Source organism: Cupriavidus sp. 96C5-1, assembly GCF_057798855.1.
Genome location: NZ_JBYOJU010000057.1, coordinates 1 through 55627, shown reverse-complemented (window position 1 = coordinate 55627; position 55627 = coordinate 1). Strand labels below are relative to the sequence as shown.

The following is a 55627-nucleotide window of genomic DNA, read 5'->3' as shown; positions in this document are numbered from 1 at the left end:
AGGCATCCGCCAGCTTCGGCGACGACCGCGTGCTGGTGGAAAAATACCTGACCCGCCCACGCCACATTGAAATCCAGGTGTTCGCCGACACCCACGGCAACTGCGTCTACCTGTTCGAGCGCGACTGCTCGGTGCAGCGCCGCCACCAGAAGGTGCTGGAAGAAGCGCCGGCGCCGGGCATGAGCGAGGCGCGCCGGAAAGCCATGGGCGAAGCCGCCGTGGCTGCCGCGCAGGCGGTGGGCTACGTCGGCGCGGGCACGGTCGAGTTCATCGCCAACCAGGACGGCTCCTTCTACTTCATGGAGATGAACACCCGCCTGCAGGTGGAGCATCCGGTCACCGAGATGATCACCGGGCAGGACCTGGTGGAGTGGCAACTGCGGGTGGCGTCGGGCGAGCCGCTGCCCCTGACGCAGGATCGGTTGCGCATCCACGGCCACGCGCTGGAAGCCCGCGTCTATGCCGAGAACCCCGACAAGCAGTTCCTGCCCTCCACCGGCACGCTGCGCTACCTGCGCACCCCGGCGGCGGTGACGTTCGAGCGCGGCCACGACGACCACGGCCCGGCCGGCGTGCGCATCGACTCCGGCGTGCGCGAGGGCGATACCATCAGCCCGTACTATGACCCCATGATCGCCAAGCTGATCGTGTGGGGCCGCGACCGCGAGGAAGCGCTGGCACGCATGGCGCAGGCGCTGGCCGAATATCACGTGGTGGGCCTGTCGACCAATATCGCCTTCCTGCAGCGGCTGGTCACGTCGCAGGCCTTTGCCACGGCCGATCTCGACACCGGCCTGATCGAGCGCAACCAGGCGGTGTTGTTCCCGCCGCCGCCGCCGCTCGGCACGGAAGTGATCGCGCTGGCGGTAGCGGCCGTGCTGGATGCCGAGACCGCCGCACGGCGCGTGGACCCGGCCGATGCGCACTCGCCCTGGAGCCAGGCGGGCGCATGGCGGCTGAACGGCGCGGCAACGCGGCAGTACCGTTTCCGTGGCGCCGAGGGCGAGATCGTTGCCAGCCTGCATAGCGACGGCGCCAGGCAAGCGCTCACCGTGGGCGGGCAAACCGTGCCGTTCCATGCCTTGTCGCAACATGGCAGCCATGCACTCGACCTGGGCCTGCGCACCGTCAAGGGCAGCACGCATATCGATGGCGAAACCATCCACGTGTTCAGCGGCAACCGGCAAACCCGGCTGGAGCTGATCGATCCGCTCGCCCACGCGGGCGCCGCCGATGCCGAAGGCGGCAAGCTGGTGGCGCCGATGCCGGGCCGCATCATCGCCGTGATGGTCGCGGCCGGCGCGGTCATCGGCAAGGGCGATCCGCTGATCGTGATGGAAGCCATGAAGATGGAACACACCCTCACCGCGCCCACCGACGGCGTGGTGCAGGAAGTGCTGTACGCGATCGGCGACCAGGTACAGGACGGCGCGCAACTGGTCACGCTGGAAGAGGCGGCCGCCTGACGCACCGCCCGCGCCTGCCGCTCCTGCCTATGGCGACGGCCTGGCCGCCGCCGCGCCCTGCTCCCCTGCCCGCAGCATGTCGATGACAAGCTGCATGGCGGGCGTGGGCGGGCGGCTCTTGCGCAGCACCAGGCCATAGGGCGCCAGCCGGCCGTGCAGGGCCACCGGCAGCGTGGCGATCATGTTCAGGTCTTCGTAGTAGCGGGCCACCGAAGTGGGCAGCACGGCGAGCATGTCGGACTCGCGCAGCACGGACAGCGTGGTGAGGATGGATGAAGTCTCCACCGTGCTAACCGGCGGCGGCACGCGGCTCTCGCGGAAGGTCTGGTCGATGATCTGGCGCATCGGGCTGGGGTGCGGCTGGATGATCCACGCATACTCGGTCAGCGCGGCCAGCTTCAGCTTGCCGCGCTCCGTGGCCGAATGCCCCACGCGGGTGACGATGGACAGCGCCTCCTCCCCCAGCGTTTCGAACGACAACTCCTCCGACGGCCAGCCATCCGGGATGCGGCCCAGCACGATATCGATCTGGTTCTGCTGCAGCGCGTGGACCAGCACGTCGCTGGTATCGATCTGCACGATGATGTGCAGGCGCGGATGCGCCTTCTTGAGCGTGACGATCACGTTGGTGAGCAGGTCAGGGGCCGGCGCCATCACGGCGCCCACGCGCACCTTGCCCACGTCGCCGGCCTGGATGGCGACCAGTTCCTCGCGCAGTTCATCGAGATCGGCAGAGACCACGCGCGCGTAGCGCATCACGGCCTCGCCGGACACGGTCGGATCCAGCCCGCGTGCATGGCGGGTGAACAGCGATACGCCGAGCACCTCCTCCAGCTCCTGCAAGGACTTGGTGGCCGCCGGCTGGGTCAGCGCCAGCCCCTGCGCCGCCTGGCGCAGCGAAGGCGACTCCGACAGCGCCAGCATCAGTTGCAGATGCCGCATGCGCAGCCGCTTGCGGATCGAGGCGCTGGAGGGAATGGTCACTGCGATAAGCTCCGGGAATCGGCGGACGGGGCGTCCGCTATTTTGTTTATCGCGGGATTCTCGCATGCGGGACAGCGGGAAGGAACGGCCTGCGGCAATGCGCGGGGAAGGCACTTTCGGGAGTTTCCTGGTCTTTTCTGGCCGTTTCACCGCTTTTCGGCACTATTTTCCGGCATTTCCCGTCCGGGACGGGACATTTCGGGCATACTGGTCCGTTCCCTCCCTATTGTGAAGCCGGTGCACTGGCTTCTCCCCGATGCCCGGCTACCAAACCAAGCAAGAGTGCATCGCCATCGTGGGCGCCGCCGACCTGGTCATCCGCTCCTTGCTGGATAAGCAGCAGTACTACGACCCGCTCGGCGAAGCCGAACGCATGGGCATCTCTTCGGCCATGTGGCCGCTGTTCGGCATGCTGTGGCCATCCGGCGCGCATCTGGCGGCGCGCATGGCGGCAAGGCCCGTGGACGCGAACGAACGCGTGCTGGAAATCGGCTGCGGACTGGCCCTGGCCAGCCTGGTGGGCCACCGGCGGGGCGCCGACATGACCGCCAGTGACTGCCATCCGATGGCAGCCAGCTTCCTCGCGGAGAACCTCCGCCTCAACGGCATGGCGCCGATGAAATACCGGCACGGGCACTGGAGCGCGGCGGAGCACGGGCAGGACGACGCCGGCGCGGCGCAGCACGCAAGCCTCGACGTCCACGGCCAATTCGACCTGATCATCGGCAGCGACCTGCTCTACGAGCGCGATGCCAACGCCAACCTCGCCCACTTTATCGGGCGGCACGCCAGCCCCACCGCCGAGATCTGGATCATCGACCCCGACCGCGGCAACCGGCCGGCCTTCAACCGGCAGATGGCCGAGCAAGGCTTTGCCATGCGCGAAGAGAAGCTGGATCGCGTGGCATCGCCGGGCGTCGACGCTTACAAGGGGCGCCTGCTGGTCTATCGCTGGGCGCTGGCGCTGCCGCCAACCCCCTTGCCCCTGCAATAACGTAACCGCCTCCTCCTGCGGCTATGCCGTGCGCAGCGAGATTGCGCAGCGGCTGCCAGACATGACCGCCGTGCCAGCCCCCACCTTGCACGCCATGTGCAGGCGCGCATACAATGCGAATAGTAATGATTCTCGTCCGCATCAGATTGCGCCCCTCTTGCCCGTAGCCAACCCCCGTCCACACCCCGCTTCCGCACCCTGCGCCCCGCACGACATCGGTACGCTCTACAGCCATCATCACGGCTGGCTGTACGGATGGCTGCGCGGCCGCCTCGGCAATGCGGCCGACGCCGCCGACCTGGCGCAGGACACCTTCGCCCGCCTGCTAGGCACCCGGGATCTCGCCGGCGTGCGCGAGCCGCGTGCCTACCTGACCACGGTGGCCAAGGGGCTGATGATCAACTGGTACCGGCGCCGCGCGCTGGAGCTCGCCTACCTGGAGGCGCTGGCCGCGCTGCCGGAACCCCAGGCGCCCTCGCCCGAACAGCGCGCCATCGTCCTGGAAACCCTGTACGAGATCGACGCCATGCTTGACGCGCTGCCCGGGCGCGCCAGGCGGGCCTTCCTGTTGTCCCAGTTCGATGGCATGAAGTACGAGGACATCGCCGCGCATCTCCAGGTCTCGCTGGCCACGGTCAAGCGCTATATGCAGCAGGCCTTCCGGCAGTGCCTGGAGGCCATGGGGTGAGGCGCGGCGCCAGCCCGGAGCCGGACAGCGCCCTTATCGACCCGCAGATTTTGCTCGCCGTGTCGAGGCACTTGATCTCGGTGAATCCTCAGGCAGGGCCACAGCGCATACTTCACTGGTGACCCTGAGCTGGATGGCTTCCCTCGTTGCGACGGTTGACCCTTCGCAATCTTCGAAAAATCAAAGCCTCGGCAAGGATGATTGATTAACCTAATAGAGCCCTATCCTTTTGGGATAGAGGTGTCCTGCCCAGGAAACATCACTGATGAATATTAAAAATAAAGTACTGGTTTATCTCACGTGGCGGGACAGCTTGCTCACCTTTACACAACCTGAATTTCCCGATGCGGGCCGGCAGGTGATTGCCGGCACAATAGAATCCAACGAGGAAGCTGCTGCTGCGGCTCTTCGGGAATTGTCCGAAGAAAGCGGCATAGGAAATGCTGAGATCGAGCGTATTCTTGGTAATTATTATTACTCGATGTCCAAGTTCGGGCGAAACGAAATTCAGCATAGGCATGTCGTGCATGCCAGGTTGAGCGACGCTATCCCGATAGCAGAAACCTGGACTCACTTTGAGCGGCATCCCAGTACCGGCGGAGAACCCATCGAATTTAGGCTCCAATGGCTCCCTTTATTCAAAAAGGAGCCGGAGTTGATCGCCGGCCATGGATTTTTTATTCCCATGCTGGAACATTTCCTGCGTGAAAACATGGCGGCTTAGATGCAGAAGTCCATCGACCCGCGCATCCTGGACGAAGCCGCCGGCTGGCTGATGCGCCTGCATGCCGGCGCCGTCAGCGATGCCGAGCGCGCCGCCTGCGAGCGCTGGCGCCGGCGCAGCCCGGCCCACGCCAGCGCATGGGCGCGGGCCGAGCAGTTGATGGACAAGCTTGGCGGCCTGCCGCCCGCGCTCGCCATGCCGGCGCTGGACCGCCCCGGCCGCCCGGCGAGACGCGCCGCCACCGCCAGGCTGGCCCTGCTGCTGGCCGGCGTGCCGGCCGGCTGGGCGGCCTGGCGGCTCGCGCCATGGCCGGAATGGACGGCCGCACACCATACCGCCGCCGGCGAGCGCCGCGAACTGCGGCTGGCCGACGGCAGCCGCGTCACCCTGAACACCGCCAGCGCCATCGACGTACGTTTCGACGCGGCGCAGCGCGTAGTGCTGCTGCGCGCCGGCGAAATCCTGGTCCGGACCGCGCCGGACACGGCGGCGGCACATCGGCCTTTCCTGGTGGTATCGGCACAAGGCCGACTGGAGGCGCTGGGCACGCGCTTCAACGTGCGCCAGGAAGCGGGTCTCACCCGCGTAGCCGTACTGGAAGGAGCGGTACGCATCAGCCCGGGCCAGGCCGGCGCCGCCGAGCGCATCCTGCCGGCCGGGGAGCAGGCCAGCTTTACGGCCGCCAGCATGTCCGGCGCTACGCCGGCCGACTACACCATTGCCGCCTGGACGCAGGGCATGCTGGTAGCCGACAAGATGCCGCTGGCCGGCTTCGCGGCCGAACTCGCGCGCTACCGCACCGGCGTGCTGCGCTGCGACCCGGCCGTGGCCGGCCTGCCGGTCTCCGGCGCCTTCCCGGTTGCCGATGTGGGGCGCGCGCTGGCCATGCTGGTAGCCACGTATCCGGTGGACGCCATCGAGAGAACCCGTTACTGGATCACGCTGGTGCCGCGACGCTCCGCGCGGTGACCGGTCAAGGCTGGCGCGCGCCAGCTTCGCCAGCCGTCGCACCGCGCGGTCATCCCTCCATGCACCCCCCACGTCGGGGGGGTATGGAATGCCAGCGGAACCCGGCTGTAATCCTGACAGGCGGCTCCCATCCGGGATCTCGTATGCCGCCCGATAAAAAAAGACAGAGAGATACCAGGGAATGATCGACGATTGCGATGCAATGCCGGCCAAGACGGCGGCGATCCACCATCCGGCCTGGCCCATGCGCCCGCAACTGCGCGAGATGGTCGTCGAAATCTCCGCCCGCCTCGTCGTCGGCCTGCTGTTGAGCGTGTTCGCCTATAGCGCCTTCGTGCAGTGGCGGCTGGCGCCGGAGCGCACCACCTTGCTGCTGATGATGACCGCCACGCTGGTCACCGTGGGACTATCGCTGTTCGCGCGCATCCCCGCCAGGCGGGATTTCCGGCCCATGAGCGTCGTGATGTCGGTCGGGGGGAGCTTTTACTTCCTCGGCATCGAACTTGAGCCCGGTGCTCGCGTGATCCCGGAAGCGGCCGGCGCCACCCTGGGCGTCGGCGGCATCCTGTGGCAGTTGTTCGCCAAGTTTTCCCTGCGCGATGCCTTCGGCATCCTGCCTGCCAATCGCGGGGTGGTATCGCGCGGCGCCTACCGCTTCGTCCGGCATCCTATCTACCTGGGCTACCTGGTGACAGACCTTGGCTTCCTGCTGACCAATCTCGGATGGCGCAATGCGCTGGTCTATGGCGGCCTGTACGCGCTGCAGACAGGGCGCATTTTCAGGGAAGAGCAATTCCTGGGCGAGGACCCGGCGTATCGAGCCTATCGGGCCAGAGTCCGCTACCGGGTGATTCCCGGGGTGTTCTGAACCGCCGGTCACGGCGGGGGGCCGCCATCCGCCAGCGCCGATGCCTCGACCTCGACCCGATCGCGCCCGGCCAGCTTGGCCCGGTATAGCAAGCGGTCCGCCCGCTTCAGCAGCGACTTGACGCTGGGTGCGTCCGCGCGCGCGGCGTATGCAACGCCGAAGCTCGCGGTCATGGTGAAGCCGGCGCCTTGCTCGACCGGCACCACGGCACGCGATAGCCTGAGACGCAGCCTTTCCACCATCTCAAGCACCTGCGCACGGTCCTGCACGCCGACCAGCACGGCGAACTCCTCGCCGCCGATGCGCGCAACCACATCGCCCTTGCGCCATGTTTCACGGCACAGATCGGCCATGCATTCGAGGGCGCGATCGCCCACGGCATGGCCATAGGTGTCGTTGATGCGCTTGAAATGGTCGATATCGATCATCACCAGTGCAAGATAGGGGGCCAGCACGTCCCGATCCAGAAAGGCCACCTGCGCACGGCTCTCGAAGGCGCGGCGATTGAGGAGCCGGGTCAGGGAATCGGTCTCCGCCATCGTCCTCAGTTCCGCGATCAGGCGCTGGCGCTCCTGCTCGAGCCGCGTCCTTTCGAGATCCTTGGCCTTCAATACCTGGACCGCATCGAAGAGTTCCTGTATCTCGCCGCGATACGCGTTCGGCGGCAGGTCGGCCGAGGGACCGCCCGCTGCGATGGCCCGGATGACGCGCGCAGCCTCGGCGAAAGGACGGATGACCTGTCGCCGGAACAGCCATACGCCCAGCGCCAGCGCGCACATCAAACTCGACAGGATGCCCGCGGCCCCGACCAGCCTGACCAGCATCGCGTGCCGGTGCAAGCGCACCTCCTCCTCGGCCAGCGCCAGCGCCTCATCCCGGAATTCGACGATCGGGCGCATCAGGGGCACATACCGTGCGGCAAACTCGCCGGTCGAGGCGGCCGCGCCGCCTGGAAGGCTGGCCAGCGCGCGAATCCGGGCCACATAGGCCAGACCCTCGCCAAAATACTTCCCGTTCACCCGGGCGAAGGCCCCGTGCGCCAGCGCCGCATCCTCCTGCACGCGGGTTCTCATGTATGCACCCAGCTGGTCAATGCCGCCGCGCGTGCGTTCGATGGCAAATTGCTCATCCTCCGTCAGCTGCCGCTGCGACACCAACGCCGCGGTGAAGCGCGAGCCTAATAGCCCGGCCTGTTCCCGGAGCGTCGCTGCCAGGCGCGCCGCCGTCATGCAATTCAGCGCGCTGGCGTCTCCGTTGAGCACGCCGGCGGTACTGGCGTTCGTGATCGGAGAGAAGTGCGGGATGACCTCCACCATGCGCATCACGGCCTGCTCCAGCGCCGGATCGGTGCGCTGCGCGCGTGGCACCCGGAGTACCCGGTCAATGTTCGCGCGCGCATCGGCCAGCGTGGCTTGCACGCGCTGCGCCGCTGCCCGTTCGTTCTCGCACCGGTCGCAGCCGGGCAGGCCGAGGAGCCCGACCAGTTGCGCGATGCGCGCATCGCTCTCGGCACGCGCCACCCGCAGCGCGGCCGCCCGCGCCTCCGGAAGCGGCACGTCTTCGCCCAGCACGCTGTTGGTTGGCCCCCGCTCCGCGGACACCTTCTCCATCGCAAGCAATGTGGCCCGGAAGACCTGGAAATGAGTCAGAGCGTACTCTGCCCTTGTATATGCGCTCCACTGGTGAATCAGGAGCCCGCTCGCCAGTACCAGAAACAGGAGGCCCAGCGCGCTGGCAATGATCCCAAACCGCCGGTCGACCGACATGGTTGGCAAGACAAATCTAAGCATCTTGGACAGACTCGGCTTCAGCAATTCAAACGTAAGCGTGGGCCCGGTACCGGATCGACATTGGCTGGAATCTGCGCAACGCCCAAACAGCCGGACTCTGGCCGGAAGTCCTGGCCAGCGCTCCGCGCGGGGTATTACCCGCACATGCCGGGCTTGCGTGCGGTTGTTGCAGCATACCGACGCGTCTCCCTGTGTGCCTCGGTGCGGTCTGCGAGGCGTTATCCATGCTGGATTTCCTTTGCCGGGAAACCAGCGTCGGCGGCGCATCCGTGCGGCGCTGACGGATTCTAGCGCAGGGACCCGGCCTGGAACGGAATCGGGAAGGCGCTTGCCCTGCCGGCCCGGCTGACAGCCGGGCGCGACGGCGATCCTGGCCGCTCCATTGCCCACGCCAGAAAAAATCCCGCCACCCATGACACTTTTTCCGGCCTCGGCTGGCAAGGAGCATGAATCCCAGACTCCGAACCACCGAAAGGACTTTATCCGCATGGCCGTCGCCCGTCCGCGCTGCTCCGAGCGCCCTCTCCCCCAAGCCATCCGCCTGGCGCTGCTGGCCATGGCGTTCGCCGGCGCGGCGACGCCCCCGGCCGTGCACGCCGCCACGGATGCGGCCAGTCCCACGCAAGCCGATGCCACGGCCGCCCGGGACTACAACATCCCCGCCGGCCCGCTGGGCCGCACGCTGTCCGCCTTTGCCGCCAATGCCGGCATCGCGCTGTCGTTCGATCCGGCGCTGACGGAAGGCCTGGCCAGTCCGGCGCTCTCGGGACGCTATACGGAGCGCGCGGCGCTGGAGCAGTTGCTGGAAGGCAGCAACCTAGCGCTGCGCCCGCGCGCCGACGGCAGCTATACGCTGGCCCGGCGGCCCGTCGCGGCTGCCGCGCCGCATTCCCAGGGCATCGCCCTGCCGACGGTGGTGGTGACCGCGCAGGCCGATACGGAAACCGCCCGCGGTCCGGTCAGCGGCTATGTGGCGAAGCGCTCGTCCAGCGCCAGCAAGACCGATTCCAGCCTGATGGAGACCGCGCAATCGGTCTCGGTCATCACGCGCGACCAGCTCTCCGACCAGGCGGTGCAAACCGTGGGCGACGCGCTCAAGTACACGGCCGGCGTCAATGCGGATCCCTTCGGCGCCGATGTGCGCGCCGACTGGTTCTATATCCGCGGCTTCAATGCCGATGCCTATTGGGACGGCCTGCGTGTACCGCAGATCGCCAATCGCGTGGGCAGCTATGCGGCGTTCCGCGTGGATCCGTCTTCGCTGGAGCGGGTGGAAGTGCTGCGCGGCCCGAGTTCGGTGCTGTACGGCGCCGGCAACCTGGGCGGCTTCGTCAACCTGATCAGCAAGGATCCCAGCGCAGAGCCGTTCCACGAGCTGGCGCTGGACTACGGCTCGCACAACCGCCGCCAGGTGCGGGTGGATACCACCGGCGCACTGAACCAGGACGGCACCCTGCAGTACCGCTTCAACGGCCTGGGCCGCCTGAGCGGCACGCAGGTCAACAACATCACCGACGACCGCCTGAACCTGAACCCAACGCTCACCTGGCGCCCCGACGGACGCACCAGCCTGACCCTGTCCGCCACCTATATGCGCGACAACATGGGCTCAGCCGCCACCTACGGCCCGGCGGCCGGCATGGTCACGCCGACGGTCTACGGCCGCATTCCCACCAGCCTGCTGACGGGGGACCCCGGCTTCGACCGCTATCTCAAGACGCAGGTCGCGGTGGGCTACCGGCTGGAGCATCGCTTTGCCGACAACCTGACCTTCCGGCAGAACGTGCGCTACACGCACCTGGACCTGGACTACCGCTCCCTCTTCGGCAAGGCGCTGCTGGCAGACCAGCGCACGCTGACCCGCACCGCCTACCAGGCCCGCCCCATCCTGAACGGCGTGCAGGTGGACAACCATATGCAAGTCAACACCGCCACCGGGCCGCTGACGCACAAGATCGTGGGGGGCGTGGACTACCAGTGGCAGGGATTCCAGAACCGCGTGTGGAGCGGTAGCGCGCCATCGCTGAATCTCTATGCGCCGGTCTATGGCGTCAACGCCACGCTGCCAGCCAGCCCCACCACCAGCACGGACCAGGCACAGAGCCAGCTTGGCCTCTACCTGCAGGACCAGCTGCGCTGGGAGCGCTGGGTGCTTTCCGTCGGTGGCCGGCAGGACTTTACGCACGCGTCCACCAACAACAACCGCAACGGCACCAAAGTCACGCAAGACCCCGGCAAGTTCACCTACCGCGCCGGGCTGCTCTATGAATCGCCGCTGGGCCTGTCGCCGTACGCCAGCTACTCGACCTCCTTCCTGCCCACGCTTAGCACCAACCTGGCCGGCGATCCGCTGAACCCCACCACCGGGCAGCAGTACGAGGCGGGCATCAAGTACCAGCCACCCGGATCCGGATCGATGTTCACGGCAGCGGTATTCAACCTCACCCAGCAAAACGTGGCGACGGCGGATCCCGCCAATCTGGCCAACACCATCCAGACCGGCGAGATCCGCACGCGCGGCGTGGAGCTGGAGGGCAAGCTGAGCGTGACGCCGCGCCTCAACCTGGTTGCCAGTTATACCTACCAGGAGCCGGTGGTGACCCGCAGCAACGGCACCGATCGCGGCAAGCGGCCCTACGGCGTGCCGCGCCAGATGGCATCGGCCTGGGCCGACTACACCTTGCCGCCGGTGGAAGGCGTGCGCGTGGGCTTTGGCGCCGGTGTGCGCTATCTCGGCGATACCGCCGGCGACACGGCCAATACCTTCAATGCGCCGGCCGCGACACTCTTCGATGCGGCGATCCATGCGGATATCGGCCCGCGCTGGCGGCTGCAGCTCAATGCGTCCAACCTGTTCAACCGCGAATACGTGGCCGGCTGCAACTCCAGCGTGCAGTGCTACTACGGCAACGGCCGCACCATCGTCGGCAGCATCAGCACGCGCTGGTAGGCCGGCAACGCGCCGCGCCTGCTTCCCGCGCCCGCCCCAGCAGGAATTCACGCTCGCGCGCGTTGCGGGTCATGGCGGCGGCGCGCTCGAACTCGGCGCGCGCCTCGTCGAGGCGGCCGAGCCTGAACAACAGGTCGCCACGCACGCTGGGGAGCAAGTGGTACTTCGCCAGCGACGGTTCCGCCGTGAGCGCATCGGCGATGTCCAGGCCGGCTTCGGGACCGAATGCCATCCCCACCGCCACCGCGCGGTTCAGTTCCACCACCGGGGACGGCGCCACCTGGGATAGCGCGTCGTAGAGTGCGGCGATCTGTGCCCAGTCGGTCTGCGCGGCGACCGGCGCACGGGCGTGGCAGGCGGCCAGCGCCGCCTGCAGGGCATATGGCCCCAGCGCCCCGCCAAGCGCCTGCGCATGCTCCAGCGCGGCCAGCCCGCGCCGGATCAGCAGTGGATCCCAGCGGCCGCGGTCCTGGTCGAGCAGCAGCACCGGGCGCCCCTGCGCGTCCACCCGCGCGTGCGTGCGCGAGGCCTGGATCTCCATCAGCGCCACCAGCCCGTGCACCTCGCTTTCCTCCGGCGCCAGCCCGGCCAGGGTGCGGCCCAGGCGCAGCGCTTCCTCGCACAGGGCGGGCCGCATCCAGTCATCGCCGGCGGTAGCCGAATAACCCTCGTTGAAAATCAGGTAGATCACCTCCAGCACCGAAGCCAGGCGCGGCGCGCGCGCCTGCGGCCCCGGCACCTCGAAAGGCACGCGCGCCGCGCCCAGGGTGCGCTTGGCGCGCACGATGCGCTGGGCAATGGTCGCCTCCGGGGTCAGGAAGGCCCGCGCGATTTCCCCGGTGGAGAGCCCGCCCAGCAGGCGCAACGTCATGGCCACCCGCGCGTCGGTGGAGAGCACCGGGTGGCAGGCGGTGAAGATCAGGCGCAGCAGGTCGTCGCCGATATCGTCCTCGCGGGCGGCATCGAGGGCATCGACGAAATCCGGCACCACATGCGCCTCCAGCGCTTCGAGATCCTGGCCGATCTGCTCGTGCTTGCGCGCGTGCAGCGCCTGCTGGCGCAGGTAGTCGAGCGCGCGGTTCTTCGCGGTGGTCATCAGCCAGGCCCCCGGGTTGTCCGGCACGCCCGTGTCGGTCCAGCGCTCCAGCGCGGCTACCAGCGCGTCCTGCGCCAGTTCCTCGGCCAGGCCCACGTCGCGCACCACGCGCGCGACGTGGGCGATGACCCTGGCGGATTCGATCCGCCATACGGCTTCGATCGCCCGATGCATCGGCACAGTGGTCATATTGCGAGCGCCGCGCGCCTCAAGCCTGGCCCGCCGCCGACGGCTCCATGTACACCAGCTCCCAGATATGCCCATCGAGATCCTCGAAACCGTGGCCATACATGAAGCCGTGGTCCTGCGGCGCGCGTGGCGACGTAGCACCGGCGGCCACCGCCCTGGCAACCAGGTCGTCCACCTCGGCGCGGCTCTCGCAGGAAATGCAGATCAGCACCTCTGTGCTCTGCGTGGTATCGCACAGCGTCCGGGTGGTGAAGGTCTGGAAGAATTCCCTGACCAGCAGCATCGCGTGGATGTTCTCGCCGATCACCATGCAAGCGGCGTTCTGATTGGTGAACTGCGGGTTGAAGCTGAAGCCCAGTCCCTTGAAAAAGGCTTGCGAGCGCTGCACGTCGGCCACGGGTAGATTGACGTAGATTTGTTTGTGCATGATTTCTCCTGTTTGGCGACAGCGCGTAATCCGAAGGCCCGCGCGTGTTTGCCCGTCCGCTTCGGTTTAGGATATGCGGAAAATTTCAGTGCTGGCCCACGCCCAGGTCGCGCAAGCGCTCCACCGCCTGGCCGGGCTCGAAATCCTCCAGTTCGAACAACTGCCGCACCTCGATCTCGCCGTCGGCCATTTCGCCATGGGGCGCGGGAAAACGGCGCGCCCATTCCATCGCCTCTTCCCGGCTGCGCACCTGGATCAGCGTATAACCCGCCACCAGTTCCTTCGACTCCGTGAACGGCCCGTCGATGGCCGTGCGCTGGCCGCCGGCATAGCGGATGCGCCAGCCGGCAGAGGTGGGCTTGAGCCCGGCGGCGTCGAGCAGCACGCCCGCTTTTGCCAGTGCCTCATGGTAGGCCGCCATGGCGGCCATCAGCCCTTCTTCCGGCATCGTGCCGGCTTCAGTGCCTTGCGTGCCTTTTACCAGGATCATGAATCGCATTGCGGTTCTCCTTGCGCTTTCGATTGCCGGTCTTGGCGCCATCCGGTTCCGGTGGCGCTTACCGGTACGACGAACCACGATCCGCCGGATCGACAGCCGATGCGGGAAAACCTGGGAACCTAGGGTAACTACCTAACAAGCCGCGCGAATGCAGGCGACGGCATCACAGGAAGCAAGGCCCGACCTCGCGGACTTCCACCGTGCACCAGGCCGCGGCGGGACAGTCGGCGGCAATGGCGATCGCTTCGTCCTGTGTGGCGCAGTCGAGCAGGAAGTAGCCGCCGATCATCTCCTTGGCCTCGGCAAAGGGACCATCGAGCAGGTCGCGGCGGCCTGCGCGCACCTGCACGCGAACGCCGCTGGCGTCCGATGTGAGCGAGTTACAGCCAAGCAGCAGGCCACGTTCGGTCAGGCCGCCGGCAAACTGCGTCATGCTGGCGTAGGCCTGGCGCCCCTCTTCCAGCGTGCGTTCGGCGCGCTGGCCCACGGGTTCGACGATCAGCAACATGTACGGCATAGGGTCTCCAGTTCCATTCGATCCGGTTCAGTCCAGTCCAGGGTGCGATCCGCTGTCCGGCTTCCGATTTCCAATTGCGGGCCCGTCCATCCATGGGAGAAGCGGCAGATAAAGGCCTGGGATATGGGAGCCAGGTGGGAGCCAGGTAACCCGGTGCGGCGCGGTACCGGCGCAATATACGCAGCGGGCATGTCTACCGTGCACATCGTGCCTGTCTGGCGTGCGGGCCGCAAGCGGCCGGCACGTCTTCGCGGTTGGGTTGCATTCCTGGCGGTTAATTGCGGTTAGAACCCGACTGCAACCAGTTGCCCGCCCTTGCCAACCCGGATCGACGGTTTAACATGTCGACCTTGCTCCACCCGGCCCCAAGGTCTTCCGATGCCAGCCAAGCTACAGCCCACCAACCATCCCTCGTACTGCATCGACGGCGATACCGTGCTCTGGCACGGCCGGCCGCTCTGGGCCAAGGACGGCAGCCCCCTGCCCGTCGCGCATCCCCGGGCATTCCGCTGCGTCGCCGGGCGCTGGTTCACCGATGGCGAGCACGTCATCGTGCAGGCGCAGCAGGGCAGCGGCTCCGTCTACTACTATTTCTACCGTATCGAAGACCCCGACCTGGCCACCTTCGAGGTCCTCAACGAGCGTTACGCCCGCGATGCCCGCCAGGCCTACTACATCACTGGCAAGACCATCCGCACCCGCAGCCCGCTGGCCTTCCGCCCGCTGGCCTACCAGGGGTGGCGATGGCCTGAGAACGGCCCCCTGGAACCCGTGGAATGCGTGCATGCCTACTACGCGGTGGACCATGAGGCGGCCTACCTCAACGGCAAGCGCATCGCCGGCGCCGACGGCGCCACCGTGGTGGGCTTCGACGGGAGCTATATCGCCGATGCCAGCCACGTCTACTATCATGGCCGCCGCATCGAGGCTGACCGGGCCAGCTTTGTGGTGGCGCCCAACGGCGACGGCCCGCTTCAGATGACCGACAGGATCGGTCCCATCGACCACGGCAAGCGCCAGACCGTGATCGACAACGGCGAGGCAGAGCGATGGCGGGATTTCTTCACCGCCCTTCCGGCGCTGCAGGACTACTGGTGGCACCGCCTGCAGGCGCCGGCCGCGCGCCCACGGGAAGTCGAGTACGGCGGCCACCGCCTGACCGGGCTCGACCCGGACAGCTTCGCCGTGCACGAACTGCGGCTGGTCCACGGCCTTCCCGGCGTGTTCTGCGGCGATGCCCGCGGCATTCACTGGCTGTACAGTTGCGGCGAGGGCCACTGCGAACTGATCCCGCTCTCCACGCAACCGATCACCGGACTGCGGCAACTCGACGAGCACTATGTCAGCGACGGCGTCACCGTGTTTTTTGTGCCGAACCACTATGAAACGCCGCAGGCCCTGCGCAAGGTCGATCCCGCCGCCTTCACGGTGCTGCGTGGCGGCTGGGCCCGCGACGCCGGCCGCGCGTTCTATCTGGGCACGGTGAAGAAAGGCGTGGCCCCGCAGGCGCTGCGGCTCGAAGGTTGCTATGCCTGGGACGCGGACCAGTTGTTCTGCGACGGCAAGCCGCTCAAGGTTGGCGTGCCGCATGACACCCTGCAGGTGCCCCATCCGGGCTTCCTGCTGGCCGGCGACCAGCTTTTCTTCGGCCGCCGCCCGGTATCGGCCAGGCGCGTCCACCTGCCCACCCTCGAATTCCTGGACCACGACTTCGCGCGCGACCGCAAGCACGCCTACATCGTCGGCTACATCAGCCTGGTGGCGATCGACGGCGCCGATCCGGCCAGCTTCCGCGTGCTGGGCAAGGGCCGCGCCGCCGACGCCATGCGCGAATACGATGCGGGCGCCCTCAAGGACGCTACCGCGCCGGCCGATTGATCGGCCCGGGCCGCCCGGCCTTGATCAAGTGTCACATAAGCGACATGTAAGCGACATACAATCGGCGCCTTCCCAATAATCCGAATGGCCTGGCGATGTCTGACGTCCCGGTTGACTCCCATGTGGCTCGCTCCCGCTTCCGGCAGCCCTGTGCCGAGGATCTGTGCGTTGCCACGCCATCGGTGACCACCGGGCACAACAACCAGGAAGTCCTGGATGTGTTCGGCAAGCACCGGGATCTCGCCAGCCTGCCGGTGACCGAGGATGACAGGCCGATCGGCCTGATCAACCGTGCGATCTTCATGTCGCAGATGAGCAAGCCCTATCATCGCGAGCTCTACGACCGCAAGAGTTGCATCGCCTTCATGGACAAGGAGCCGCTGGTGGTCGATGCCGGGATGAGCATCGAGGCCCTGACGTTCAAGGCCGTCGAATACGGCGAAAAAGCGCTCGCCGACGGCTTCATCGTCGCGCAGGACGGCCGCTTCCTCGGCATCGGGCATGGCTTGCAGCTGATGCGCGCGGTCGCCGACATGCAGGCCGAGAAGAACCGGCAGATCATGCACAGCATCGACTATGCCAGCACCATCCAGCGCTCGATGCTGCGCCCCTCGCGCGAGGCGCTCGCCCGCACCCTTGGCGATGCGGGCCTGGTGTGGGAGCCGCGCGATGTGGTCGGCGGCGACTTTTATCACTTTGCCGCCTTCGACGACGGCTGGTTCGCCGCGCTGGCCGATTGCACCGGCCACGGCGTGCCGGGCGCGTTCATGACGCTGATTTCCTCGTCCATCCTGATCCAGGCCATCGAGCAGCGGGGTCCGCGCGATCCCGGCGCACTATTGATGGCGGTCAACCGCGGCATCAAGCAGATGCTGGGGCAGACGGAAGCCCATGACGGTGCGCCCGAATCGAACGACGGCATGGATGCCGCGTTCTTCTGGTACGACAACGCCAGCCGCCGACTCTCCTTCGCCGGCGCCAAGAGCGCCCTGTTCGTGCTCCATCCCGGCGACGAAGAAGGGGAAATGGTGGACGGCGAACGCATGGGGGTCGGCTATGTCGACACCGACATGGATTTCGCCTGGCAGAACCGCCTCGTCCAGACACAGCCGGACAGCGTGGTGTTCGTGACCACCGATGGGCTGATCGACCAGATCGGCGGCCCCCGGGAAATCGCCTTTGGCAAGCGCCGCATCCGCGAGGCGATCCGCGCCAACCGGCATGCCAGCGCCGCGCAACTCAACCAGGCCGTGCTGGACCGGTACCGTGCCTGGCAAGGCCATCATCGCCGACGTGACGATCTCACCTTCTTCTGCTTTCGCGTCCAATAGCCCTGATATGAACGGTACTTCGATTGACAACGAATATGGGGCATTCTTCGATATGGCCCGTGAACGCAACGTGATCTTCTACTACGTCGGATATTTCTCCCAAAACATTATCGCGGCGATGTCCGACGCGGTCCGGCTGCAGCTGACGATCACCGGCGTCGATGGCACGACCCGGCGCAAGCTGTTCTCCTCGTTTGTCGAGATGGCGCAGAATATCGTGCACTACTCGTCCGACGCGCTCACGCCGCCAACCCAGGACACCAATCAGTTGCGGCACGGCTCGGTCTGCATCAGCATGCTCGACGACCGCTACCGGCTGATGTGCTCCAATCCGGTGGCGATCGCCAGGGTCGGTCAGCTTCGCGCCGCGCTGGAGCCATTGCGCACCATGACGCTGGAACAGATCAAGCAGGCCTACAAGGAAACCATGCGTGCCGAAGCGCCGGAGGGCAGCAAGGGTGCCGGCCTGGGTTTCCTGACGGTGGCGCGCGACGCCAGCGCCCCGCTCGAATACAGCTTCCAGCCTATCGACACCGATCCGGTGTCGACGATGTTCCACCTCACCGCCACGATCTGAACGGGATGAAAAAGGGAAAGTAATGGAAAACCTGTTCATTGCCGCCACACCGACATCGCCCGAGGTGAGCTTCGATTTCGGGCAGCATACGCTGTCGCTCAAGGGCGAGTCCTATCCGGAAAACGCCGCCGCGTTCTATGGCGATGTGATCGTCCGCCTGCGCCGCTACCTGGCCGCCTGCGAAGGCGCCGAGGTCACGGTCCACGTCGCGCTGACGTATTTCAACAGCTCCAGCACCAAGGTGCTGTTCAGCATGTTCGACGCCATGAACGATGCGGCCGACAAGGGCAACCGGGTGATCCTGCATTGGTATCACGACGTGGACGACGATACGATCCTGGAGTTCGGCCAGGAACTGCACGCCGATTTCCCGGCCATCGAATTCTTCGACCACGCCACCACGGCGAGCTGACCCGCGGATGACCGAGCCCGACCTTTTCGATTCGGAAAACAGCGTCCTGGCTGGCGCCAAGGCAGTATTCGGCAATCCCCATGCCGGCAGCGAAGCGTACCGCGACACGCTCGGCCAGCTGATTGCCTATTACGAGCGGCTGATGCGCGAGACGCGCCGACTGATACGGCGCAGCGACCGGGAAGAGCTGGAGATGAACCGGCTCAACCATCGCCTGCAGGAACTGGCGCGCGAGCTGGAGTTCCGCGCCACGCGCGACACCCTGACCGGCGCGCTGAATCGCGGTGCGATCATCGAGCAGGCTGGCATCATCCTCGCCGGCGGCAGCCTCGCCCTGATCGTGCTCGATATCGACCACTTCAAGCGGGTCAACGATACGCTCGGCCACCCGGTCGGCGACACCGTGATCCGTGGCGTCGTCGGCTGCCTGGAGCGGACGGTGCAGGACGCCGGGATGATCGGCCGGGTCGGCGGCGAGGAGTTCGCGGCACTGGTGCCCGGGCTTTCGCTCGACGCCGCGGTAGGCCTGGCGGAACGCATGCGGCTGCATATTGCGGGCCATGCGTTCGCCGTGCCCCCCGGCATGCAGATCACGGCCAGTTTCGGCGTCAGCTGGAGCCCGCGCGGAACGGGTTTCGATCAGGCATATGGGCATGCGGACGCGGCGCTGTACGAGGCCAAGCGCGGTGGCCGCAACCGAGTCGTGAGCTTGACCGGGTCCGACCTCGCCCCGCCGCTGCACTAAGCATCCAGGCGGATTGCCGGGCGCGTGGCGTGCTGCGCTATGCGGCCAGCGGAAAGCGCGTATCGAACGTGGTCCGCACATCCAGCCGCTGCTTGAGCAGCCCGGCCTTCAGGTAAAAATCCGCCGTACGCTGCTGCTCGGCGATCACCTGCGCGTCGATATTGCGCCATTGCGTGCGGCGCCGCTCGAACTGCAGCCGGGCCGCCTCCGGCGGAATGCCGATGATGCGCGCCAGCGCCGCCGAGAAGCTGTCCACATGCTGGTACGACCAGACCTGCGCGCGCACCACGCGTTGAAGGAAATCGCCCAGCAGCTCGCGCCTGGCGGCCAGCGCGCTGTCCGTCGCCGCGAGATAGCTGAGCCCGGACCACAGGCCCCGGCCGCTGACCAGGACACGGGCATGCCCGCTGGTTTCCGCCAGCGCCGTATAGGGCTCCCAGGTGGCCCACGCATCGATGGAGCCATTGACCAGCGCAAGCTTGGCGTCCGCCGGCGGCAGGAAGCGCAGGCTGGCGTCCTCCGGCTTGAGGCCGGCCGACTCCAGCGCCTTCAGCGCGACGAAATGGCCGATCGACCCGCGATTCGTGCCGATGTTCCTGCCGCGCAGATCGGCCGCCGTCCTGAGGGGCGAATTCGCCCGCACCAGCACGGCCGTGCCGAACGGGTCCGAGCGGTTGGCGCCGATGATCTTGATGGGCGTGCCGGCTGCCAGCGCAAAGATGGCCGGCGCGTCGCCGATGGGGCCCGAGTCCACCGCCCCCGCGTTGAGCGCCTCGGCCAGCGGCGCGGCGGCGGGAAACTCGGTCCACTGGATGTCGTAGGCGAGCCCCTTCAGCTCGCCCGCGCTTTCCAGCAAGGCACGCAGGCCGCCCTTCTGGTCGCCGGCCCTGAGCACGGGGCGGCCCTGCGCGGAAACGCAGAGCGGCAAGGCCGCGCCTGCCGCCGCCGCCGCGCCGAAGCGCAGGAATCGTCTTCGGGATGCCGTCATATTGCCGCTCGCCATCCCCTTCAGGCTGCCTTGCGGCCGGCACCCGCCGCCGCTTCGCGCTGCGCCACCAGCGCCCGCACGCGCGGGATCAGCTCGCGGCCATAGTCCACGGCATCTTCCAGCGGATCGAAGCCGCGGATCAGGAAGGTGGTCACGCCGAGATCGTAGTAATCCAGCAGCGCATCGGCCACCTGCTCCGGCGTGCCCACCAGCGCGGTGGAGTTGGAGCGCGCGCCGGTCAGCCTGGCGAGTTCCGTCCAGAGGCGCTTGTCCACACGCGGCCCCTGCTCGGCGGCGGCCAGCAGGCGGCGCGCGCCTTCGCTTTGCTGGGGTCCGCCCTGCCCCAGGCCAGCGGCATCGCGCAGGCGGCGCGTCTGCGCCAGGATGCCGTCCGCGCGCGCCCACGCCTGCGTTTCCGTTTCGGCCAGGATCGGCCGGAACGAGACCGAGAAGCGCACCTGCCGGCCGTTCCGGGCCGCTTCGGCGCGCACGCGCGTGGTGATGTCGCGCACCTGCTCGAGCGATTCGCCCCACAGCGCATAGACATCGGCGTGGCGGCCGGCCACATCGATCGCCGCCTCCGACGCACCGCCGAAGAAGATCGGCACATGCGGCTGCTGCACGGGTTTGACCTCGGAAAAACCCTGCCTGAAACGGTAGTGCCTGCCTTCGTGATCGAACGGTTTTTCCTCGGTCCAGATACGGCGCAGGATGCCCAGGTACTCGTCGGTGCGCCCGTAGCGATCATCGTGCCCAAGGAAATCGCCGTCGCGCTGCTGCTCCGGGTCCGAACCGCCGGAGATGAAGTGCACGCCAAGCCGGCCACCGCTGAACTGGTCGAGCGAGGCGATCTGCCTGGCCGCCAGCGTCGGCGCGGTAAAACCCGGGCGATGGGCCAGCATGAAATGCACGCGCTCCGTCACCGCGGCCGCATAGGAGATGGTGAGCGTGGCCGACGGGCCGGTGGAGTGATGCGGCACCAGCACGCGGTCGAAACCGGCGTTCTCATGCGCTTGCGCAAAGACGCGCACATAGTCGCGATCCACCACCGGTCCGCTGGCCGGATGGATCTCCGACTGTTTCTGGCTCTGGATCATGCCAATGATCTCGACGCTCATCGTAGGCTCCTGTCCCTGGTTTGTGCCTGGTTTTGCGAAGGCTGCGGTGCCATCAAGCCCGGCACCGCACTGACAAGACATGAACATACGCCGCGCCGGTCCGATCCTTAAGGAATAAGAACGAGGGTCGATATGCGGATTTGCAGGGCAGCCCGCCGCAGCGGTTAAACCTGCCGCCGTCCGCCACACGCCATGCACCGATCGCGCCGGCCTCCCTGCCCGTCACGCCTGCCCATGCCAAAACGCCGCCTTCATCGGGGGACATCGTGGACCGGTTCAACGGTATGCCGGTGCGGCGCGGCTGGCACGGAACCGGCGCCATCTTGCCGATGGCGCCGGTTCGGACAGCGCAGGGCTATATTCCGCGGCAGCGCGACTAGCCGGCGGCAGCGCTCTTCAAGCCGTTCGACACGCCTTGTGCCGCTTCCTTGCACCACTGCTTGGCGCCAAGCTTGCTGCTTTCAATCCCTTCTTCCTTGCCGTCAGCCATCTGCACCTTACCGCGCAGACCTATGGCCTCGCTGGCGTCGCCCCCGCTTGTGTCTACGCCCGGGATCGCGGCGATCAGACCCACCATCTTCCTGGCGTTCCTGACGCTATCCTCCTTCAGGAAGCCCTTTCCCACACAGTAGCTGGTGAGGCCGGCGACGTTGCGGGACATGTCATACATTCCCTTGAGCGCAGCCGGGTCTGCTTGTGCATGCGCCGGAGCGGAGAGCGCGATCATGCTTGCAGCCATCAGGAATGCTGAAATCTTCTTTTTCATCTCTCTCTAATCTCTCTCTATTCATTCAAACGCAGGGTTTCTCGATCCAGGTCTTCCGGGCGAGCCGCGAAGCATACTATACATCACATGTATGCCACCCCCCGGGCACGGCTCTGCATGGCGCTGCGGCCGCGCCATGCCTGCACCCCGCTTCCCGCTGGCGCGCGGGTGGCTTCAGGTTGCTACATGCCGTTGCCGCCTTCCACCCTGCCGGTCGAGATCTCGGCCCCGCCCGCGACGGCGGTGCGGATACCGCGCACGGAATTTGCGCCTGCCCGTCCTCCTCCGGCTTGCCCAGCCAGAGTTGCGCGAACAATCCGTCTTTGGCGGAATAGCCGCCGAACCAGTCGACCAGTCGACCAGTTGGCCGATGTAGCACTGGCCGCCGATCCAGACCGGTTCTGGTCAGGCCAGAACGGCCTCCCCATCCAGCAACCCTCGCCAATAAAGCTCCGCCGCCGCCAGCACGGTGCGCATCTGCGTGGTGTGCGCCAGCCGGAAGGCATCCCCATAGACGGTCTGGTCGGGGAACTCCGGTACCAGCGTGAACGGCACCGTGGAGCGATGGTCTTCCATCACCATGCACGGAATGCCATGCAGCACCGGTAGCGGCATCTCGCCATAGTGCGCGTGCCAGGTCGCCAGGCAGCGCGCGTTGAATGCGGCGAGCTTGGGATCGCTGGCCAGTTCGGCCGTGAGCGCCTGCAGGAAGGCCATGCCATTGAGGCCGGCATGGTGGCGCAGGATGAGGAAGAAGCCCTTCGGGATGGTCCACTGCTCGAAGCCTTGCGGGATATAACCGTTGAGCGGACGCGTCCATTCATGCGCCGGGTAGCCGTGGAGGCTCAGGTGCAGGCGGGCGCCGGTGCGCTCGATGGCCTCCAGGCGGGCCGCCTTCTCGCCGTATGGCGGCGCGGCGCGGGCTTCGAGATCGTCGCCCAGCGCCGAGTAGCGCGCGGCGTGCAGCATATGGCGCGGATTGTCCTCGCGCAGGGCCAGATGCAGTGCCGAGCCATCGGGATTTTCCGAGGCGATCACCGCGAAGTGCGCGCCGGCGCGCTGCGCCAGCGCCCGGGCCGCGCGCAGCGCGCCGACCACCCCGGAAGTCTCGTTGGCATGCTGCCCGCCTGTCACCACCAGTCCGGGCAAGGCGCCTGCCACATGGAGGCCCAGCACCTGCCGCCCCTGCGCGGTCGGCACGCCGAAACGCGTACTGCCAGCCACGGCCAGGGCCTCCATTTCCCGCTCCACCTCGCCGGGTGCAAGCGGGCGGTCCAGGCTCTCCAGCGCGGGCGCCCGGCCACTTTCCGGCGTGACGGCGGGATGGGACAGCAGCGCCACGCGCACCTGCGTGGGCCCCTCGGCGGCGCGCAGGCGCGGCACGATCTGGCCCGGCTGCAGGGTACGGTCGCCATCCGGCACGCCCGCGCGGCGCTGGAAGAAGGCGAGCACCGAGAAGTAAAGGTCCTCGTGCAGCGCTTCGCGGGTGCTGATGCACTCGTCAAGGTAAGGCAGGCGGCGCTCGATGCCGCCGGTGGCAATGTCGATCTCCAGCGTATCGAAATACGGTGTTGCCCTGGACCAGGTGTGGGCGCGCACCGCATCCATCGCCACGGCGTAAGCGGCCTCGAAATCGGTCTGCAGGGGCCCGTCCTCGATCCATTGCCCGTCCTGCCAGACCCGCAGCCAGCCGCAGATGGAACCGTCGGCGCGATGCGGCACGAAGACGCGCTGCGCCTCGCCATCGATCTCGACATAGCCGTGCAGTGGTTCGTCGCCCGCCGTGAACACCAGTTCGGTGTCGGCCAGCAGGCCGGCCAGTGGATAGGCTTCCAGGCGGAAGCGCCGTGCATCCCCGGCCGGCGTGCGGATCGCCACGCGCCGGGGCCGCGCCGCCGCCACCTCCTCAAGGAAGAAATGCAGCAACGGCTTATAGGCGCTGCGCAGCCGCGCCTGCGTGCCGGCCGCGGCAAGCCGGCGCTCGGCCGTGCGGCGTGCCGCTTCGTCCTCGAACAGCCACGCCTCGATACGGGTTGCCGGGCTGGCGCTGAAGCGCTCGACCAGGCGATCGAGGGTGCGGGGAATGGTGGCGTTCACCAGTGTTGTCATGCGCCAACTCCTTGTAGGGATGCGGCTGGCGCGGCGGGCACCGCGCACCGGCAAGCTCGGGATTGGCGATTATATGCGTAGGAAATATAATCTATCCATTGAATATGCATCATGGTTAATATGCGAGATGAGTATGAACCTGCATGACCTGGAGGCCTTCCTGGCCGTCGTGGAAACGGGCTCCATCGTCGGCGCCGCATCGCGCCTGCACCTTACCCAGCCCGGCATCACCCGCCGCATACAGAGCCTGGAGGAACTGCTGGGCACGGTGCTGCTCGACCGCCAGTCCAAGCCTTTGCGGCCCACCACCGCCGGGCGCGAAACCTACGCGCACGGCCGCCGGGTGTTACGCGCCATCGACGACCTGCGCGCCGGCCTCTCGGCCGACGCCGAGGTGGGCGGCGAATTCCGCCTTGGCATCACGCCCTACCTCTCGGAGATCGCGCTGGCCGAGCCGATCGACCAGCTCCACCGCGAGTTCCCCGCCCTGGTCCAGCGCATCACCACCGGGTGGCCGGCGGCCATGGCCGAGCAATGCCGCCGCGGCGAGATCGATGCGGCGGCCTTCTGCCTGCCCGAAGGCACGGCCCCGCCTGATGGCCTGGAAGCGGAGGATCTGGGCATGCAGGACATCCTGCTGGTGGCGGCCAGGGACCTGGCCCTGCCACCGGCCGCCGCCCTGCGCGATCTGGCCGCCTACCCGTGGATCCTCAACCAGGACGGCTGCGGCTTCCGCAGCGCCATCCGCCAGCGCCTGAGCGCGCAGCGGCTACCCTTGCGCATCGGCATCGAAGCGCACAGCACGGAACTGCGGCTTTCGCTGGTGGCGCGCGGGCTCGGCATCGGGCTGGCGACGCCTTCCGCGCTGGCCCACAGCGCATGGCGGGACGCGCTGCGGGTCGTCGAAGCCGAGGATTTCACGCCGCGCGTCACGGCCTGGCTGGTGCATCACACGCCGGCGAGCCGGCTGTCGCGCCCGCTGGCGCGCCTGGGCGAAGCGCTGCGGGCAGCCTTGCAGCGGGCCTGATACCGGCACGGGCGGCCCGCGCCGGCCGCTGCCGGCACGCCTCGCCCACCGCATATCGATAGCGGATTTTCTTCGTTCGCGCGGCGTGGCGCCCGCTCTAAGCTGGGGCCGGACCATAAAAAAGCGCCATGGCGGCGCCGGCGCAGCATGAACCACCCCGAGCACTTCATCACCCCGGCCATCGATGCCGGCCAGGCAGCGCAGGCAACGCGCGGCTTCGGCGAAACCGATGTGCTTTCAGCGCTTACGCTGCCGGAGCCGGGCGCAGGTTTGGGAAGCGGCACCAGGCCCGACGGCGCCCACAGGCGGCTATCGCAGGCCGGACGATGGAAAGGGTTGGCAGGGGCCATCGCCGGCACGGCCGGGCTCTGGCTGGCGCTTGGCACGGCGCCGGCGTGGGCGCATCTGGCCGGCGTGTTCCTGGCCAGCTTCGGTCTCTATGTCTGGGTGATGTCCCGTCAGCAGGACTAGAAAGGCGGGAAAAAACCGGAAGGCCTCGGAAGGCCAGAAACACAAAACGGCTCCTGGGCGGAGCCGTTCGCAGGCATGCGGAAGGCCGGCATGGCGCCGCGGCCGTGCGCCTTGCCAAGCGCGCGGGACTGCGGCACAACCGGGCTTTCAAGCGGGCCTGGCCGGGTCCCGAAGGTAGCAGGCCCGTGCGGCACTCAGCCTACAAATGCCTTTTCAAGCACAAAATGCCCTGGCTCGCTCATATTGCCTTCCGTGAACGCCTGCTCGGTCAACATGGCGCGGATGTCCTTGAGCATATCCGGGCTGCCGCACAGCATGATGCGGTCGTTCTCCAGCGAGAACGGTGCCACGTCCAGGCGCTCGAACAATTCGCCAGAGGCGATCAGGTCGGTGATGCGGCCCTTGTTATCGAACTCCTCGCGGGTGACGGTGGGGAAATAAACCAGCTTTTCACGGATCAGGTCGCCCAGGTGCTCGTGCTGCGGCAGGTGCTCCGAGATCAGCTCGCGGTAGGCCAGTTCCTCGACATAGCGACAGGTGTGGGTCAGCACGACCTTGTCATAGCGCTCATACACTTCCGGGTCGCGGATGATCGACAGGAACGGGGCCAGGCCGGTACCGGTCGCCAGCAGCCACAGGGTCTTGCCCGGCAGCAGGTTGTCGACCAGCAGCGTGCCGGTGGGCTTCTTGCCAACGAAGATCTGGTCGCCTTCCTTCAAGTGCTGCAGGCGGGAAGTCAGCGGGCCGTCAGGCACCTTGATGCTGAAGAACTCGAGCGTTTCCTCGTAGTTGGCGCTGGCGATGCTGTAGGCACGCAGGAGTGGACGGCCATTCACTTCCAGGCCAACCATGGCGAACTGGCCGTTTTCGAAACGGAAGCCGGGGTCGCGGGTGCAGGTGAAGCTGAAGAGCGTGTCGGTCCAGTGATGGACGGAGAGGATGGCTTGCTGGTTGAGATTGCTCATAAAAAAGCGCGAAACGCGCTGTATAGCGCCGGCGACGGTGGGCCTGATGCCAGTGGCTGGGCGATAGCTTGCCGGTTGCGTTCAACAAGGCGGCTCCGGTCCGAAGGCAGGAAGGCGCGCCGATCAAGGTGAGAAGATAGCGGATTTTAGGAGAAAACGCAGGGCGCGTGCCAATTCATGCCCCATTTGTGCGGGTATCTTTGCCTTTGCACCCCGCGTTTCCCACCTAGCGTCGCCCGGAAAGCCGCCTGACCACCGAAATCAGCTGGTCCACCTCGTCCGTGGTGTTGTAGAAGGCCAGCGACGGCCTCACCGTGGCCTCCACCCCGAAGCGCCGCAGAATGGGCTGGGCGCAGTGATGCCCCGAGCGCACCGCGATGCCTTCCTCGTTGAGCGCACGGCCGACTTCCCCGGTTTCATAGCCCTTGAGCACGAAGGACAGCACACTGGCCTTGTCGCGCGCCGTGCCGACCAGCCGCACACCCGGAATGGGCTGCAACAGGTGGGTCGCGTACGCCAGCAGGTCGTGCTCGTAGCGCGCGATGTTCTCCATGCCCACCCGCTCCACGTAGTCCAGCGCGGCGCCCAGCCCTACCGCATCGGCAATATTGCCGGTGCCGGCTTCGAAGCGGTTGGGCGGCGGCTGGAACACCGTGCGCTCGAAGGTCACGTCGGCAATCATATTGCCACCGCCCTGCCAGGGCGGCATGTCCTCCAGCAGCTCGCGCTTGCCGTAGACCACGCCGATGCCGGTGGGCCCGAATACCTTGTGGCCCGAGAACACGAAGAAGTCGGCATCGATCGCCTGCACGTCCACCCGCATATGCGAGACCGACTGTGCGCCGTCCACCAGCGCGCGGGCGCCGGCCCGGTGGGCCAGGTCGACGATCTCCTTGACCGGCACCACGGTGCCCAGCGCGTTCGAGACCTGGGTCACCGCGACGATCCGGGTGCGGTCGTTGAGCAGCCGGCGGTATTCATCCAGCAGCACCTGCCCGGCATCGTCCACCGGAATGACCCGCAGCTTCGCCCCGGTCTGCGCGGCAAGCTGCTGCCACGGCACGATATTGGCGTGGTGCTCCAGGTGCGAGACGATGATCTCGTCGCCCTCGCCCACGTTCTGCGCGCCCCAGGTCTTGGCGATCAGGTTGATGGCCTCGGTGGTGCCGCGCACGAAGATGATCTCGTCGGGCGAGGCGGCGCCGATAAAACGCTGCACCTTGCTGCGCGCGGCCTCGTAGGCATCCGTGGCGCGCCCGGCCAGAGCATGGGCGGCGCGGTGGATGTTGGAGTTCTCGTGCGCATAGAAGTACGAGATCCGGTCGATCACCGACTGCGGCTTGTGGGTGGTGGCGGCATTGTCGAACCACACCAGTTGGCGGCCATTGACCCGCTCCTGCAGGATCGGGAAATCGCGCCGGATGGCGTTGACGTCGAATGGCACCCGTGCCGGAGACAATGCCCACGGCAGCGCTTCCGGGCCCGCGTGGCCGTGGCCGTACGCCCCCGGCCCCTGCTGCGGCAACTGCAGCGAGAGCGGATCCCCGAACGTGGCGATCTCGCGCAGTCCCGCCGGGCCGCCGTGCAGGTCGCGGCCCGCACCCTCCAGGAAGTAGTAGGCAGGCGCAGCCGGCGTGTGGGGCGAAGGCGCCGCCGCGTGCGGCACACCCAGCGCCTGGCCGCCGAAGCGGCTCTCCAGCGCGGGCGCCACCGTGGCGACCGTATCGGGCAGGCCATTCTGCGCCACGGCGGTGGGCCGCAGCGCGGGCGCCCGATTGGGCAGCGACAGCACGTGCGTGGGCGCGGCCGGCAGCAGATTGGCGCCGGGCACATGGCCCTGCGGGATCGCCGCTCCGGGTACGCCGGTGCCGGTGCCGCCAGGGCCCGCCACCGGCGTACCCGGCGGCGCCGGATTGTTCACCACCGGCAGCGACTGCGCGGCTGCCGGCGACGTCCCCGGCAGCGCCGACAAGAACAGCCCCGCCAGGCGCGCCAGCGCGGCCGGATCGGGCAGGCCGGGCGGCAGCGCGGGGGCGCCCGGCAGCGCTGCCGAGGGGTTGGCCGGCACCGGATTACTTGTAGGTGTCAGGATAGTCATGGTACTTGCCGATCTCCACGTCATCGAGAACCGCCAGCGCATCCGGCGCATGCACGGCCAGCGAGCAGTACAGCGAGATCAGGTACGAGGCGATGGCCTGGTCGTTGATGCCCATGAAGCGCACCGACAGGCCCGGGCCCTGCTCGCCCGCCACGCCCGGCTGGAACAGGCCGACCACGCCCTGGCGCTTGTCGCCCACGCGCAGCAGCAGGATCTTGCTCTTGCCGTCGGCCACCGGCACCTTGTCCGACGGGATCAGCGGGATGCCGCGCCAGGTGAGGAACTGCGAGCCGAACAGGCTGACCGTCGGCGGCGGCACGCCACGGCGCGTGCATTCGCGGCCGAAGGCGGCGATCGCCAGCGGGTGGGCCAGGAAGAAGGCGGGCTCCTTCCACACCTTGCTCAGCAACTCGTCCAGGTCGTCCGGCGTGGGCGCGCCGGTCAGCGGGAAGATGCGCTGCTCGTCGGCCACGTTGGCCAGCAGGCCGTAGTCCGGGTTGTTGATCAGTTCGCCTTCCTGATGCTCCTTGATGGTCTCGATGGTGAGACGGAGCTGCTCCTTGATCTGATCGTGCGGGCTGCTGTACAGGTCCGACACGCGGGTATGCACATCCAGCACGGTGCTGACGGCATTCAGGAAATACTCGCGCGGCTGCTCTTCATAGTTGACGAAGGTGCGGGGCAGCTTGCCTTCGTCGTCGCGCTGGGTGCAGGCCACCTTGACCGATTCCGGGTCCTGCACCTTGTTCAGCCGGTAGATGCCGGCTTCCACCGGCACCCACTGCAGGAAATGCGTCAGCCAGCGCGGCGTGATGGTGGCAAGCTGGGGAATGGTCTTGGTGGCATTGGCTAGTTGCCGTGCTGCGTTATCGCCGAGCGCCGTCTGGCCGCTCACAGTTACCGACATGTGCTGCTCCGTTAGCTATATGAGAAAAACAGGAATCGTTATTACCGCGGCGATTATCGGGAGGCGGCCCGGACCGTTCAACATGCTATAGACGGCAATGCGCAGGGATCTGCGGCAAAGCTGCGGGAAGGCCGCGGGAAGGTGCTACGGCCGTGTACCGACGGTCCCGGCATCGCGCGGCGATGCCGGCGCGCCGCCGGCCCGCAACAGCCAGGAGATCGGTACGCCCAGCGCCCCGGCCAGCTTCTCCACCGTGACGATCGAGGCAATCGCGCTGCCGCGCTCGATCTCGCCGATATACGAGCGGTTGAGTCCCGCATGCTCCGCCAGCGCTTCCTGCGACCAGCAATGCGCCTCGCGCAGCTGGCGCACGGCGGCGCCCAGGGTTCGCACGAGGTCGGTCATGACAGGGTCGCCTCGATGGCCTGGCGCCTGTCCGCGGGCGGCGCCGGCGCGGTCTCGTTGCGCGACACGGCCTGCGTGACATGGGCGCCGGGTGCCACGTCCTGCGTCACCCAGACATTGCCGCCGATCACGGCGCCACGGCCCAGCGTGACCCGCCCCAGGATGGTGGCGCCGGCATAGATCACCACATCGTCCTCGACGATGGGATGCCGCAGCAACCCCTTCTCCAACTGCCCCGTGGCATCGCGCGGGAAGCGCTTGGCGCCAAGCGTGACCGCCTGGTACAGGCGCACGCGCTCGCCGATGATGGTGGTTTCGCCGATCACCACGCCGGTGCCGTGATCGATAAAGAAGCCTGCGCCGATGCGCGCGCCGGGATGGATATCGATGCCGGTCTCGGCATGCGCCAGCTCGGCCACGATGCGCGCCAGCAGCGGCAGGCCAAGGCCGTAGAGCGCATGGGCGATACGGTGGTGGATCATCGCCAGGATGCCGGGATAGCACAGCAGTACCTCGTCCACGCTGCCCGCGGCGGGATCGCCATGGAAAGCGGCCAGGACATCGCTGTCGAGCAGCCCGCGGATACGCGGCAACTCGGCAGCGAACTCCCGCACCACCGCCAGCGGCCGGGCCCGCAGCGCGGCCTCGTCGCGCTCGGCGTGGCGCGCGGCATAGTGCAGTTCCAGCCGGGCCTGGGCCAGCAGCCCGTGCAGCGCCGCATCGAGCGAATGGGCGATATAGAGGTTCTCGCTCTCCTGGCGCAGATCGGGCGGCCCCAGCCGCATGGGGAACAGCACGCCTTTGAGCGTAGCCACCACCTGCGCCAGCGCATCGCGCGAGGGCAGGTCGCGCCCGCCCGGCTCCAGCAAGCGCTGCTGGCCTTCCCGCCACTGCTGGCGCACCTGCTGCAAGGCGAGCACGATCCCGCCGATCCCGAAGTCAGCCATAGTGACACTCCCCATTCTTGTGTTGGCCGCGTTGGCCGCGCTGGCTCTCGCGGTTTGTTCTTTTTTGTGCGTATCCGCTATCGGTTGCGCGCGCCGCACCTAGTCCTGGATCCAGGGCAGGTCATGAAAGCGCCAGCCGCCGTTCTGGCCGCGCCGCCGGCGCTCGTCGATCTCGCCCTCGAACCCTTCCAGCACGTTGAACACATGCTGCAGCCCGGCCTTGGTTGCGGCTTCCGCGGCCAGCGCGGAACGGTTGCCGCTGCGGCACAGCAGCAGCAGCACCGCCTCCCTGCCGGCCCTGGCTTCCAGCTCGCGCACGAAGCGCGGGTTGCGGGTCAGGCTGGTGCCGGTAGCCCAGGGCACGTGCAGCGTGTCGGGCACATAGCCCACGAACTTGCGCTCTTCCACGGTGCGCACGTCGACCAGTACCGCATCGCCGGCACTGACCAGCGCATAGGCCTGCTGCGGCGTCACGCGGCCGGCATATGGCAGGCCCGAGGAACGTGCTACGCCGCGCGCGGCTTCCAGCACGGGATGCTTGATCTTGTCTTCCAATGCAGTCGTCATGAAACGCTCTCCTTGCAGCATGTTGTCCGCGCCTGTGGCTGAGCCTGGCCGGCCCGTCGCCGGCCCCTGCCGGATGCACGGTTTGTGGCTGACGGCAACCGCCTATAGCCATCACGCCTCCACTATGAAATGACGCCGGCGGATTGAGAACGAATAAAAACGCATTTCCTAAGACGGGCTGCTCATGGCGGCATGGGAGGGACTGCATCCGCTCGGGTGACCCCGGCGAGCGATGAGCACATCGGCTCGCCGGCCAGCAGCGGCACCGCCCGGCGCATGGTTGACTGGCTTACTGGCTTACTGGCCGACCGGAATCACCGCGCCCTTATACTTCCTGCGGATGAAATCCTGCACCTCCCTGGAATGCAGCGCGCTGACCAGGGCCTTGATCTCGGGCTTGTTCAGATCGCGCTTCTGTACCGTGATGATGTTGGCATAGGGGTTGTTCTCGCCGCTTTCCACGGCAATCGGGTCCTTGGTCGGGTTCAGGCCGGCGTCGATGGCATAGTTGGCGTTGATCACGACCGCGTCGCCCTCCCCGTTATTGAACATCTGCGGCAACAGCGGCCCCTCCACGTTGGCCAGGAATTTCAGGTTCCTCGGGTTATCCACCACGTCGGCAATGCGCGCGTCCACCTTGTTCACGCCCGGCTTCAGCTTGATGACGCCCTCTCTTTCGAAGATGGCGAGAATACGGCCCTCCTCCGCCTGCGCATCGCGCATGATGATCCTGCCGTTCTTCGGCAGGTCCTTCAGGCTCTTGTATTTCTTCGAGTAGATTCCGATCGGCTCGATATGGATCGCGCCCGCGCTGACGAAGGCATAGCTCTTGTCATCGGCATGGTCCTTGAGCACGCTTCTCAGATAGGGCACATGTTGAAAGTAGTTGGCTTCGATATCGCCGCTGGCCAACGCGGTGTTGGGCAGGATGTAGTCCTGGAAGCGCCGGATCTTCAGATCGATCCCTTCTTTCGCCAGGATTGGCCTGGCCTGCTCCAGTATCTCGGCATGCGGCACATTCGAGGCGCCGACCACCAGCTGGATATCCTTGGCGGTGGCGGAGAAAGAGGCCAGGCCAAGCGCGGCTGCCGATACCAGGGCCAGCATCAGGATTTGCTTCTTCATTATGTTTTTCCTTTGAAGTTATCGTTTGTCGAGTATCGAGGTAAGCATGTCGCCGATGAACTGGACCGAGAAGACGATGGCCAGGATCACCAGCGTTGCCACCAGCGTCACATCGTTGTGGTTGCGCTGAAAGCCTTCCAGATAGGCCAGGTTTCCGAGCCCGCCGGCACCGATGGCCCCCGCCATCGCCGTATAGCTCACCAGCGCGATCAGGGTGACGGTGATGCCGGAAATCAGTGCCGGCGAAGACTCCGGCAGCAATACCCGGAGAATGATGGTGGAGGTATTCGCTCCCATCGAACGCGCGGCTTCGATCACGCCCTTGTCCACTTCGCGCAGGCCGATCTCGACCAGCCTGGCGTAGAACGGGGCGGCACCGACAATCAGGGCCGGCAGCGCTGCATCCGCTCCCAGGATGGTGCCGATCAACGACTTGGTGAACGGGATCAGCAGTACGATCAGGATGATGAAGGGAACCGAGCGGAAGACATTGACGAGAACCGAGATGAGCGCATACACCGGGCGGCTCTCCAGCAACTGCCCCCTGGCGGTCAGGAAGAGGATGACCCCGAGCACCAATCCCAGCAGGAAGGTTGCAAGCCCGGCCAGGGCGGTCATATAGAGCGTCTCGCAGGCAGCATCCAGCAGTTGCCCTGGCTGCAGGTGCGGGAACAGGGCTTCAAGCATGCCGGATCACCTCCGCTGCGATATCGCGCTCCCCGATCAGCTTCAGCAGGTCTTCCAGCTGCTGCGGCCCGCTCTCCACGCGGAGGTAGAGTTCACCGAAGGCCCCGCTACGCGTCTGCGTTATCTTTCCGTGCAGGAAGCTGATAGCAGCACCGTAGCGCTGGATCGCTTCGGAAATCACGGCCTGGCGGGTCTGGCCCCCGGCCAATGTCAGCTTGACGATCGCGCCGGGGAGGTGTGAGGCCAGCGATGGATCGAACGTATCCTCCCCGCCCGCGACATCGGACACCTGGCCGGCAAAGCGCTGGGTAATCGCTTGCACAGGCCTGGCGAAGACGTCCAGGACCGGCCCCTCCTCGACCACGCGGCCATTCTCCATGACCGCGACGCGGTGGCAGATTTTGCGCACCACATGCATTTCATGAGTAATCAGCACGATGGTCAGATTGAGCCTGCGGTTGATATCCAGCAGCAGATCGAGAATGGCGTCCGTGGTTTGCGGATCCAGGGCCGAGGTGGCCTCGTCGCACAACAGGACAGCCGGGCTGTTGGCGAGCGCGCGCGCAATGCCGACGCGCTGCTTCTGGCCTCCACTCAACTGGGCCGGATAAGCATCCTCCCGGCCTTGCAAGCCGACCAGGCTGACCAGTTCGGCAACGCGCTCCGTGATACGTGACTTCGCCACGCCGGCGATCCGCATCGAGAATGCAATGTTCTCGCTTACGGTGCGGGACCACAGCAGGTTGAAGTGCTGGAACACCATGCCGATACCGCGCCGCGCCTGGCGCAATGCCGCGCCGCTCGCCTTGGCGATATCCTTGCCGGCGACCACGATGGAGCCGGAAGTCGGGGTCTCCAGTCCATTCAGGAGGCGGATCAGGGTGCTCTTGCCTGCCCCGCTGTAGCCAACGATGCCGTAGATCTGTCCAGCCGCTACGGCAAGGTCGACGTTATCGACGGCGACGACGCGCCCGCTGGACGAATCGAATGATTTTGAGACCTTTGAAAGAACGATCATCATCTCAAAACGGCAATATTCCTGTTCCTGTAATAAGAAATCAGAAAAAATCTCATATTCCCTCGCGATGCAATTTGTATGGAAGACGTTTATCCCATCATCCGGCGCGGCCGCTATGCCCACGCCGGACGATCGGCGATGACGTTCATCCTACCGATCGAACCCGGCCTCCCGAAGGAAGATAAAATCAATTGAATATTTGGATTTCCTTGCAAAAGAACGATTCGAAGCACTCGGGCTGCAGCGAATCTCCGGCATGGATGGCGGGCGGGTAGCTTCCCGCGAACCCCTCATACAACGTCACGATGTTCTATCGGTTACCCGTGGCGCGACTTGCAGAAGGATTTCGGACGCTGGCATACCGCGTACATGCGCTTCTCCAGATGGCGGCGCAAAGGAGGCCTGGGAACGTGTGGCCCACGCGGTGGCCGACCAGACCGGGATCAAGCGGATACTGATCGGCTCGACCATCGTGCGCGCGCACCGGCATTCGGCCGGGGCTCGAAAAAAAGCGGTCCACAAGCGCTCGGGCGTTCGCGAGGCGGACTGAGCACCAAGCTGCATCTGGCCGTCGACGAAACTGGGCGCCCCTTGCGACTGCTCGTCACCGAGGGGCAGGTCGCCGATATTTCGTGTGCGGACGGACTGGTCGAACACCTGCGAACGGGAGCGGTCATCGCCGACAAAGGCTACGACTCGGATGCGTTCGATATGAGCAGCACAAGACAATGCCGCAAGCTGTCAATCGACGATCGGAAAGGTCATGAGAACTTGCTCTCTGACGGAGCAGCATGACAGACGGCCTCGACCCGATTGCCAGCGGGGTCAATTAGAAAGGCCGCGTAGTAGTCACGATGGTAATGCGGCCTCAATCCAGGATCGCCCTCAGACTGCCCGCCCGCTGACAGTCCGGCGTGGAAAAATGCATCTACATGCTCACGGGAAATGGCCTTGAAGCACCAGTGCCGTTTGCTCGTCCCGACTTCAGCGGGATCCAGATATACCGCAAGAAAAGTTGATTCGGTGTCGCTCTCATTGCAACGCTCGCCATAGCCGAGTGCGGTGGGCCGGTCATAGACCTTGCATGCGCCCAGAGCGGTCATGATGGCATCGTAAAAGAGACGCGCTAGCTGAATATCGGGGACGCCGATAGACACGTGGTCAAGAAGTTGCATTTTGTGTGCTCCATTGAACTCGCACGAGTCTACATGAGCGCAACGTATCGCAAAGAAGAGCCCAGCCACCCGCGGACAAGGAGCGATTGCCCGGACATAAGCCGGCGCTATGCAGCCCACAATTGTGAACAGACCCTGGGCTGATCGACCCATGCTCGATTTCCCGGGACTGGGAGAATCCTACCGACTTCGGCCGCATCGAGTTCCGGTGAAGCCTGATCATGACTGGAAAGCATGACATGACGAAGAGCACGGGCAGCCGAAAGCCGGGTATGCGGCTGGCCAAATTGGCCACGCGTAAACCCCTAGGACGCAGCAGCCGCATTGACAGGTAGTTGACAGCCTTCCCTTCGTAGAATCTGGCCCGTGGTTGGCTGGATCAGCCAGAAATTCCGGAAGCAGAAAGCCAACAGGCCAATCGACAAACGTCAAGGAGACTGCCACGGCTCGCGCTGTTGCCAAGGATCGCGTACGCCACATGGCTTGCCGGTGCGGTCTCTCACATCGTGATAGGAAAACAGATGGAATACGGTGCAAGCGAAAAGATCCCCGTCACCCTGATCCCCGGCGATGGCATCGGACCGGAAGTGGTGAAGGCCACCGTCCGAGTGCTGGACGCGCTTGGCGCCCCCTTTGCCTGGGATGTCCGGCAGGCGGGCATGGCCGGCATTGAGCACAGCGGTGACCCCATGCCGGAAGAGACGCTGGACAGCATCCGCCGCACCGGCCTCGCCCTCAAGGGACCACTGACCACGCCGGTGGGCGGCGGCTTTCGCTCGGTCAATGTGCGCCTGCGCGAGGCATTCAATCTCTATGCGAATGTGCGGCCGGCCCGCACGCTGGTGCCGGGACGCTTCGAGAATATTGACTTGGTGCTGGTGCGCGAGAACGTGGGCGGCTTCTACGTCGCGCATGACTACTACATTCCGGTCGGCGACGACCCGCATGCGGTGGCGGTGTCCACCGGCACCAACACGCGCGACGCGTGCCGGCGCATTGCCCGCTTCGCCTTCGAGTATGCCGTCAGGAACGGGCGCAAGAAGATCACGGTGGTACATAAAGCCAATATCCTCAAGGCCCTGACCGGCATCTTCCTCGATGCCGCGCGTGAGGTGGCCAAGGACTACGCCGATCGCGTGATCATGGACGACCGCATCGTCGACGCCTGCGCCATGCAGCTGGTGCTGAACCCCTGGCAGTTCGACATGCTGCTCTGTACCAATCTGTTCGGTGACATTCTGTCGGACCAGATCGCCGGTCTGGTGGGCGGGCTGGGCATGGCGCCGGGCGCCAATATCGGCGAGCATGCGGCGATCTTCGAAGCGGTGCACGGCTCGGCTCCCGATATCGCGGGCAAGGGCATCGCCAACCCGATTTCGCTGATGCTCGCCGCCGGCCTGATGCTCGAGCACGTTGGCCGCCAGGACATGGCCTCACGGCTGCGCCAGGCCATCGAGCAGACGCTCAACCTGGATCAGGTGAAAACCGGCGACCTCAAGGGCACGGCCTCCACGCTGGAGTTTGCCGACGCCGTGGCGAAGCGCATCGCTGTGCCCGGCTGAGCCTGCGTTGGGGCCGGCAGGCGGCGCCTGCCGCCGCGCATGAATCACGACCCTCGCGCGGCGTTCGTTGGCAAGCTTTTCGACGACCGGGGCGAGTACAACGTATTCCCCGCATTCTGTCGCACGCTGTTGCGGACGCAGTAAGAGGGGGGATCGTCCGAAGCGTGCATGTATGGCTGCGGGCGCGATATCGGGCGGGCGACTGCGCCAACCAGGCGCCCGAGAGCGCGGCCTTCACGGTCTTCCTGTCCGGCCGGACGATCGGCTGCGCAGTGGACATCTACGACCATTTGCACCGCGACCGCAATCTCGACACTCGCACTCCGCAGCCAAACGTACGATTTTTCGCGTGAGCGCCGAACACATACTGATGATCAGACCAAGGGCCGGGCTGCTGGATAGTTTCGTTGTCGTGCAGCATCGGCCTTCAACCGCAAGGAGACACTTCGTGCACACCACCTCACATACTTTGCCGCCCGCCGAGGCGCAGCAGCCCGTGGTCAAGCCCCGCTTCTGGCCCGAAGGCTGGTGGAAGCTGATGGAATTCCGCATCGGCATCATCCCACTGCCGGTCTACGTGACCCTGCTCGCGCTGATTGCGGGCTTCGCAGTCACGGGTAAGGTCCCCGGCGAGATCTCGATGGCGATCGCCGTGCTCGCCTTCTTTGGCTTCACCTGCGCGGAAATCGGAAAACGCCTGCCGATCATCCGCAATATCGGTGCCGCTGCAATCTTCGCGACCTTCATTCCGTCGGCGCTGACCTACTATCACCTGCTGCCCAAGCCGATCCTGAGCCTCACGACGGAATTTACCAAATCGACCAACTTCCTGTATCTGTTCATCGCGTCGATCATCGTCGGCAGCATTCTCAGCATGGACCGGAGAGTGCTGATACAGGGCTTCATCAAGATCTTCATTCCACTCGCGGTCGGCTCGATCGCAGCCGGCATCGTCGGGACGGCGGTGGGCACGGCGCTCGGGCTCGGCGCGCACCATACGTTCTTCTACATCGTGGTGCCGATCATGGCGGGCGGTGTCGGCGAGGGTGCGATCCCGCTGTCGATCGGGTACTCGGAGATCCTCCATCTGCCTCAGGGCGAACTGTTCGCGCAAGTGCTGCCGCCCGTGATGCTCGGCAGCCTCACCGCGATCATCCTGTCCGGCGTGCTCGACAAGCTTGGCAAGCGTTTTCCGCACCTCACCGGCGAAGGGCGCCTGCAAATCGGCGAAGAGGACGAAATGGACCCGGTCCAGGAGGAGATTCGCGGGCATATCGACGTCACCCATATCGCGGCGGCGGGGATCACGGCCATTACGTTGTACCTGCTCGGGCTGATGTGCCGCAACCTGTTCGGGCTGCCGGCGCCGGTCGCCATGCTGTTCCTCGCGGTGCTGGTCAAGATCACGCGCGCCGTGTCTCCACCGCTGCAGGAAGGCGCCTTCGTGGTCTACAAGTTCTTTTCGACGGCGGTGACCTATCCTCTGCTGTTCGCGATCGGCGTGGCGATGACACCGTGGGACAAGCTGATCGCCGCGTTCACGCTCGCCAACATCGTGACGATCGTCGCGACCGTGGCCACGCTGATGGGCACGGGCTTCGTGGTTGCGCGCATGCTGAAGATGCACCCGATCGATACGGCGATCGTGAACGCATGCCACAGCGGCCAGGGCGGAACCGGCGACGTCGCGATCCTGACGGCGGCCAACCGGATGACGCTGATGCCATTCGCGCAGATCGCCACGCGCATCGGCGGCGCGATCGTCGTGACGCTTACGCTGATCGTGCTTGCGCACATGGGATGATGCGCAGATATTGCGCACACTGAGGGTTGGCCGGGGTGTGCGTAGTTGCCCATGCGCCTTGAGCGCTGTGCCGCTGGCAGGCCCCTGCAAACCCAAATCGGGTCCCTATGGACCCCGACATACCCGTCAAGAAAAAACCTCACGGCGCCTGCAACACCACCCCGTATTGCGCAAAAATCCGCTGCAACTCCCCGCTCCCCCGGATCGCATCCAACGCATTCTGCAACGACTCCGCCAATTCGCGCTCATCGGCCTTGACCGCCATACCGATAGCCCAACCATGCGGAGGCAACAGCGGCGAGACCAGGTCCACCGTGGCAAAGCGCGCCGCGGACTGGCCAGCCGCCTTGAGCGCGCTTTCGTATTGCGAGCGTGTAACCAGGGCCGCGGCAATCTCGCCCGCGAACAGGGCGTGCAGGGTCTCGTCCGGCCCGGGATAGATCTTCACCTTGTCGCGCAGCGCGCCCTGGGCCCCCGACAACAGGGCATTGGCACCGGCCGAACCCGCCTCCGCGCCGGTCGGCTGGCCGGCCAGGTCCCCTAGCTGGCGGACCTCTGCAATACGCTCCCGGTCGTGTACCAGCACGAACGTCTCGCGGTGATAAGGCGCGAAGATCAGCGTCTTGTCGTTCTCGCGCATGAACGCGCGGTCGACCGGCACATGCAGCATCACGTCCGCCGGCCCGTAGCCCAGGTAGTGGCCACGCCAGACCATATTGCGCAGGTCGTCCGACATATTCTCGTCGGCATCGAATGGCAGCAGCGACACGGACAGCCCCATCTGCTTGCTCAGGGCCTTGGCCAGCGCCACGTCGATGCCGGGCAGCGGACTGCCCGGCGCGGTGGAGAACGGCGGCAGGCTCTTGTAGACCGCGACCTTCAGCGTGCCGCTCTGGCGGATCTTGGCCATATCCGCCAGCGACGGCTGTGCGCAGCATAGCGCGGCGAGCGCCAGCAGGGTGGCGGCCAGGCGGCGGGAAGCGGGCGGGACGGACGGAACCGGCACGGTGGGAACGGCACCCCGGACTGGGCAGGCGCGCATGGGAAGTCTCCTTGGTCTTTGTTCTATTTGCGAGCCGGGCCGGCAACGCGGTGCAGGCCCGGCGCAACGCACACTTGCGGCAGACAGCCCCTCGGTCCTCACTCGCGGCGGGATTCGAGATAGGTCTTGATGGCCCAGACCGCTTCCTGGCTCAGCACGCCTTCGAACGGCGGCATGTAGACGCGGCCGTCGCGGGTGCGTCCCTTGCGCACGGTGGTAGTGAAGTATTGCGAGATCTCGCCCATGCAGGCCTGCTTCTTCTTGGCGTCGGCCAGCGACGTGCAATCGCCGTCGAGCTTGCGCAGGTCCGGCGCAATGCCGCCCGATACGGCTTCCAGTCCATGGCAGCGCGCGCAGTTCTGGTTGTAGGCCGAACTACCGATACGCAGGGCCTCCGGTTGCGCATCGCCGGCGCGGTATGGATTGTCCGGACGCCATTCTTCGCCGAGTTGCGGTAGTGTCTTGGTGTCCACGGCCTGCGGCGTGACGTCGCCGTGGGCCGACGCGATCCCGGGTATTGCTCCGGCCAGAAGCGTGCAGACAGAGAGCAGGGCAAGCATGCGGCGTGTTGTTTTCATCGGTGTCACCTCCAGTTGTTAGTCGTTGAACTATCTTTTGGAGAGGACTTCCGCAAAAGCCATACCAAGCGCAAAGCCGGCCATAAACGGGGCCTGCCCGCCGCAAACGGGTTGTGTGCAGTGCAGCATCCGGCTGCGAGTGCCCTGGAATGCAACAACCTGGCAAGCGTTTTGCTTCATGACGCAACACTTCCGGGGCGATGTCGATCACGCCAGAACCCGGAACGACCCGCGCGCAGACCGCGGGCGACATCCACAGGAGACAGAGAAATGACTTTTCAAGCGGCTTCCGGCCTGCATGTGCCCGGCGCCATGCCGGCCCCCCCGGGCATCCCGGCGGAGGGAGACCGGCCGGACCTGATCGCCCAGGCCCACCAGCGTTCCGAGTCATATGGCTTGCGCCCCTACGAGTCGCCGGATTTCTGCCCGGTACTGCAGAGTGAGCTGAAAACCCAGATAGAGCGCAGCCAGTCGCTGTTCGCCTACGCGCTGCCGGTGATGGAGACGCTCTATGACCAGATCGTCAACACGCAGAGCATGGTGATCCTGACGGATGCGGCCGGCCTGATCCTGCATTCGCTGGGCGACGACGATTTCCTGGCCAGGGCCAACAAGGTGGCCCTGCAACCCGGGGCGCTGTGGTCGGAAGCCAGCCGCGGCACCAACGCCATCGGCACCGCGCTGGCCGAAAACAAGGCCACGCTGGTACATGGCGCGGAGCACTTCCTGGAGGCCAACCGTTTCCTCACCTGCTCTTGCATGCCCATTCTCGACGCCTACGGCAAGACGGTCGGCGCGCTGGACGTGACGGGCGACCAGCGCGGGTTCCACAAGCACACCATGGCGCTGGTGCGGATGTCAGCGCAGATGATCGAGAACCAGCTGTTCGCCAATGCCTTCCAGGACATGGTGTGCGTGCGCTTCCACTCGCGCGCGGAATTCATCGGCACCCTGGTGGAGGGCATTGCCTCCTTTACGCCGGGCGGCCGCTTCCTGTCCGCCAACCGCAGCGCCCAGTTCCAGCTTGGGCTATCGGTCGGCGCGCTGCACGCGCACACCTTCTCGTCGCTGTTCGGCCTGTCGATGTCGCAACTGTTCGATGCCGAGCGCAGGGCGCCCGGCGGCGTCGTGCGCCTGCCGCTGCCCAGCGGCGTCAAGGTCAGCGCGCGCATCGAGTGGAAGGCGTCCGCCGCATCCGTGGCGGGCAGCGCCATCGACAACGGCAACGCCCAGGCGCGGGAAGCGTACGGCGTGCCCGAATCCCCTTCCCAGGCCCGCCGTCCCGCCGCGGCCCCGGTCCAGCGGCCCGCCGGCCTGGACGATCTCGATACCGGCGACGCCCAGATCAAGTCCGTCATCACCAAGCTGCGCAAGGTGATCGGCAAGGATATTCCCGTCATGGTGCTGGGGGAAACCGGCACCGGCAAGGAATTGCTGGCGCGCGCCATTCATGCCGACAGCCCGCGCCATGCCGGGCCGTTCATCGCCGTCAACTGTGCTTCGATTCCCGAGACGCTGATCGAATCCGAGCTGTTCGGCTATGAAGAAGGCGCCTTTACCGGTGCCCGCAAGAAGGGCGGCATCGGCAAGATGCTGCTGGCCAACGGCGGCACCCTCTTCCTCGACGAAATCGGGGACATGCCGCTGCACCTGCAGGCGCGCATGCTGCGTGCGCTGCAGGAGCGCGCGGTCACGCCGCTGGGCAGCAGCAAGGTGATCCATGTCGACGTTTCCGTGGTCTGCGCCACCAATCGCAATATGCGCGAGCAGGTGGCCAACGGCCTGTTCCGGGAAGATCTTTACTATCGCCTCAACGGCCTCGTGGTGCGGCTGCCGGCATTGCGCGAGCGCAGCGATCTCGACGTGGTGGCCAACAAACTGCTGCGCGAGGGCCAGGAAGCCGGCGTGCCGCGCATCAGGGAGTCGGTGATGGCGATGTTCCGCAGCTATCACTGGCCCGGCAATATCCGCCAGCTCGGCAACCTGTTGCGCACCGCCCGGCTGATGGCCGAAGGCGAGCCCGAGATCACCGAGGACCACCTGCCCGACGACTTCCTGGAAGACCGGCAGGCACGCCAGGCCACCAATGCCGCGCCCGGCGCGATGGCGGCCCCGGATTCGCCGCCGGAGACGGCCCGCATCGCGGATGCAGCGCCGCGCGCCCAGCCTACCCGTCTGGCCGACGTCGAGGCGCTGGCCATCATCGCCGCGGTCAAGGCGCACCACGGCAATATTTCCGCGGCGGCCAAGGCGCTGGGCATCTCGCGCAATACGGTCTACCGGAAGATGGACGAAGCCAGCGCGCTGCCGCAGCAGGAAAGCTAGGGCCCGCTGCGCGGCGCTCAGGCCAGCGGTTCGCCGTGCATCCACAGGTCCTCCAGCTCGCGCCAGGCGTGCTGCACATTCAGCGGGTGGCGCGATGCGAAGTGGCGCCAGCGGCGGTAAGGCTCGCCTGCCGCCGGAGCCAGCATCCGGGCGGCATCGCCGCCCGTCTCCAGCGCGGCGGCGATGCCGCCGGCCAGCGTATCGAGATAAGCCAGCGTCGGCGCCAGCGTCTGCGCCGGCGTGCCTGCCGCGGTCCCGACCACGATATCGGCCGGCAGCGCCGAAAGCGCACGCAACGCGCGCCGCCAGCCTTGCAGCGAAGCCTCCTGCATCTCCGGAACGCGGTCGCGATAGGCCAGGCCGCCCACGCATAGCAGCCGCCGCCGCGGCGCATACAGCACGGTATCGGATGCGCTGTGCGCGGCCGCGTGAACCTGCACCTCCCATGCGGTGCCGCCGGTGTCCAGCCGCTCGCCATGCCGCAAGCCGGGCTCAGGCAGCACGATCTGCGTGCCGCGCATGGCGGCCGGTCCCAGTTGCGCCGACAGCCTGGCCAGGCACGCCTCGCAGCGCTGCCGCATCAGGCTGGCGGTGGCGGCCGACGCCAGGAACACGGGGCGCGGCCGCAAGCGCGCGAAGGCTGCGTTGGCAAGCACGTTCTCCGGGTGCGCATGGGTGTTGACCACCCAGCGCACCGGCTCGGGCGTCGCGGCCCGGATTGCGGCCAGCAGGCCGCTGCCCCAGCCCAGGTGCGGGCCCGGGTCGACCACCAGCACACCCCTGCCGGTCGCGTGGACCAGCGTCGGCACCACTTCTCCCGCGTTGGCGCGCGCCACCTCGGCATTGGCTGCACGGGCCACATAGACATCCGGCTGCAGCCTGGCCAGCACCACGCGGCCCGCGGCGGCAGCCGGGCCGGCGCCGCCGAGCGCCGTCGCCAGCAGGGCACCCATGAAGCCGCGGCGGCCCGGGTCCGTCACCGCTGCCACCCCGAGGCGAGGATGGCGCCGCGCAGGGCCTCGGCCATGGCGCCGGCGGGCAAGTGCCCGCCGGGTACCAAGACCAGCCGCGCCCGTGGCATGGCCGCCTGCAAACGCAGCGCATTGGCCGGCCGGCAGACCGCATCGGCGCGGCCGTGCAGCAATGTCACCGGCACGTCCCGCTTGCCGATCTGCACTGCCGCCGCCAGCAGCGCCGGCTTGCCCAGCCCGGCGCGGCGGCGCAGGTAGTGCGCCTGGATCCGGTATTTATCCAGCATCGCCATGCGCTCGCGCCAGGGCTGCCGCCGGCCCGGCCGCGTCCGCCCGAGCCCCAGCAGACGCCGTTCGCTGTGCTGCCACTGTCCGGCAGTGTCCAGTTTTGGCACAGTCGTACCACTTTGCAACAAACGGGAGACAGTAAGCAGGCGGGCCCGGGCATCGGGCACACGCTCGCCCTGCGCCATGACGCGCCGCAGCATGGCAGAGCCGCCGCGGCGCGGTGAAAAAAGCCGATGGATGTCGTCCCGGCCGGTCAGAAAGGTCCCTCGCAGGACCAGGGCCGCCACCGCCTCGGGAAAACGCGCGGCATAAGCCAGCGCCAGCGCCGCCCCCCAGGACCCGCCCACCACGCCCCAGCGCTGGATGCCGAGCGCCTCGCGCAGTTGTTCCAGGTCCGCCAGCAGCGCGCCCACCGTATTCCGGCGCAGCGTCCCGGCGGGCCGCGAGCGGCCCGCGCCGCGCTGGTCCGGCATCACGGCGCGATGCCGCAGCGGATCGAACCACGCCGCCATCGACGGGTTGCAGCCGCTGCCCGGGCCGCCGTGCAGCACCAGCCACGCCTCGCCCGTGGCGGGACCGGCCTGCCGCACGTGCAGGCGCTGGCCATCCCGCGTACGGAGAAAGAAGCAGGAGGAGGACGGCGGTGTTGCGGGCATGGATGTTGCCTCGGATAGGACGCGGCCATCGCCGCAAGAAGAACCGATGATGCATTCACTAACTATGCCACCCAAAGGAAGAGACATGAACTGGACCACTCCCGCCTACAAGGAACTGCGCCTGGGTTTCGAGATCACCATGTACATCGCCAACCGCTGAGCACGTCAGGCTGTCCGTGCCGACCCGGCAAGGCCCGCCCCGGCGGGCTTTTTTTTCTGGCTGGCGGGCTTTTTGCTCATGCCTTGCGCATTGCACCCTGCCCTTTGGCTTTGACTCAGTCACCAACACATCGATACCGCGCCATGACAATACTCCGGGTTCTGGGCTCGGCCGCCGGCGGCGGCTTTCCCCAGTGGAACTGCAACTGCCAGAATTGCGATGGCGTACGCAATGGCACGCTGCGCGCCACGCCGCGCACGCAGTCGTCGATCGCCTTGAGCGACGAAGGACAGGACTGGGTGCTGGTCAACGCCTCGCCCGACATCCTCGACCAGTTGCGCCACGCGCCGGCGCTGCAGCCAGCGCGCCGTCCGCGCGACACGGGCATTGCCGGCGTGGTGCTGATGGATGCGCAGATCGATCACGTCACCGGCCTCCTGATGCTGCGCGAGCACCGGCAGGCGCTGCCGGTCTACGCCACCGCGGCGGTACTGCAGGATCTCGGCACGGCGTTTCCCCTCACGCGCATGCTGTCGCATTACTGCGGACTGGACACGCACACGCTGGGACTGGACGACACGCCCTTCACGGTGCCGCCGCTCTATAGCGTGATGCTGACCCCGGTGCCGCTGGAGAGCAAGGCGCCGCCCTATTCCCCCCATCGCCACGCGCCGCAGCGCGGCGACAATATCGGCCTGCGCATCGTCGATCTCGGCACCGGCCGGCGCGCCTTCTACGCCCCCGGCCTGGGCCGCATCGAACCGCATGTGCTCGACGAACTGCAACGCGCCGACGTGGTGCTGGTGGATGGCACCTTCTGGCGCGGCGATGAAATGCAACAGCTCGGCTTCTCCGCCAAGAGCGCCGCCGACATGGGGCACCTCGCACTGTCCGGCCCCGGCGGCATGATCGAGACGCTCGACCGCCTGCCCGCGGCCCGCAAGATCCTGATCCACATCAACAACACCAACCCGATCCTGGTGGAAGACTCGCCGCAGCGCAGCCTGCTGGCGGACCACGGCATCGAGGTGGCATACGACGGCATGGAAATCACGCTATGACACAAGCCACGGCCTGGAGCACCGCCGAGTTCGAAGCGCGCCTGCGCGCGAAGGAGACCGGATACCATATCCACCACCCGTTCAACCTGCGCATGGCGTCCGGGCAATGCACGCCGGAGCAGATTCGCGCCTGGGTGGCCAACCGCTTCTACTACCAGACCAGCATCCCGCTCAAGGACGCCGCCGTCCTTTCCAACTGCCCCGACCGCGCAACGCGCCGCGAATGGGTCGTGCGCATCCTGGACCATGACGGCACCGAGACCCAGGAAGGCGGCATCGAAGCCTGGCTGCGCCTGGGCGTCGCGGTGGGGCTCACGCGCGAAGCGCTATGGTCGCACCGCCATGTGCTGCCCGGTGTGCGCTTTGCCGTCGACGCCTATGTGAATTTCGCGCGGCGCGCGCCCTGGCAGGAGGCGGTTTGCTCCTCCCTGACGGAGATGTTCGCCCCGCAGATCCACAAGGAGCGCCTGGCCGGCTGGCCCGGTCACTACCCCTGGATCGAAGCGCAGGGCCTGGATTATTTCCGCTCCCGCATTCCACTCGCGCAGCGCGATGTCGATCACGGCCTGCGCGTGACGCTCGAATACTTCCGCACGCCGGAGCAGCAGCAACGCGCGCTGGACATCCTGCAATTCAAGCTCGACATCCTGTGGTCGATGCTCGACGCCATCCAACTAGCCCACCCATGAGCCCGACCGAAACCGACCTGGCCAAGCCAACGCTGCACCGGACCTTCCGCCTGCAGTGGGAAGACGCCCAGCAGAGCTGGATCCTGCTGTATCCGGAAGGCATGGTCACGCTCAACGACAGCGCGGCCGCCATCCTGCAACGCTGCGACGGCAGCCATACGCTCGACATGCTGATCGACGACCTGCAGTCCGCCTTCGGCGTGCAGGGCATCGCACCGGAGGTACACGCCTTTGTCAAACATGCCACAGAACGCGGCTGGCTGGTCTGAGCCGCCCGCATCGCCAGCGCCGCCCGGACCGCCGCTATGGCTGCTGGCGGAACTCACCTACCGCTGCCCGCTTCATTGCGCCTTCTGCTCCAACCCGGTGGACTATGCCCGGCACGACGCCGAGCTCGACACCGCCCAGTGGCGCGACGTCTTCACCCAGGCGCGCGCGCTGGGCGCCGTGCAGCTCGGCCTGTCCGGCGGCGAACCGCTGCTGCGCAAGGACCTGGAAGCCCTGGTCGAACACGCCCACGGGCTCGGCTTCTACACCAACCTCATCACCTCCGGCATCGGCCTCACCGACGACCGGCTGGCCGCCTTGCGCACCGCCGGACTCGACCATATCCAGCTATCGTTCCAGGACTCCAGCCGCGAACTCAACGACTTTCTCTCCAGCACCCGCACCTTCAACCTGAAGCAGCGGGTAGCCCGCCTGATCAAGGCGCATGGCTACCCGATGGTGATGAACTGCGTGCTGCACCGGCACAACCTGCCTCACGTCGGCGCCATCATCGAGATGGCGCTGGAGATGGGGGCGGAATACCTGGAACTGGCCAACACGCAATACTACGGCTGGGCCTGGGAAAACCGCCAGGCGCTGATGCCCACGCACGAACAGCTGCGCGAAGCCGAAGCCGTCGTGAACGCATACCGCGCGCGCATCGGCAACCGGTGCAAGATCCTGTTCGTGGTGCCCGACTACTTCGAGGAGCGCCCCAAGAAATGCATGAACGGCTGGGGCACCACCTTCCTGGGCGTGGCCCCCGACGGCGTCGCGCTGCCCTGCCACGCGGCGCGCATGCTGCCCGGACTTGACCTGCCGAACGTCACCAAGGAGCCGCTGCGGCAGATCTGGCGCGACAGCGACGCCTTCCAGCGTTTCCGCGGTACGCACTGGATGCCCGAGCCCTGCCGATCCTGCGATTCGCAGGAGGAAGACCAGGGCGGGTGCCGCTGCCAGGCCTTCCTGCTGACCGGCGACGCCACCGCCACGGATCCGGTCTGCGGCCGCTCGGCAGACCACGGGAAGGTCCAGGCGATCGTGCTGCAAGGCCGGCTTGCCGAGGCGCAAGCGCGCGGCCGGGAGCATGGCTTGGTCTTTCGCAGCGATGGGAATTCGCTCAGGCTGAGCAGCGCTGGCGGGTGAAGGGAGGAACCCGGCGCGTCAAACGACGCTGGCAGGATGCGCCCGCGCCGTTTGGAATGCCCGATCCGGACGCTAATGCCGTACGGCCACGCCCCTCCCGCCCGCATGCTGCTGCCGCCACTGCGAAGGACTCATGCCGAAGCGCTCGTGGAACACGCGGCTGAAATGCGCGGCATCCGCAAAACCCAGCGCAAATGCAATCTCCGTGATGCTGCGCCCGCCCTCCCCGCCACCGGACAGCCGCAGCGCTGCCTGCCGCAGCCGGCGCGACAGGATATAGGCGTGCGGCGTCTGGCCGAACTCGCGGAACAGGTTGTACAGCGTGCGGCGCGAGACGTTCAGGACCGCAGCCAGGCTTTGCGCCGATAGTTCCGGATCGTGCAAATGGGCGTCGACGAAGGTGGCGATGCGGTTGATGCGCGCCTCGCCCAGATGGCGCGCCATGACGGCGTCCGTGCCGTCCCCGAGCGCCGGCGGCGGCGGGGCGTGCGCCCCCTGCAGCGCCGTCTCCATCAGCGCAACCATCGAATCCTGCAGCACCAGCTGGCCTTGCTGGTCCAGCAGATGGCCCGCGCAGGCATCGTGCAGCAGCGCCCCCAGCGCCGACACCGCGATGCGCGCCGCGCCCTCCCCGCGCAGCGCCCGTCCGCCCAGGCTGGCGGCCGCCTGCCGCCAGCCGAAGGCGCGCTCCTGCGGCACCAGCAGCACCAGCACGCGGCAGCGATCCGCCATCTCGATGCTGTAGGGCTGCGCGGTATCGTAGATCGACCACATGCCCGGCTCCAGCGACGCCTCGTTGCCGCGCTGCGCCACCCGGCTCCGCCCGCTGAGCTGCCAGAAAATCTTGAAAAAACCGGCATCGGATGCCGCCGCGTGCCGGGGCTCGCGCGCCACGCGATGCGCGTCGACCTCCATGTCCGCCACCGCGCATGCGCCGAAGCGCGCATAGCTCGCCTTGCAATGAAACGGCCCACGCCCCTGGCGGGAGTATTCGAGCGGCAGGAAGCTCGTATCGATGGCCTCGCGCCATTGATCGAACGTCATATTGGTCGTCCGCGTCATGTTTTGCGGCAGGCTCTGCACAGCGGGCATCAGGGCATCTCCAGTGACCGGCGGCATGGGGGCGCGCGCCGGAAGTGCTCGAAGCTGGACGGCCAGCCTAATGGAAAGCCTGCGGGCAGACAATGGGAACAACTACGCAGGCGCGGGCGCACCGGTCCGGAAAACGGCCGACCGGCGCCGTTGCGACGGCGATTGCTGCATCGCGTCAACCGGCCACCGCCCGGCGCACCTTGGTCAGCGCCTCCTCCAGTGCTTCATGCGAGATGGAGCCAATGGCAAGCCGCAGTGCGTGCGGCACGTTGGGCGTCGCGGCAAACGGCTCCGCCGTCGTCACCAGGACGCCCTCGCGCCCCAGGCCGGCAGCAACGCCATCGGCACGCATCTCCTCGGGCAATGAAAGCCAGAGATAGTAGGACGAGCGGTGCGCAGCGATGGCGCACCCGCGCAGCACGCGGCGCGCCAGGCTCTGGCGCTGCCGCGCGTCCTTGCGCTTCCTGTCCTCGAGCTCGTCGACCAGGCCGGCCTCGATCCAGTGGCAGCCCAGCGCCACGGTCAGGGACGGTGTGTTCCAGGTCGACACGCGGATAGCGCGCTCAAGCGCCGGCACCATGGCAAGCGGCGCAACGACGAAGCCGAGGCGCAAGCCGGAAGCCACGCTCTTCGACAAGCCCGACACATAGACGGTGCGCCCGGGTGCGCAGGTAAAGACCGGCCTGGGTGCCGGCTCGGCCAGGAAAGCATAGGCGCCGTCCTCGATGATCAGGAAATCGTGCCGCTCGGCCAGCCCGGCCAGGCGCAAGCGGTCTTCCTCGGGCATCACCGTGCCAAGCGGGTTGTGCATGGTAGGCATGGCGTAGACCGCGCGCACCGGGCGCCGCCTGCAGAGCGCGGCCAGCGCGTCGAGGTCCATGCCCGTGGCGGTGTGCGGCACCGGCTCCAGGTCGAGGCGATGCGCCTGGGCCAGCATCTTCATGCCTGGATAGGTCAGGGCATCCACCGCCAGGACGTCTCCCGGCTGGAGCAGCCCCATCACCGTCACGGCCAGCCCCTGCTGCGCGCCGTTGACGATCAGCACCTGTTCGCCGCCCACCCGGATGCCCCGGTTGCGCAGGTGCCTGGCTGCGGTCTGCCGCTCGTGCGGCCGTCCGCCCTGGGGCGCCGAATGCAGCAATGCGTCGAGATCGCCCGAGGCGGCAATGGTACGCAGCCCGTCCCGCAGCATGTCGACCTGCCCCGGCAAGGACGGATAGTTGAAGGTGAGATCGACGGCGCCGAATCGCACGGGATGCTGCTCCATCCCCAGGCCGCGCGGCAGCGAGGTGTCGCGCACGAACGTGCCCCGGCCGGTCTCGCCGACGACGAGGCCGGTCGATTCGAGCTCCTTGTACACGCGCGAGGCGGTTGCCAGGGCGATGCCGTGCTGCTTCATCAGGGCGCGCACGGTCGGCAGCTGCGTGCCCGGCGGGAGCTCGCCCCGGCGAATGCGATCGGCAATGTCATCCATGAGGGCTTTGTACCGTACCGGAACCATGCTGTTTCCTTGCGCCTTGTATCTAGAACAATTTTTTGTTTGTATCAATAACAAAGACTACGCTACCGATCTCATCAACGCAAAGGGATTCCAGGAGCTTTGGACATGATCGCATTCGCTACCTTGCTGGTGTTCTCGGCAGCCGTCATGATGCTGCTGCTGTCGCCCGGGCCGAACATGGCCTTTGTCATGGCGCACGGCGTCAGCTATGGGCTCGGCGGTGGCGCCGCGGCCGCGCTGGGCATTGGCGCGGCCGACCTGGTCCTGACCGGCCTGACCGCCACCGGCATCACCGCCGTGATCGCCGCGTGGCCGCCGGCCTTCGACCTGATCCGCTACGCGGGCGCCGCGTATCTGCTCTGGATGGCCTACAAGGCCCTGCGCCGCCCGCGCTCGCCGCTCGGCGCGGTGGCGCAGCAGGCTTCGCTGAAGTCCGTGTTCCTGCGCTCCATGCTGAACAGCCTGCTGAACCCGAAGGCCCTGCTGTTCTTCATGGTCTTCCTGCCCCAGTTCGTGGAGCCGGGCAAAGGCAATGTTGCCGGGCAACTGGTCATCCTGGGCTGTGTGCTGACGGCGATCAGCGTTGTTTTCCATGCCTTGCTGGGCGCGGCCGGCGGCTCGGCGCGCCGCTTCCTGTCGCGCAACCCGCGCGCGGCCACGGTGCAGACCTATGGGCTTGCGGTGGTGCTGGTGTTGCTTGCGCTCAGGCTGATTGCGATGCCAAGAGCTGCCTAGACCCTGGATCTGCATGGCGCTGCCTGAATCCCGCCTGCCGGCAAACCATCCCCCCCCACATGCGCAACGGAGAGCATGCAATGTACATCGCAGCCTTTATCTACAAGCCAGGCGAGATCGACGAGGAATTCAAGCGCTTGAGCGCCGTCATCGACGAGGTGGCGGCCAGCGTTCCCGGTTTCCTGGGCGCCGAATCCTGGCGCTCGCCCGACGGGAGCATGAGCAACGCCAGTTATTACTGGCAGGATCAGGAAGCCTTGCGCACCTTCGCCAGCCACCCGCGGCACCTGGAGGCGAAGCGCCAGTACCGCAAATGGTATGCGGGCTATCACGTCGTGGTGTCGAAGGTGGAGCGCGTCTACGGCGACCGGAGCTTCGACCATATCACCCGATCCAGCGAAGCGGAAAAAAAAGGCCGGTCGATTGACCGGCCAAACGATCCTCGCGCCGAAGCAAGGTCGATATGATTCCTGGCGGCTTGCGCCGCCGCGGGTGGAAGCCAGCGGGCGGCATGGCGCCAATGGCGCTGTGCCGCCCGCCGCCGCTTAGAAGCGGTGGCGCAGGCCGACGGTGGCGCCGGTCTGGTTCTCGCCCGGCAGTGCGGTGCCGCTGCCGTTCAGGCCCAGCGTGGAGCGCGACTTGTTCTTCACGTAGCCAACGTTCAGGTAGGCGTCGGTGCGCTTGGACAGCGAGTAGTCCGCCGACAGCACGAACATCCACGGATCCGCGTCGCTGTTCTTGACGTCGTTGTAGTAAGCCGCGCCGGTCAGCTGGAACGCGGGCGTGAACTTGTACTGCGCGCCGGCCCAGTACACATTGCTGCGCGTGGTCGCGGCCGTGAGGCTTGCCGTGCCATCGTCACGCAGCCAGCGGTAGCCGGCAAACACCTTGGCATCGCCAAAGGCATAGGCCGTACCGATTGCCACGCGCTTGGCGCTGCGATCCTTCAGCGCGACCGAAGCCCCCTGGAACTGGTCATACGCGCCACCGATCGAGAAGCCGCCAGCCGCATAGGACAGGCCGGCGCCGAAGTTGCGCCCCACCTTGCTCTGGCCCGCCACTTCGCCGCCGTTGGCCACGGTAGCGTCGCGCCCGAAGCTGTAGAAGCCGGTGGCAGTCAGGCCACCGAACTTGCCGGTGTACTTCATGGCATTGTCGGCGCGGCCGTTGAACAGGGAATCGACGCTGTTGAGCGAGTAGCGCGGGCCCACGCCCATCGGGTCGTAAGCACCGAACAAGTCATACAGCGAGTTCTGCTGGCGGCCCAGCGTCACGGCGCCGAAATTGCCCTGCAGCCCCACATACGACTGGCGGCCAAACAGGCGATTGCCCTGGCCGGACGTGCCGGTGTCCAGATCAAAGCCGCTTTCCAGCACAAAGATGCCCTTCAGGCCGCCGCCCAGGTCTTCCGTGCCGCGCAGGCCCCAGCGCGAACCGGACAGGTTGCCGGAGTTCAGGCGCGTCACCGTGCCGCCCGCGGAACCCGTGGCCGGCGTGTTGTTGATGATTTCAACGCCAGCGTCGACGATGCCGTACAGCGTGACGCCGGACGAGGTTTGGGCGAACGCTGCGCCGGATGCCGCGGCGGCTGCCGCGGCGGTCATTGCGAGTAGAGCTTTCTTCACTGGGTTTTCTCTGTCTTATGGAATGGATGAGGCAATCCTCCGCCGGCGGCGGGCGACCATGCGTGACATGCCATGAACCGCACCCGTGGCGGCAACCGCATTGTGGCTGCGGTTTATTAAACTTTTATGTCTTAATGACTGCAACAAAGGGCATTCGAATACGCCGCTGCATGTACTGCATCCGGCGAGATATAGCACAACGTGATGTAAATACCGCCGCGTGGGCAGTGCGCCACTTAAGCCTGTTTCCAGCGCATTCCGGCTGATTTTCCCACCTAGGGATTACATCCATACGCGACATATTTCTTACAAGATCGCGCTTTCGAAAGCAGTTTGGAAGGAGACGGAAAGCCGATTGGAAGACGCCATTTATAGAGTCTCGCCATCCGCTCGCGCCCGCGATCGAAATCGCATCAAAGCAAGCGCGGAACAACAGGAGACGGAGAAACATCCCATGTATCCATACACCAGCACGCGCCACCTCCCAGGTGATGCAACCGCAGTGCGGCCCCGCTTGCCGGGCGCGCCGGAGGACCGGCAATGAGCAGTCCCTCGCGCTTCAAGAAAGACTATTACGGCGGTGCGCTGATGACGCTGATCGGCCTCGCCACGGCAGGCGCCGGCATGCAGTACCACACCGGCACGCTTAGCCACATGGGGCCCGGATTCTTCCCGGTTGCCGTGGGCGTGCTGCTGGCGCTCGTCGGCATCATGATCGCGGTCTCGGCCCGCAACGAACAGCCCGCAAAGGCACAGCCGGCTGGCCATGGCCACGGCCACGGCATGCCCGACCTGCGCGGGTGCGTCTGCATCGTCCTGGGCGTCCTCGCCTTCCTTCTGCTCGGCAAGTACGGCGGCCTGATACCCGCCACCTTCGCCATCGTGTTCATCTCGGCGCTCGGCGACCGGAGCAACACGGTCAAGCAGGCCGCCGTGCTGGCGCTGGCCATGTGCGTGGTCGCCGCGGTGGTGTTCTGGTGGGCGCTGCAATTGCAGTTGCCGCTCTTTGCGTGGGGAGGCTAAGTATCATGACCGCGAATGCTCTGCATGATCTCTGGTTCGGCTTTGGCGTTGCCTTCCAGGGTTCCAATCTGATGTGGTCCTTCTTCGGCGTGCTGATGGGGAACCTGATCGGCGTGCTGCCCGGCATGGGCGCACTGTCGGCCATCTCCATCCTGCTGCCGCTGACCTACGCGATGCACCCGGTACCCGCCATCCTGATGCTGGCCGGTATCTTCTATGGCTCGCAATACGGCGGCGCCATCGGCGCGATCCTGCTCAACCTGCCTTCGCACCCGCCGCATGCCGTCACCTGCCTGGACGGCTACCCGATGACGCGGGCCGGCAAGGGTGGCACGGCCCTGGGCATCACCATGATCTGCTCGTTCTTCGCCGCGTCGGTGGGCATCATCGTGATGATCTTCGCCTCGCCGCTCCTGACGGAAATCTCCTTCAAGTTCGGGCCCACGGAGATCTTCTCCATCATGCTGCTGGGCCTGCTGGCAGGCTCCACCATGTCGCGCGGATCCCCGCTGAAAGGCGTGGCCATGACCCTGTTCGGCCTGATCTGCGGCGTGGTCGGCACCGACGTCAACAGCGGTACCTTCCGCCTCGCCATGGACATCCCCGACCTGAGCGATGGCCTCGAACTGGTGGCCATCGCCATGGGCCTGTTCGGCGTGGCGGACTTCCTGCTCAACGTCAACCGCATGACCGTCGTGACGAGCAAGACCAAGCTGCGGATCCGCGACATGCGGCCCACCTGGGCTGAGCTCAAGACCGCGTTCTGGCCCATGGTCCGCGGCACCGGCGTGGGTACGCTGTTCGGCGCGATGCCCGGCACCGGCCCCACCATCACCACCTTCGTCGCCTATGCGCTGGAGCGCAAGATCTCCAAGACCCCGGAAAAATTCGGCACCGGCATGATCGCGGGTGTCGCCGGACCGGAAGCCTCCGCCCACTCGAAGACCCAGGTGGACTTCATCCCCACCATGAGCCTGGGCATCCCGGGCGACGCGGTGATGGCACTGATCCTCGGCGCGCTGATGATCCAGGGTATCGCCCCCGGCCCGCAGCTGATCAGCGATCACCCGGACATCTTCTGGGGCCTGATCGCCAGCTTCTGGATCGGCAACCTCCTGCTGATCGTACTGAACGTCCCGCTGATCGGCGTGTGGGTCAAACTGCTGCAGGTGCCCTACCGCTACCTGTTCCCCTCCGCCATGTTCTTCATCGTGGTCGGCGTGTTCAGTACGCAGAACAGCCTGTTCCAGATCTGGGAGGTACTGGCCTTCGGCGTGATCGGCGCCCTGCTCATGTGGCTCGAGTTCTCGGTCGCTCCCATCCTGCTCGGCTTCGTCCTCGGCCCGATGGTGGAAGAGAACTTCCGGCGCTCCCTGCTGCTCTCCCGCGGCGACATGATGGTCTTCGTGAACCGCCCGATCAGCTGCGCGTTCATGGTGCTCTCCGCCCTGCTGCTGATCGGCGTCACCTATTCCGCGTTGCGCGCCCGCAGCGGCGGCAACAATCGGATCCAGGTCCCCGAGACCGACCTGGCCGTCAACGAGTAGCCAGCCGGCAGGCCTGCGCGCTGTCCCGCCGGCATCGCCGCCGGCACAACGCGCAGGCGCCGGGCCGGATCCACGCTG

At 66.5% G+C, this 55627-nt stretch carries 54 protein-coding genes (1 of these 54 cut by a window edge); 27 read left to right on the top strand and 27 right to left on the bottom strand.

Annotated features, from left to right (window positions below; all coding sequences use genetic code 11):
- Window positions 1-1466: part of an acetyl/propionyl/methylcrotonyl-CoA carboxylase subunit alpha coding region (locus tag AC3FOF_RS39220; RefSeq protein ID WP_488729681.1), annotated on the top strand (this coding region is incomplete at its 5' end). Its footprint begins 552 nt before the window's first position; the window shows 1466 of its 2018 annotated nt.
- Between the two features lie 27 nt (window positions 1467-1493).
- On the opposite strand, the gene AC3FOF_RS39215 is transcribed toward AC3FOF_RS39220, so the two are convergent.
- A complete protein-coding gene (locus AC3FOF_RS39215; RefSeq protein ID WP_051078586.1) occupies window positions 1494-2408 on the bottom strand; it encodes a LysR family transcriptional regulator in 915 nt (304 codons plus the stop codon).
- Window positions 2409-2706: 298 nt separating this feature from the next.
- On the opposite strand from AC3FOF_RS39215, the gene AC3FOF_RS39210 reads away from it, so the two are divergent.
- The 5 genes from AC3FOF_RS39210 to AC3FOF_RS39190 all read left to right on the top strand — a co-directional run bounded on the left by AC3FOF_RS39210 (window position 2707) and on the right by AC3FOF_RS39190 (window position 6693).
- Complete coding sequence (locus AC3FOF_RS39210) at window positions 2707-3444, top strand: class I SAM-dependent methyltransferase (RefSeq protein ID WP_488729680.1); 738 nt, start codon at window positions 2707-2709, stop codon at window positions 3442-3444.
- A gap of 157 nt (window positions 3445-3601) precedes the next feature.
- Entirely contained in the window at window positions 3602-4132 is a 531-nt protein-coding gene (locus tag AC3FOF_RS39205; RefSeq protein WP_017229715.1) for a sigma-70 family RNA polymerase sigma factor, read from the top strand.
- 265 nt (window positions 4133-4397) lie between these two features.
- Window positions 4398-4856, top strand: coding sequence for an NUDIX domain-containing protein (locus tag AC3FOF_RS39200; RefSeq protein WP_017229714.1), 459 nt, complete (start codon window positions 4398-4400; stop codon window positions 4854-4856).
- A complete protein-coding gene (locus AC3FOF_RS39195) occupies window positions 4857-5825 on the top strand; it encodes a FecR domain-containing protein (RefSeq protein WP_488729679.1) in 969 nt (322 codons plus the stop codon).
- 202 nt (window positions 5826-6027) lie between these two features.
- Window positions 6028-6693, top strand: coding sequence for a methyltransferase family protein (locus AC3FOF_RS39190; protein ID WP_488729678.1), 666 nt, complete (start codon window positions 6028-6030; stop codon window positions 6691-6693).
- 8 nt (window positions 6694-6701) lie between these two features.
- Here AC3FOF_RS39190 and AC3FOF_RS39185 read toward each other — a convergent pair whose 3' ends face one another.
- Window positions 6702-8897 (bottom strand): GGDEF domain-containing protein, encoded by a 2196-nt coding sequence (locus AC3FOF_RS39185; protein WP_488729677.1) that lies wholly within the window; start codon window positions 8895-8897, stop codon window positions 6702-6704.
- A gap of 73 nt (window positions 8898-8970) precedes the next feature.
- Here AC3FOF_RS39185 and AC3FOF_RS39180 point away from each other — a divergent pair, with 73 nt between their 5' ends.
- On the top strand, window positions 8971-11433 hold the full coding sequence (locus AC3FOF_RS39180; RefSeq protein ID WP_488729676.1) for a TonB-dependent siderophore receptor: 2463 nt from the start codon (window positions 8971-8973) through the stop codon (window positions 11431-11433).
- Here AC3FOF_RS39180 and AC3FOF_RS39175 read toward each other — a convergent pair.
- The 4 genes from AC3FOF_RS39175 to AC3FOF_RS39160 all read right to left on the bottom strand — a co-directional run bounded on the left by AC3FOF_RS39175 (window position 11417) and on the right by AC3FOF_RS39160 (window position 14161).
- Window positions 11417-12718, bottom strand: a complete 1302-nt coding sequence (locus AC3FOF_RS39175; protein WP_488729675.1) for an RNA polymerase sigma factor — start codon at window positions 12716-12718, stop codon at window positions 11417-11419. The genes AC3FOF_RS39180 and AC3FOF_RS39175 overlap by 17 nt on opposite strands.
- Window positions 12719-12737: 19 nt before the next feature.
- Complete coding sequence (locus AC3FOF_RS39170) at window positions 12738-13145, bottom strand: VOC family protein (RefSeq protein WP_276263665.1); 408 nt, start codon at window positions 13143-13145, stop codon at window positions 12738-12740.
- Between the two features lie 85 nt (window positions 13146-13230).
- On the bottom strand, window positions 13231-13644 hold the full coding sequence (locus AC3FOF_RS39165; protein WP_017225806.1) for a YciI family protein: 414 nt from the start codon (window positions 13642-13644) through the stop codon (window positions 13231-13233).
- A 163-nt stretch (window positions 13645-13807) separates the two neighbouring features.
- A complete protein-coding gene (locus AC3FOF_RS39160; RefSeq protein WP_017225807.1) occupies window positions 13808-14161 on the bottom strand; it encodes a YciI family protein in 354 nt (117 codons plus the stop codon).
- Between the two features lie 378 nt (window positions 14162-14539).
- On the opposite strand from AC3FOF_RS39160, the gene AC3FOF_RS39155 reads away from it, so the two are divergent.
- From AC3FOF_RS39155 to AC3FOF_RS39135, 5 genes are all read left to right on the top strand, one after another.
- Window positions 14540-16039: a hypothetical protein gene (locus AC3FOF_RS39155; RefSeq protein WP_488729674.1), complete on the top strand. Its 1500-nt coding sequence runs from the start codon at window positions 14540-14542 to the stop codon at window positions 16037-16039.
- 95 nt (window positions 16040-16134) lie between these two features.
- Window positions 16135-17370: a SpoIIE family protein phosphatase gene (locus AC3FOF_RS39150; RefSeq protein WP_035809313.1), complete on the top strand. Its 1236-nt coding sequence runs from the start codon at window positions 16135-16137 to the stop codon at window positions 17368-17370.
- 7 nt (window positions 17371-17377) lie between these two features.
- Complete coding sequence (locus tag AC3FOF_RS39145) at window positions 17378-17947, top strand: SiaB family protein kinase (protein ID WP_017225810.1); 570 nt, start codon at window positions 17378-17380, stop codon at window positions 17945-17947.
- Between the two features lie 22 nt (window positions 17948-17969).
- Window positions 17970-18359: a DUF1987 domain-containing protein gene (locus AC3FOF_RS39140; protein ID WP_017225811.1), complete on the top strand. Its 390-nt coding sequence runs from the start codon at window positions 17970-17972 to the stop codon at window positions 18357-18359.
- A 7-nt stretch (window positions 18360-18366) separates the two neighbouring features.
- Window positions 18367-19104, top strand: a complete 738-nt coding sequence (locus tag AC3FOF_RS39135; protein WP_276263668.1) for a GGDEF domain-containing protein — start codon at window positions 18367-18369, stop codon at window positions 19102-19104.
- A gap of 37 nt (window positions 19105-19141) precedes the next feature.
- On the opposite strand, the gene AC3FOF_RS39130 is transcribed toward AC3FOF_RS39135, so the two are convergent.
- From AC3FOF_RS39130 to AC3FOF_RS39115, 4 genes are all read right to left on the bottom strand, one after another.
- A complete protein-coding gene (locus tag AC3FOF_RS39130; protein WP_488729673.1) occupies window positions 19142-20092 on the bottom strand; it encodes an ABC transporter substrate-binding protein in 951 nt (316 codons plus the stop codon).
- Window positions 20093-20112: 20 nt separating this feature from the next.
- A complete protein-coding gene (locus AC3FOF_RS39125) occupies window positions 20113-21210 on the bottom strand; it encodes an LLM class flavin-dependent oxidoreductase (protein ID WP_488729672.1) in 1098 nt (365 codons plus the stop codon).
- A 376-nt stretch (window positions 21211-21586) separates the two neighbouring features.
- The gene (locus AC3FOF_RS39120) at window positions 21587-21976 is read right to left on the bottom strand and encodes a hypothetical protein (RefSeq protein WP_488729671.1); all 390 of its coding nucleotides are present in this window, start codon (window positions 21974-21976) and stop codon (window positions 21587-21589) included.
- A 405-nt stretch (window positions 21977-22381) separates the two neighbouring features.
- Window positions 22382-24085 carry a hypothetical protein gene (locus AC3FOF_RS39115; RefSeq protein WP_488729670.1) on the bottom strand — a complete coding sequence of 568 codons (1704 nt, stop codon included), beginning with the start codon at window positions 24083-24085 and terminating at the stop codon, window positions 22382-22384.
- 133 nt (window positions 24086-24218) lie between these two features.
- Between AC3FOF_RS39115 and AC3FOF_RS39110 the strand changes: the two genes are divergently transcribed.
- Both AC3FOF_RS39110 and AC3FOF_RS39105 read left to right on the top strand, forming a co-directional pair.
- Window positions 24219-25112 carry a LysR family transcriptional regulator gene (locus tag AC3FOF_RS39110; RefSeq protein ID WP_276263673.1) on the top strand — a complete coding sequence of 298 codons (894 nt, stop codon included), beginning with the start codon at window positions 24219-24221 and terminating at the stop codon, window positions 25110-25112.
- A 147-nt stretch (window positions 25113-25259) separates the two neighbouring features.
- Window positions 25260-25583, top strand: a complete 324-nt coding sequence (locus tag AC3FOF_RS39105; protein WP_488729669.1) for a hypothetical protein — start codon at window positions 25260-25262, stop codon at window positions 25581-25583.
- A gap of 194 nt (window positions 25584-25777) precedes the next feature.
- Here the strand turns inward: AC3FOF_RS39105 and AC3FOF_RS39100 are convergent, their stop codons facing one another.
- From AC3FOF_RS39100 to AC3FOF_RS39060, 9 genes are all read right to left on the bottom strand, one after another.
- Window positions 25778-26548, bottom strand: coding sequence for a ferredoxin--NADP reductase (locus AC3FOF_RS39100; RefSeq protein WP_017225833.1), 771 nt, complete (start codon window positions 26546-26548; stop codon window positions 25778-25780).
- Between the two features lie 226 nt (window positions 26549-26774).
- Window positions 26775-28646, bottom strand: coding sequence for a family 2A encapsulin nanocompartment cargo protein cysteine desulfurase (locus AC3FOF_RS39095; protein WP_488729668.1), 1872 nt, complete (start codon window positions 28644-28646; stop codon window positions 26775-26777).
- A complete protein-coding gene (locus AC3FOF_RS39090; RefSeq protein WP_017228243.1) occupies window positions 28621-29553 on the bottom strand; it encodes a family 2A encapsulin nanocompartment shell protein in 933 nt (310 codons plus the stop codon). Before AC3FOF_RS39090 ends, AC3FOF_RS39095 begins: the two co-directional genes overlap by 26 nt.
- A 144-nt stretch (window positions 29554-29697) precedes the next feature.
- The gene (locus tag AC3FOF_RS39085; protein ID WP_017228242.1) at window positions 29698-29958 is read right to left on the bottom strand and encodes a helix-turn-helix domain-containing protein; all 261 of its coding nucleotides are present in this window, start codon (window positions 29956-29958) and stop codon (window positions 29698-29700) included.
- Window positions 29955-30905: a serine O-acetyltransferase EpsC gene (gene epsC / locus AC3FOF_RS39080; RefSeq protein ID WP_276263677.1), complete on the bottom strand. Its 951-nt coding sequence runs from the start codon at window positions 30903-30905 to the stop codon at window positions 29955-29957. Before epsC ends, AC3FOF_RS39085 begins: the two co-directional genes overlap by 4 nt.
- A 99-nt stretch (window positions 30906-31004) precedes the next feature.
- Window positions 31005-31472, bottom strand: a complete 468-nt coding sequence (locus tag AC3FOF_RS39075) for a rhodanese-like domain-containing protein (protein WP_488729667.1) — start codon at window positions 31470-31472, stop codon at window positions 31005-31007.
- Window positions 31473-31769: 297 nt separating this feature from the next.
- Window positions 31770-32597 (bottom strand): MetQ/NlpA family ABC transporter substrate-binding protein, encoded by an 828-nt coding sequence (locus tag AC3FOF_RS39070; protein WP_488729666.1) that lies wholly within the window; start codon window positions 32595-32597, stop codon window positions 31770-31772.
- 18 nt (window positions 32598-32615) lie between these two features.
- A complete protein-coding gene (locus AC3FOF_RS39065; protein ID WP_488729665.1) occupies window positions 32616-33284 on the bottom strand; it encodes a methionine ABC transporter permease in 669 nt (222 codons plus the stop codon).
- Window positions 33277-34425 (bottom strand): methionine ABC transporter ATP-binding protein, encoded by a 1149-nt coding sequence (locus tag AC3FOF_RS39060; protein ID WP_488729664.1) that lies wholly within the window; start codon window positions 34423-34425, stop codon window positions 33277-33279. Before AC3FOF_RS39060 ends, AC3FOF_RS39065 begins: the two co-directional genes overlap by 8 nt.
- A gap of 246 nt (window positions 34426-34671) precedes the next feature.
- Here AC3FOF_RS39060 and AC3FOF_RS39055 point away from each other — a divergent pair, with 246 nt between their 5' ends.
- Window positions 34672-35097: a transposase gene (locus AC3FOF_RS39055; RefSeq protein WP_488729682.1), complete on the top strand. Its 426-nt coding sequence runs from the start codon at window positions 34672-34674 to the stop codon at window positions 35095-35097.
- Here AC3FOF_RS39055 and AC3FOF_RS39050 read toward each other — a convergent pair.
- Window positions 35064-35477 (bottom strand): VOC family protein, encoded by a 414-nt coding sequence (locus tag AC3FOF_RS39050; RefSeq protein WP_017228234.1) that lies wholly within the window; start codon window positions 35475-35477, stop codon window positions 35064-35066. The genes AC3FOF_RS39055 and AC3FOF_RS39050 overlap by 34 nt on opposite strands.
- A gap of 521 nt (window positions 35478-35998) precedes the next feature.
- Here AC3FOF_RS39050 and AC3FOF_RS39045 point away from each other — a divergent pair.
- Window positions 35999-37039, top strand: coding sequence for an isocitrate/isopropylmalate dehydrogenase family protein (locus tag AC3FOF_RS39045; protein WP_488729663.1), 1041 nt, complete (start codon window positions 35999-36001; stop codon window positions 37037-37039).
- A gap of 448 nt (window positions 37040-37487) precedes the next feature.
- Complete coding sequence (locus AC3FOF_RS39040) at window positions 37488-38843, top strand: 2-hydroxycarboxylate transporter family protein (protein WP_035813473.1); 1356 nt, start codon at window positions 37488-37490, stop codon at window positions 38841-38843.
- A 139-nt stretch (window positions 38844-38982) separates the two neighbouring features.
- Here the strand turns inward: AC3FOF_RS39040 and AC3FOF_RS39035 are convergent, their stop codons facing one another.
- Window positions 38983-39885: a substrate-binding periplasmic protein gene (locus AC3FOF_RS39035; RefSeq protein WP_488729662.1), complete on the bottom strand. Its 903-nt coding sequence runs from the start codon at window positions 39883-39885 to the stop codon at window positions 38983-38985.
- A gap of 98 nt (window positions 39886-39983) precedes the next feature.
- A complete protein-coding gene (gene pedF / locus AC3FOF_RS39030) occupies window positions 39984-40463 on the bottom strand; it encodes a cytochrome c-550 PedF (RefSeq protein WP_488729661.1) in 480 nt (159 codons plus the stop codon).
- A 270-nt stretch (window positions 40464-40733) separates the two neighbouring features.
- On the opposite strand from pedF, the gene AC3FOF_RS39025 reads away from it, so the two are divergent.
- Entirely contained in the window at window positions 40734-42788 is a 2055-nt protein-coding gene (locus AC3FOF_RS39025) for a sigma-54-dependent Fis family transcriptional regulator (RefSeq protein WP_430869482.1), read from the top strand.
- Between the two features lie 17 nt (window positions 42789-42805).
- On the opposite strand, the gene AC3FOF_RS39020 is transcribed toward AC3FOF_RS39025, so the two are convergent.
- Window positions 42806-43741 (bottom strand): MBL fold metallo-hydrolase, encoded by a 936-nt coding sequence (locus AC3FOF_RS39020; protein ID WP_488729660.1) that lies wholly within the window; start codon window positions 43739-43741, stop codon window positions 42806-42808.
- Window positions 43742-43764: 23 nt separating this feature from the next.
- Complete coding sequence (locus AC3FOF_RS39015) at window positions 43765-44703, bottom strand: alpha/beta fold hydrolase (RefSeq protein WP_488729659.1); 939 nt, start codon at window positions 44701-44703, stop codon at window positions 43765-43767.
- Window positions 44704-44788: 85 nt separating this feature from the next.
- On the opposite strand from AC3FOF_RS39015, the gene pqqA reads away from it, so the two are divergent.
- The 5 genes from pqqA to pqqE all read left to right on the top strand — a co-directional run bounded on the left by pqqA (window position 44789) and on the right by pqqE (window position 48026).
- Window positions 44789-44863 carry a pyrroloquinoline quinone precursor peptide PqqA gene (gene pqqA, locus AC3FOF_RS39010; RefSeq protein WP_006161450.1) on the top strand — a complete coding sequence of 25 codons (75 nt, stop codon included), beginning with the start codon at window positions 44789-44791 and terminating at the stop codon, window positions 44861-44863.
- Between the two features lie 143 nt (window positions 44864-45006).
- On the top strand, window positions 45007-45924 hold the full coding sequence (gene pqqB, locus AC3FOF_RS39005; protein ID WP_017224093.1) for a pyrroloquinoline quinone biosynthesis protein PqqB: 918 nt from the start codon (window positions 45007-45009) through the stop codon (window positions 45922-45924).
- Window positions 45921-46613 carry a pyrroloquinoline-quinone synthase PqqC gene (gene pqqC, locus AC3FOF_RS39000; RefSeq protein WP_017224092.1) on the top strand — a complete coding sequence of 231 codons (693 nt, stop codon included), beginning with the start codon at window positions 45921-45923 and terminating at the stop codon, window positions 46611-46613. The genes pqqB and pqqC overlap by 4 nt, the downstream gene beginning before the upstream one ends.
- Window positions 46610-46882: a pyrroloquinoline quinone biosynthesis peptide chaperone PqqD gene (pqqD, locus tag AC3FOF_RS38995; RefSeq protein WP_017224091.1), complete on the top strand. Its 273-nt coding sequence runs from the start codon at window positions 46610-46612 to the stop codon at window positions 46880-46882. The genes pqqC and pqqD overlap by 4 nt, the downstream gene beginning before the upstream one ends.
- The gene (gene pqqE / locus AC3FOF_RS38990; RefSeq protein ID WP_017224090.1) at window positions 46854-48026 is read left to right on the top strand and encodes a pyrroloquinoline quinone biosynthesis protein PqqE; all 1173 of its coding nucleotides are present in this window, start codon (window positions 46854-46856) and stop codon (window positions 48024-48026) included. The genes pqqD and pqqE overlap by 29 nt, the downstream gene beginning before the upstream one ends.
- A gap of 72 nt (window positions 48027-48098) precedes the next feature.
- On the opposite strand, the gene AC3FOF_RS38985 is transcribed toward pqqE, so the two are convergent.
- Both AC3FOF_RS38985 and AC3FOF_RS38980 read right to left on the bottom strand, forming a co-directional pair.
- Window positions 48099-49118, bottom strand: a complete 1020-nt coding sequence (locus AC3FOF_RS38985; RefSeq protein ID WP_488729658.1) for a helix-turn-helix domain-containing protein — start codon at window positions 49116-49118, stop codon at window positions 48099-48101.
- 175 nt (window positions 49119-49293) lie between these two features.
- The gene (locus AC3FOF_RS38980; protein ID WP_035809465.1) at window positions 49294-50619 is read right to left on the bottom strand and encodes an aminotransferase-like domain-containing protein; all 1326 of its coding nucleotides are present in this window, start codon (window positions 50617-50619) and stop codon (window positions 49294-49296) included.
- Window positions 50620-50724: 105 nt separating this feature from the next.
- Here AC3FOF_RS38980 and AC3FOF_RS38975 point away from each other — a divergent pair, with 105 nt between their 5' ends.
- Together AC3FOF_RS38975 and AC3FOF_RS38970 are read left to right on the top strand one after the other, a co-directional pair.
- A complete protein-coding gene (locus tag AC3FOF_RS38975; protein WP_017225862.1) occupies window positions 50725-51354 on the top strand; it encodes a LysE family translocator in 630 nt (209 codons plus the stop codon).
- A gap of 80 nt (window positions 51355-51434) precedes the next feature.
- Window positions 51435-51821, top strand: coding sequence for an antibiotic biosynthesis monooxygenase family protein (locus tag AC3FOF_RS38970; protein WP_276267124.1), 387 nt, complete (start codon window positions 51435-51437; stop codon window positions 51819-51821).
- 78 nt (window positions 51822-51899) lie between these two features.
- Here AC3FOF_RS38970 and AC3FOF_RS38965 read toward each other — a convergent pair whose 3' ends face one another.
- The gene (locus tag AC3FOF_RS38965; protein WP_276267123.1) at window positions 51900-52979 is read right to left on the bottom strand and encodes a porin; all 1080 of its coding nucleotides are present in this window, start codon (window positions 52977-52979) and stop codon (window positions 51900-51902) included.
- A 540-nt stretch (window positions 52980-53519) separates the two neighbouring features.
- Here AC3FOF_RS38965 and AC3FOF_RS38960 point away from each other — a divergent pair.
- Together AC3FOF_RS38960 and AC3FOF_RS38955 are read left to right on the top strand one after the other, a co-directional pair.
- Complete coding sequence (locus tag AC3FOF_RS38960) at window positions 53520-54002, top strand: tripartite tricarboxylate transporter TctB family protein (RefSeq protein ID WP_276263392.1); 483 nt, start codon at window positions 53520-53522, stop codon at window positions 54000-54002.
- Window positions 54003-54007: 5 nt separating this feature from the next.
- The gene (locus AC3FOF_RS38955; RefSeq protein ID WP_017225464.1) at window positions 54008-55549 is read left to right on the top strand and encodes a tripartite tricarboxylate transporter permease; all 1542 of its coding nucleotides are present in this window, start codon (window positions 54008-54010) and stop codon (window positions 55547-55549) included.
- Window positions 55550-55627 lie beyond the last annotated feature (78 nt).

Bases quoted from the DNA above. Each gene is read 5' to 3' on its own strand.
- AC3FOF_RS39160 (WP_017225807.1), bottom strand. From the start codon at position 14,161: ATGCCGTACATGTTGCTGATCGTCGAACCCGTGGGCCAGCGCGCCGAA.
- AC3FOF_RS39035 (WP_488729662.1), bottom strand. From the start codon at position 39,885: ATGCGCGCCTGCCCAGTCCGGGGTGCCGTTCCCACCGTGCCGGTTCCG.
- AC3FOF_RS39190 (WP_488729678.1), top strand. From the start codon at position 6,028: ATGCCGGCCAAGACGGCGGCGATCCACCATCCGGCCTGGCCCATGCGC.
- AC3FOF_RS39175 (WP_488729675.1), bottom strand. From the start codon at position 12,718: ATGACCACTGTGCCGATGCATCGGGCGATCGAAGCCGTATGGCGGATC.
- AC3FOF_RS39100 (WP_017225833.1), bottom strand. From the start codon at position 26,548: ATGAGCAATCTCAACCAGCAAGCCATCCTCTCCGTCCATCACTGGACC.
- AC3FOF_RS39020 (WP_488729660.1), bottom strand. From the start codon at position 43,741: ATGGGTGCCCTGCTGGCGACGGCGCTCGGCGGCGCCGGCCCGGCTGCC.
- pqqD (WP_017224091.1), top strand. From the start codon at position 46,610: ATGAGCCCGACCGAAACCGACCTGGCCAAGCCAACGCTGCACCGGACC.
- AC3FOF_RS38975 (WP_017225862.1), top strand. From the start codon at position 50,725: ATGATCGCATTCGCTACCTTGCTGGTGTTCTCGGCAGCCGTCATGATG.
- pqqE (WP_017224090.1), top strand. From the start codon at position 46,854: ATGCCACAGAACGCGGCTGGCTGGTCTGAGCCGCCCGCATCGCCAGCG.
- AC3FOF_RS39050 (WP_017228234.1), bottom strand. From the start codon at position 35,477: ATGCAACTTCTTGACCACGTGTCTATCGGCGTCCCCGATATTCAGCTA.
- pedF (WP_488729661.1), bottom strand. From the start codon at position 40,463: ATGAAAACAACACGCCGCATGCTTGCCCTGCTCTCTGTCTGCACGCTT.
- AC3FOF_RS39105 (WP_488729669.1), top strand. From the start codon at position 25,260: ATGAACCACCCCGAGCACTTCATCACCCCGGCCATCGATGCCGGCCAG.
- AC3FOF_RS39045 (WP_488729663.1), top strand. From the start codon at position 35,999: ATGGAATACGGTGCAAGCGAAAAGATCCCCGTCACCCTGATCCCCGGC.
- pqqC (WP_017224092.1), top strand. From the start codon at position 45,921: ATGACACAAGCCACGGCCTGGAGCACCGCCGAGTTCGAAGCGCGCCTG.
- AC3FOF_RS39120 (WP_488729671.1), bottom strand. From the start codon at position 21,976: ATGAAAAAGAAGATTTCAGCATTCCTGATGGCTGCAAGCATGATCGCG.
- AC3FOF_RS39130 (WP_488729673.1), bottom strand. From the start codon at position 20,092: ATGACGGCATCCCGAAGACGATTCCTGCGCTTCGGCGCGGCGGCGGCG.
- AC3FOF_RS39075 (WP_488729667.1), bottom strand. From the start codon at position 31,472: ATGACGACTGCATTGGAAGACAAGATCAAGCATCCCGTGCTGGAAGCC.
- AC3FOF_RS38980 (WP_035809465.1), bottom strand. From the start codon at position 50,619: ATGGTTCCGGTACGGTACAAAGCCCTCATGGATGACATTGCCGATCGC.
- AC3FOF_RS39110 (WP_276263673.1), top strand. From the start codon at position 24,219: ATGAACCTGCATGACCTGGAGGCCTTCCTGGCCGTCGTGGAAACGGGC.
- AC3FOF_RS39015 (WP_488729659.1), bottom strand. From the start codon at position 44,703: ATGCCCGCAACACCGCCGTCCTCCTCCTGCTTCTTTCTCCGTACGCGG.
- AC3FOF_RS39085 (WP_017228242.1), bottom strand. From the start codon at position 29,958: ATGACCGACCTCGTGCGAACCCTGGGCGCCGCCGTGCGCCAGCTGCGC.
- AC3FOF_RS39125 (WP_488729672.1), bottom strand. From the start codon at position 21,210: ATGAGCGTCGAGATCATTGGCATGATCCAGAGCCAGAAACAGTCGGAG.
- AC3FOF_RS39135 (WP_276263668.1), top strand. From the start codon at position 18,367: ATGACCGAGCCCGACCTTTTCGATTCGGAAAACAGCGTCCTGGCTGGC.
- pqqB (WP_017224093.1), top strand. From the start codon at position 45,007: ATGACAATACTCCGGGTTCTGGGCTCGGCCGCCGGCGGCGGCTTTCCC.
- AC3FOF_RS39090 (WP_017228243.1), bottom strand. From the start codon at position 29,553: ATGTCGGTAACTGTGAGCGGCCAGACGGCGCTCGGCGATAACGCAGCA.
- AC3FOF_RS39140 (WP_017225811.1), top strand. From the start codon at position 17,970: ATGGAAAACCTGTTCATTGCCGCCACACCGACATCGCCCGAGGTGAGC.
- AC3FOF_RS39055 (WP_488729682.1), top strand. From the start codon at position 34,672: ATGCGCTTCTCCAGATGGCGGCGCAAAGGAGGCCTGGGAACGTGTGGC.
- AC3FOF_RS39210 (WP_488729680.1), top strand. From the start codon at position 2,707: ATGCCCGGCTACCAAACCAAGCAAGAGTGCATCGCCATCGTGGGCGCC.
- AC3FOF_RS39200 (WP_017229714.1), top strand. From the start codon at position 4,398: ATGAATATTAAAAATAAAGTACTGGTTTATCTCACGTGGCGGGACAGC.
- AC3FOF_RS39215 (WP_051078586.1), bottom strand. From the start codon at position 2,408: ATGCGGCATCTGCAACTGATGCTGGCGCTGTCGGAGTCGCCTTCGCTG.
- AC3FOF_RS39145 (WP_017225810.1), top strand. From the start codon at position 17,378: ATGAACGGTACTTCGATTGACAACGAATATGGGGCATTCTTCGATATG.
- AC3FOF_RS38960 (WP_276263392.1), top strand. From the start codon at position 53,520: ATGAGCAGTCCCTCGCGCTTCAAGAAAGACTATTACGGCGGTGCGCTG.
- AC3FOF_RS39170 (WP_276263665.1), bottom strand. From the start codon at position 13,145: ATGCACAAACAAATCTACGTCAATCTACCCGTGGCCGACGTGCAGCGC.
- AC3FOF_RS39195 (WP_488729679.1), top strand. From the start codon at position 4,857: ATGCAGAAGTCCATCGACCCGCGCATCCTGGACGAAGCCGCCGGCTGG.
- AC3FOF_RS39065 (WP_488729665.1), bottom strand. From the start codon at position 33,284: ATGCTTGAAGCCCTGTTCCCGCACCTGCAGCCAGGGCAACTGCTGGAT.
- AC3FOF_RS38970 (WP_276267124.1), top strand. From the start codon at position 51,435: ATGTACATCGCAGCCTTTATCTACAAGCCAGGCGAGATCGACGAGGAA.
- AC3FOF_RS39095 (WP_488729668.1), bottom strand. From the start codon at position 28,646: ATGACTATCCTGACACCTACAAGTAATCCGGTGCCGGCCAACCCCTCG.
- AC3FOF_RS39155 (WP_488729674.1), top strand. From the start codon at position 14,540: ATGCCAGCCAAGCTACAGCCCACCAACCATCCCTCGTACTGCATCGAC.
- AC3FOF_RS39025 (WP_430869482.1), top strand. From the start codon at position 40,734: ATGACTTTTCAAGCGGCTTCCGGCCTGCATGTGCCCGGCGCCATGCCG.
- AC3FOF_RS39115 (WP_488729670.1), bottom strand. From the start codon at position 24,085: ATGACAACACTGGTGAACGCCACCATTCCCCGCACCCTCGATCGCCTG.
- AC3FOF_RS39070 (WP_488729666.1), bottom strand. From the start codon at position 32,597: ATGAAGAAGCAAATCCTGATGCTGGCCCTGGTATCGGCAGCCGCGCTT.
- AC3FOF_RS39165 (WP_017225806.1), bottom strand. From the start codon at position 13,644: ATGCGATTCATGATCCTGGTAAAAGGCACGCAAGGCACTGAAGCCGGC.
- epsC (WP_276263677.1), bottom strand. From the start codon at position 30,905: ATGGCTGACTTCGGGATCGGCGGGATCGTGCTCGCCTTGCAGCAGGTG.
- AC3FOF_RS39150 (WP_035809313.1), top strand. From the start codon at position 16,135: ATGTCTGACGTCCCGGTTGACTCCCATGTGGCTCGCTCCCGCTTCCGG.
- AC3FOF_RS39185 (WP_488729677.1), bottom strand. From the start codon at position 8,897: ATGGGTGGCGGGATTTTTTCTGGCGTGGGCAATGGAGCGGCCAGGATC.
- AC3FOF_RS39180 (WP_488729676.1), top strand. From the start codon at position 8,971: ATGGCCGTCGCCCGTCCGCGCTGCTCCGAGCGCCCTCTCCCCCAAGCC.
- AC3FOF_RS38985 (WP_488729658.1), bottom strand. From the start codon at position 49,118: ATGCCCGCTGTGCAGAGCCTGCCGCAAAACATGACGCGGACGACCAAT.
- AC3FOF_RS38955 (WP_017225464.1), top strand. From the start codon at position 54,008: ATGACCGCGAATGCTCTGCATGATCTCTGGTTCGGCTTTGGCGTTGCC.